The following is a 57,671-nucleotide window of genomic DNA, read 5'->3' as shown; positions in this document are numbered from 1 at the left end:
AAAACCAGCATGACGCTGGCCGTGGCGATCAGGGCACTGAATGCAACCACCCCTCCTATCCAGTTCAATCCGACAGATTTGAAGGCAGTTGCCAGAAACGCTTCCGTATTTAATTTTGAATAATGCACCATACCCGTAAGTACCAAAGCCACGGAAACATAGAGCAGCGTTGACAGTATTAAGGAATAGATCATACCGCGGGGCAAATCACGTTGCGGGTTTTTGCACTCTTCCGCAGTGGTAGATATGGCATCAAAGCCAATGTATGCAAAGAAAACAGCTGAAACACCTTTCAATACCCCGACAGCACCATTTGGAGCGAAGGGTATCCAATTTCCGGGATGCACATAAAAAATACCGATAATTATGACCCCTATAATTACCAAAACCTTGAAGATCACCATGCCGTTGGCAAAATTCTTAGACTCTTTGATTCCGACATACACCAGTACAGTTATGAATATATTGATGATAAATGCCGGAATATTCAAGATAATTGGTATACCCAAGAACCTTGGTGCTGAAGCCCATAATTCAGGAATATTATTCTTAGCTTCCAAAAAACTGGTCGTCAGGTATCCGGGCAAATGGATTCCGAACCCCTGCAGGAAATTGACAAAATTTCCGCTCCAGGCTATTGCGACCGTAACATTGCCGATGGCATATTCCAGCAACAAGTCCCATCCGATAATCCAGGCTATCATCTCACCGAATACTGCATACGAATAGGTATAGGCACTGCCGGCAATCGGGATGCGGGAAGCAAATTCAGCATAGCAGAGAGCGGAAAACCCACAGGCAACCGCAATACCGATAAACAGGAAAATGACGGCAGGTCCTCCATCAAAACACGCACTTCCGACAGTAGAAAAAATACCGGCACCAATGATGGCTGCTATCCCTAATGCCGTCAGATCCACAGCGCTCAGGTTCCGGTGCAACCCTTCCGCACTGCCATGTGACTCAATAACATCAGGATGCAGATCCGCTTCCTTCAATATGGCATTTATCGGTTTGGTGCGAAATAAATCTTTCAAAGACATAGTTATGATTTTTGATAACAGCTTGAAACTGTATTTATAAAAATACAAAAAAAGATGAAACAATACTGATTAATGACACCTGATGCATGGACATTTTACTGCCGTATCAAATCCGCCTGAAACTGCCCGTGATGCTGCCATATCCGCCCCACACACCCAGTGCGCCATTCACATTTGATTTTACAAATACCACGGCCCCGAACGGATTACCCTGGCGTATTCGGTTACTCTCTAGGGTGCGCCAGAAATCGTAATGCGGCTTATCAATCATACAAAGCTTAACCGTACACACAGAATCGCTGATAGTCCAGTACCCGCTGGTGTTAAAGTTTGTGCTGCGCTTTGATCCTACCGGATACCCTTTCGGAATAAAAATATTAAACTTCTTCCCGTTTATAAAGGCATCGTCAAATACAGACTGATCACTTATCAGAAATGGTTCATTGTCTGCTTTGGAAAAATAACGGTAATAATTGCCGGGTTCAATCGGATCTTTCAATCTGCCATATACCTGAAAAAATGAATCCACATACAATGGATTGGGATGCGGCTGAAGCCACAGCGAATCAAAATAAACCGGTTTAGGAATGGTTGTTGCGGCGGTAATGATCTTATCATTTAACCGAATACGCAAATCATACTGCTTGCCCACTTTACCGGTAAAATCGGTATCTGATAAGGCAACGGTATATATTGTAATCGGAGGAAAATCTGCAGCACTTTGAATAGACAGTCCGAACTGTGCAGCCAATGCGATGGCCAATGAGTCCGGAAGCAGCTGTAAAAGTGCTGTATTATATTCAACCAGCTGAACCGAATCATCATCAGTCAGCACGGTAATGGATGCACCGCTGATGAAATAAGAGGAGATGTCATTGATATTGATATTGCCGAAAAATGCAGAATTCCTGGTAAGCAGCACATACGGTGGAAGTCCGTTTTCGATATGTCCTTCAACAACCACTGCATCTGCAGGAGGCTGGATATTTAAATCTATTTCCTTTTCACATGAAATCAGGATAGCTGCCAGAGGCAGTAATAATAGAAGCTTGTGGAAAATACTCTTCATTTTTAAAACTTAAAATTCCAGGTGAAGGAAGGAATAACGGGAAACAAAGAAACATTGACGGGCGTAAACTTTAAATTCCCACTGACCAGACTTCCTTCTGTTTTATAATAGATGAAATAGGTGTTTTTTCGGTTATATACATTATAAATGGAAAAATTATAGCTGGATCTCCATCTTCTGTTTGGTTTTCTTTTGGGTATCGGACTTATTGTCAGGGATAAATCCAAACATGCGTACCCAAATTCTATAAAATACAATTCATTGGGCAATGTAAAGGCATTTCCCGTTGCATACACCCAGGTTGCCCCTACGCTCCAAACCTTGCTTATATCATAATTTATATTCATGGAAACATCGTGCGTACGGTCAAATTTTGCCGGGAAAGTCTTGCCGTCGTTTAATTCCTTGAATGTCCGGTCACTGCGCGAAATGGTATAACCTATCCATCCGTTCAGTTTTCCGGTCCTTTTCTTAATAAAAAATTCAGCTCCGTATGCCTTTCCTTTTCCAAACACATAACCGGTTTCCTGATCTACATTCAATTCCTGGACATAATACTGACTGTATTCAATCTGATTCCAGAGATGTTTAAAATACAACTCAATAGAAGCCTCAAACATATCATCTTTAAAATTCCTGAAATAACCTACTGAATACTGTAATGCCATCTGCGGTTTGACAACATTGGAACTTTGCACCCAAACATCGGTCGGCAGCGTACTGTTCGAATTGGATACCAGATGGATATACTGATAATTCAATCCGGTTCCGAATTTAATGGAGTTGTCTTTTCCGAAAGCATAGCGCATACTGAAACGCGGCTCCGGGCCAACATAGGTTTTTATGGGCTTGCCTCGTTTATAGACGGTGCTGTCATATCCGCTGATATTATCTCCTTTGACTTCGGTAAAGGGGCCGATATGCTGAAACAAACTTAACCTGAATCCGAAATCAAACTTCAGGTGTTCATTCAAATCATATTCATGATCAACATACATGGCAATCTCATGTGAATAGCGTTTGTTGATACTGTTCTCAAAATCCGTCTCTCCGGATCGGGCGGTAGCCTGTATGGGCGACATCCGGTGATGCGTATAGGATGTCCCGAATTTTAATTTATGTTTGGTGTTGATATAATAGTCAAAATCAAATTTCAAATTATAATCTCTTACGCCGGAACTGGCATTGAAGGCCAGATCCAACTGTTCACCGGAAAAATTAAATTTATAATCATTAAAGATAAACGACATATTCATGAACACCTTGTCGTTGAACAAATGATTATAGCGAACGGTAGCGGTTGCATTGCCCCATGGTATTTTCACTTTCGTCTGGTTCTGGCTGGAATTATAGGTAAACACATCCCTGCCAAAATACCCGCTGATATACAGTCTGTCCTTATCCGAAAACTGATAATTTGCCTTGATGTTCAGATCATAGAAATAATAATTGGTGCCTGCAAAATCAGTTTTCTTGATCAGTGGCTGGATGATATCAAAAAGATAGGTTCGTCTTCCAGAAATTAAAAACGAACCCTTATTCTTTTTGGTGGAATATTGTTTTTGAAGGGGCCCCTGGAAAGTCAGCCTGGAAGATATAATTCCAATTCCGCCCTGTAATTCAAAACGCTTCGAGTTTCCCTCTTTCATCTGCACATCAATGACCGATGATAAACGGCCTCCGAAATTAGCCGGCATTACGCCCTTATACAAGGTTGTGTTTTTTACTGCATCGGAATTGAACACCGAAAAGAAACCAAATAAATGTCCGGTATTATAAACAATCGCATCGTCTAACAACACTAAATTCTGGTCAGGGCCGCCTCCGCGCACATATATTCCTGAATTGCCCTCTCCTGCTGCCTGTACTCCCGGCAGCAGCTGCAGCGCCTTGATGATGTCCACCTCGCCCATAAACGCCGGAATGGATTTAATCCTTTCTATGGAAAGTTCTTCTTTGCCCATAACCGTTGTACGGACATTTTCGTCTTTACGCTCATCCGTTACCACCACTTCATCCAGAACTTTAGCATCATCCGATAACTCGACATTAAGTCTTGTCTCTTTGTCTAACTCCACATCCGTAATTTTTGTATTGAATCCCAGGTAAGAAAAAGCTATCTGATATTTACCTTTTGGCAACAGCAAAGAATAGAATCCATAAAGATTGGTGGTAGCACCCAAAGCGTTATTGCCCTGTACATATACATTGGCGCCAATCAGCACCTCCCCATTCTTTACATCTTTAAGGTAACCGCTGATCGTATACCTTTCCGCCTTATCCTCCTGTGAAAAAACAGTATGGACAAACAGAAAAACAAAAACAAAAGGCAGCAGACAAAGGAATTTCATGAATTGCATTGAATCCTTAAAAATAGGCAGTTAAGCCAACAATACAAATTAATCCTTAATTAATTTTTTCAGAAGAATCCCTTTCGCTGTAGTTATCTGGATTAAATACATCCCGTCGGGAAAAGCGCCCAACTCTAAAGACATGGATGCAGGAGTATCCTGAGAATACACCATCTGTCCAAGCTGATTGTAGATTTGAACGGATTGAATGGTGGTATTACCCAGATTATTGATTAGGATTGTTTGATGGAAAGGATTGGGATATATGAGAAAGTCTTTTTCCAGTTGTGCATCTGAAACAAAAGATGGTGCCGCTAAAATAGAATAGGCTTTCTTAAAATCCGGAATACCATAGCCAATCCGGTCATCAGGAGTCAGGTATTGGGATGCACTCTGTTCTACAGCGGTCTTAATTTCCCAGGCGCTTTTAGATGGGAATGCCTGCCACAGACAGGCTGAAAACCCTGCAATTACAGGTGTCGCATAGGAAGTACCGTTTCCGCCACCCACCACATTTCCGGTTGAATTTATATAATAAGCCCCTTTCCCTATCGCTGCCACATTCGGTTTCACGCGGGTTTCGTTCGGCAATCCGTAACTGCTGAATGAGGCAACCACACCATTGATATCTACCGCACCGATTGCAAAGGCACTGTCCGCATCGGCGGGAGTTGTGATGTATCTCCAGGGATGAGCACCCTCATTTCCGGCAGCCACCACTACCAGCATACCTTTGGACGCTGCAATATTCACAGCCCTGGCAGCAGGGGTATTATTTTTTCTCAAATCAGACGTATCGTGATTTTCTGATGGAACATCAAACACATCCAGATAGCCTAAAGAAATGCTGACTACATCCACACCCAGCTGTGCACAACGCTCCAATGCTGTTGCCAGGTTAAATTCTTCCTGCAGCCGTTCCGTAGGTTCGTATTCCGTCTGAAATAAATAAAAATCTGATCTGGAAGATGCGCCCAGATATTGATTATCTTTTTTTCCGGCAATAAAAGATAAGCAATTGGAGCCATGATAATGGACAGTAGGTTCGAATACGGTGGAATCACCGTTGACATAATCATAGGTACCCAACACCCTGTTTTCGGAAAATAACGCACTGAAAGCAGGATTCACATTGGCATTCTGAAATCCGGCATCGCAAATGGCTATGGTCATATCTTCTCCATTAAAGCCCTGTTCATGCAGGTACTCTCCGTTCAGCATGTGAAACTGTGCAAATGAATTCACATAACCATCTTCAAAGTCCTGTATTTCTTCACATGTTTCAATATGCTGAACATGGGCTATTGACGAACCATGTGTGTTCGGTATTAAAACAACGTCTGAAATAAATGGTTTCTTTTTAAGAGATTTAAGGTGTGCAGACGTTTCCACCACGGCTGCATTCAGCCAGTTTGAGACGGTTAATACCTTCATCCCTTGCTGTTTCAATTGTTCTATATATGAATTATCGACAGGATAATCTCTATAGTCAAAAGGTAGCTGATACAGCTTTCTTTTCTCCATGGCTTTGGCGGAGAAAAGGGATTCTATCTGAATATCGGAAGGTTTATCTTTAAAATAGACAATAAATTTCTTAAGATTGCTTTCTGCAAAACTGAAGAGTGGAATGAATAATAAGAAAGATAAAATGTATTTATTCTTTACCATAGTCTATTGCGTATTGGCGCAAAATAAAACCCTTCTGTGCTCTGTCTTCCCAGGGCTGACCAATATTGGTTTGCCCGGTAACGATCCAAAGTTCTTTATATACCAACCCCACATTCCGGGCATATTTCTCCAGTGAATAAGTCTTGTTGATGGCAGACGAATCATAAATATGAAAGACCGTCATGGTAGAGTCGAAAATCTTATACGAATTATCATAACTCTCGTCTTTTTCATCTATGCTGTATTGCCAGTCATCCACCCTGTAGTTGGATGCATCCAGGATATAGGGCGGCGGTGATATGATATACTTGTTTCCCAACCACCGGTCATTCAAGTTATTGGGGAAAACCAATTTAACATAGCGAAGGTTGTCTTCCACCCTTTCTGCGACTTTATTTGTTCTTACGGTATAAAAAACATTATTGAACTGCCAGCCGCTTGTCGGTGAAGCGCCATAGTAGCGGTCAATCTCCCGCGCGGTTCTGCCCAGATTATCCGGAAATTGTTTGGTGATGACTTCTTTCAGATATATGGTAGATTTTCGTACCGTTGCAGTAAAATCATCATAAATGGTAGAGTCTACTTTATAAATCACAAACGAACCGGAGTCATCGGGGAAATAATTATACCCTAAATCAACATTTATCGTTTCGGTCTCTTTCTTACAGGAAACAGCCAGAAACACCATAATCGTTATAAATAATCGAATATTCCATTTATGCTTCATACCCTAAATATACAACAAAGATATAATTTTCATGCTAAAAGTTAGATTCCATACAACCATTCCGGCCGTATATTGTTTAGTTAAAGACGCGCTAAAATAACCTTACAAATTGTAACACGATGAGCTTACATAGCCTGAAAAGCACACAGAAACTGCCGATTGACCTGGACAAAGCCTGGGATTTTTTCTCCTCGCCGGCAAACCAGAAAACAATCACACCGGATTACATGAGTTTCAAAGTAACCTCGGAAGACGCCGAGGCAAAGATTTTTCCGGGCATGATTATCAGTTATGTTGTCCGGCCTGTGCTGCACCTGCCCATGGAGTGGGTGACGGAAATAACCCATATGAAAGAAAGGGAATATTTTGTGGATGAACAACGGTTCGGGCCTTACAGCCTCTGGCATCATAAGCATTTTTTCAAAGCCATTGACGGCGGCGTGGAGATGACAGATGTCGTCCATTATAAAATTCCGTTCGGGCTTGTCGGCGATCTCGCCAATAAGATCTTTATCCGTAAGAAGCTGCTGGAAATATTCGATTACCGCACCCAAAAACTCACCGAACTATTTGGAAAAATATAGCCAGTTAAAAACGGTAATCGTATCTTTATGCAAACTATCGTATGGAAAACCAGCAAACTGTCGGGACTCAGTTCAGAATACTCAGCATCCTTCATGCAGCCTTGTGCGGCGGTGTCATCATCGTCTTGTTTTTATTCCGCTATCTGGTCAAACACGATGCCAACGCACAACCGGATAATAATCCGTTGATGGAAATCATTGGTATCGCTGTCGGATTTATCAGTGTGCTGCTGTCCAGGTTCTTGTTTTTTATGCGTACCCGCCAGGCCATGACTACCCTATCCCTTTCCGGAAAAATCGGAATTTTCAGAAGCGCTTTCATTGTACAGATGGCCTTGCTGGAGGGAGCCGCGCTGATCAGTGCTGTATTTTATTACGTCACCAAAAACGATCTTCATTTCTTCATCGGACCTTCCCGCACCATAGCCGCCATGGTTCTTTTCAATGACATGGAGGACAAACAGCAGATTTATGATAATAGTTTGCCGGTGTAGAAAATGCAGGAGATATCTCCTCCTATCCGTGCACTTCTACCTAATGGCAGAAATGACACAAATCTAAAATGAGCACCGTCATCTCGAACGTAGTGAGAGATCTCTAATTGTTTTAGAAATACCGAGTTAGTTGGTACTTTGCATTAGCGAGATTTCTCCTCGTTCCTCGTCGTAATGACGTGGGGTTCTTTTCATATATCTTCACTATCAATCAAATCATTCCATTGAGGATTCATCGAATTAATTAAATTTTCTTTCTTCTCACGCCGCCATTTTTTTATTTCTTTTTCTCGTGCAATAGCTTCTTCAATCCTTGAAAAGAATTCATAGTAAATCAAATAATGTAGATTGTATTTATAGCTGAAGCTATATTTATTTAAACCACATTTATGTTCCTGAATTCTGCCAAATAAATCTGCAGTAACTCCTACATATAAGGTTGTTTTATTCTTATTGGTAAGTATGTATACGCAACCGCCTCTTTGCATTCAATAAAAATAAAAAATATTTTAGATAGTTCTATTCACTTTGGGATTTCTCCTATCGTCGAAATGACGCGAAACGAAAATTAGAACCGTCATTCAGAGCGTAGCGATGAATCCAGAATTGAATTAGAAAATCCGAATTAGGAATAGTACTTTATTTTTCGGGATTTCTCCTCGTGCCTCGTCGAAATGACGTGGTGCAGGGTGGTGCTGTTTTGCATTTTTATTGGCAACTGTCATCTCGATTCCGATGATAATCGGGAGAGAGATCTTGCCTTTTCAGGGAAGATATTACTTATGGAGAGAGCAAAATCTCTCTCCGCCGGCTGGCGGATCGAAATGACGTTAGGCTTTTGGGCTTTCCCTCTGCCTTTTGGTTTGCTTATCGTGGCACGGTTACCATGCCACGATGTTATATAAGTCCCCTTTAGGGGATTTAGGGGTAAATAAATCAACTATAAAAATAGTTAATCCATTACACAACGAACAGAAAAGCCATTTTCCTTAGGTTGTTAAATCATATGCATCCGAACTATTGTAATTCAGATAGCGGCCCCTTGCATTGTTTGTATTGGCCTCCGTAGAAGACCAAAAGTAACCTGTGTTCCCAATGTAGATGAACGTACCATTGCCGCCCGGTAACCGGCAGGAAGACCTGTAAAACCGCTGCTGTTCGTTGCTCCTACATTTGGGCTGGCCCATAAAGTGGTAGCTTTCATAGGGCCACCTGCTACTCGAACTCCACCTAAATAGGTTGTTAAGGTTGTCCATTCTGCATCGGTAGGTACATGCCAGCCGGCAGGTGCCAATTTGCCGGTGTTTACTGCATACCAGTTGTATAATTTACCATAAGTGGTATTGTTTGCTGCATTGTTATCATAAATGGCATATGCTCCGTTTGTGGTGGCTTCCCAGGCTGTATTACTTAAACCTGTAGGTATGGCGCTGCCATCATTGTAACGCGTGGTTTTTAGGTTTTCTTTCATCCAGCACTGGTTGCCTATTTTTACTACATTATATACATTGCCATCTATATCAGTTACGGTAGAAGGTCCATCGCAGCCTCCTTTATTCACCCTAATCAGAAATTTTCCGCTAATACTATTAAAGTAATCGGAATAGGAATAATTCAACTCGGTATCGATATAATCTCCGGAAACTGCAGCTGGATCATTTATCTTCAGGGTAAGATTTATATTGCCGTCACTAAAGCTTTTTGATTTTATGGAAACATTCGAAGATGCCACGGAAAAACTCATGGCATTAAATACCTCTTCTGTTACACTTGCTTCAGATTCGGTATTACTTCCAGCTACAACAAAAGGATCGACAAGATCGATATCCGTAAACAATACATTATCATTTACAAATGTGATGATTGTATTTAGCCTGCTGATGGACGAGTTGACCAAATCATAAGTCGTAAAAAATTTGTCCACTCCGGCAGATGCGCCTCTGTCTCCTGCTATTACGCCTCTGCCGATGTTGGAAAACGAGGAACTTAATGCTATGTCATCTGTGTAATTGATGTATGAATTTAAGATGCGTCCGTTAACGGAAGATGATATCCCGTCAATCACAAAATTAACTGCTTTCATCAGACAGTCTGTAAATTCCACATAATGCAGTTTGGTATAGCGCCACCCAATTGATGCCACTACGACTGCTAACAGCTTCTCAACCGGATCCGGCGCCAGCCAGGCTACTGCCACTCCTGCAGCGAATGGAAACGAAGTAACTACAAATTTAAGCAAAGTGACTGTGCATTCACCTAAACTACCCATCCTCTGCAAGGTGAAGTCATCATTTATGATACCATTGAATAATTCCTTGTTCGCCTGATAATAGATGGCCATTTTCGTCTTATCCGCTGCAGTGGCTGTGCTGTAAAATTCATCCAGGCTGCTTAGAACAGACTGCACATACGTGTCATCCGCTCCTGAGCCTATGCCGCCAAGGAAAACATCTATGTTGTCGAACAGTTCTTTCAGAACAATATCAGGCGTATTGGCAAGAACCGTCATTTTTACTTCGTAATTTACTATCAGGTTGTTTAAATCAGGTATGCTCAATTTTGTATTACCAACTGCGAAGCTTCCGGGCACCTGAAACACTGCAACCGTATCGTTAATCTTCAAAACACTGACATTCACATCGCCTAAAGTAGCCGTATACTGTTCTTCTGTTACATTTGTCGTAGATATGAAAACCAATTGTGAGGTAAATACCACCCCGCCGTTTATGGGTGTGTTATCCGTAGAATCTTTCTTACAGCCGAATAGGCCGGCAATCAGGATGGTGATGGATAATAAGACGAGAGATGACTTTCTTTTCATAGTGGTTTATTTTAAGAATGATGAAATAAAATCGTGGAAAACGTATCTTTTGAAAAAAGGGAACTAAGAAGAAGTGGTGGAAAGAATGGGAGCCGTTGTCCGGCAGAAACAGCTATCTTGCAGGGTATTATAATTTGGACGATGGACGATGGACGATGGACGATGGATGATGGACGATGGACGATGGTCGATGGACGATGGATGTTTGACTTTGAGAAAGCATAAATCTAATATACACAAAAAAAATATACTGTGTACGGTTTATGCGGATTATTTTTTAAAAAATCCATCTAAAATTATGGATTTCTCCTCCTACCTCGTCGGAATGACGAAAAAACACGAAATGAGTGCCGTCATTCCGAACGAAGAGAGGAATCCCGAATTGAATCAGAAAGACCGGATTAGTTAATGCTTTGCATTAGCGGGATTTCTCCTGTCGTCGAAATGAACTGTGTAAATATCCAAATTATTTTAAAGAAAAATTAGGATTGTAAGCTATATTTCCTGTGCCTATGGCAAATGCTTGTCTGACAAGTTTGTTTGCTAAAGCTACTAATGCTAATTTTCCATTTTTTTCCTCTTTGTTTTAATCGTTCGTACATTTCTTTACATTGTTTATTTGAACTCATGGCTCGCATAGAACATAAATATAATAATTGTCGCATTCGACTCATTCCCATTTTACATATTCTGCTTTTACCTTTTACACTTGTACCTGATTCATATAACCTTGGACAGATGCCAATATAACTTACTAATTCTTTTGCATTCTCAAACTTTGTAAATCCATCTGTTACAACTATTAATAACATCGAAGTACGTTTACCTAAACCTGGTATCGTCTGTAAATTTTTATACAGTTCTGAATGATGTTTTTCTGTGATAGCAACCATTTTTATTTCTACTTTTTTATCTCCTTATCATAAAAAGCAATCTGTTTCTTAATAATTTTACTGACATCCTTGCTCATCTTCCCACTACTGACAAAAGCTTCTAATTGATTACTACAACTTGTTTTTTGTTTGGTGAGATTATCCAGAATCGCTTGTAATTGCTGGAGTTCTAAAAGATGTTCTGCTTTGGGTTGCCATAATCTTGGTGTTTCACTCTTACCATATTGTGCTATCATGGCGGCATCTTTCCTGTCTGTTTTAGCTCTACTCATTCGCATCTTACAAAAATGATTTACTGACAATGGATTTACAATACTTAACAATATTTGCTGCGAATGTAAATAATACGCAAACGGCATATAGTAACTACTGGTAGCTTCCATCACTATGCAGGCATCTTTCGGCAAATATTTGATAATGCTTTAAAACCCAGTGGATTATTGCTAATCTTTTTGTGTACATAGCAGCCATCTTCTTTCGGTATGGCTACATCTAAAGTCTCTTTGGAGACATCTACTCCAACATAATTTACTACTTTTGTCATGATAAATTTGAGTTTTTCTCAAACTGGAGAGCTATCTGGTTGTTGACTTATCTATCCTAAATACGTGCTCATGGCACTATGAACTGTCCAAGTTTACAACTCAGAAGGGAAAGGTGATTAGCATTTCGAACGGTATCACACTACCTATGACGGTACTTAATCTTTATCCTTTCCTGCTCTTCTGTTTGAATTGATTAATAAAATTTCCTACAAGATATTTATTCCTCAGTTCAAATTAGTTTTCTGCAAACATAGGATGACGGGTTACTCATCGTGGCACGATATTGCTGCAAACAACTGCTATCTGGAAAATCAGCACACACCCCTTTATCCCCTCTCAAGAGGGGAAAGCGGATAGTGCCATTCAATTTATTTTTTGCTTTTTTAAAATAGTAGTTACGTCAAATTCATGCTGTCTGTGTCTCCCGTCCTCGGAGGGGATTAAGCCTGCCTGTCGGCAGACAGGGTATATTGGAAGCAATCTGTTTGTTATAATACAGATTGCATCGCTTCACCCGCAATGACGTAAAATGAAAATCTCCATAAAAAAAAGCATCGCTTAGCGATGCCTTAGATAAGATTATTCTATAAAATTATTTTCCCGGGCGGAGGCTTCTTACCGCTTTACCTGCCTGCCACATTTCTGAATTTCTTATTTCTGCCAGCTCCACTTCCAGTTTTTCCCTGTAGTCAGGTTGAGAGTTGGTATCAATCGAACGTTGAGCTTCTTCACCGGCTGCCACTTTTGCATACAGCTCTTTGAATACCGGCAATACCGCTTCACGGAAAGGGCCTTTCCAGTCCAATGCCCCGCGCTGTGCCGTTGTAGAGCAGTTGCCATACATCCAGTCCATTCCGTTTTCAGACACCAGTTTAATCAGTGATTCAGTCAATTCCTCCACCGTTTCATTGAATGCTTCTGACGGTGAATGGCCGTTTTCCCTCAACACCTTGTATTGCGCTTCCATGATACCCGCCAAGGCACCCATCAGCACACCGCGCTCACCGGTTAAGTCGGAATAGACCTCTTTCTGGAAAGTGGTTTCAAACAAATAGCCGGAGCCGATACCGATGCCTAATGCAATGGTTCTGTCATGCGCTTTGCCGGTAGCATCCTGAAAAATAGCATAGGAAGAGTTCAGGCCTTTTCCTTCCAGGAACAAACGTCTCAGGGAGGTGCCGGAACCTTTGGGTGCCGTTAAGATGACATCCACATCGGCCGGCGGGATGATGCCGGTGCGTTCTTTGTAGGTAATACCGAACCCGTGAGAAAAATACAATGCTTTTCCCGCGGTCAAGTGTTTTTTCACGGTCGGCCATAGTTCAATCTGAGCGGCATCTGACAACAGGTACATGATGATGGTACCTTTTTCCAGTGCTTCTTCCGGCTCAAATAAGGTTTTGCCCGGAACGAAACCGTCTTTTTCTGCCTTATCCCAAGATTTAGAAGGTTTGCGCTGTCCCACAATCACATGGAAACCGTTGTCGCGTAAATTCAATGCCTGTCCAGGACCCTGCACACCGTATCCGATAACGGCGATTACTTCGTCTTTTAATACATCTTTCGCTTTTGCCAACGGAAATTCATCGCGGGTAACCACGTTTTCTTCTACTCCGCCGAAATTCATTACTGCCATACTATTTTGATTTTAGATTTGAGATTTAGGATTTGAGATTTATTATAACAGAATCAATTTTGCTTCAAAGATATCTATTTGTTTTTGAACCTGTTTTAATATGTTTTCCGCTGCCCACTCTTCCGCATTAAACTCTATGGTAAATTCACCATCGTTGTCATTTATCTTACTGAAAGAAAAATTGGTGACATCCACCCTTCTTCGGGAAAAGATAAGCATAAATCGTCCAATCAGCACCGGCTGATTGTGAGAAATAAATACAATTTTATATGCTTTCATAAAGAATTGCACTAAAATAACAAGATTCCCGTATTAATCATTCAGATTGGTATTAAAATAACATGAACGATAATAGCATACATTGTGTTATCCGGTAAACACGCCTGTTTAAAACTGCCCTTAAATTTGATTACCTTCGCTGGAAGAATTGTCTGTCATTTTTGGAATGATATCTATTCATTTTCAGTTTAACAGGAAATCATATTCATGAACCTACAATGGAGCAAAGAAAAGGCAAATGCCTGGTATGAAGCCCAACCCTGGCTGGTTGGCTGTAATTTCATTCCATCGACGGCAGTCAACCAACTGGAAATGTGGCAGGCAGACATGTTTGACCCGCAGACGATAGACCGGGAACTGGGATGGGCAGCAGGATTGGGCATGAATACGGTGCGCGTTTTCCTGCACGATCTCGCCTGGCTGGAAGATAAGGAAGGCTTTAAGGATAGAATAAGCCAGTTCCTGACCATCGCCTACAACCATGGCATCCGCACCCTATTTGTGCTGTTTGATGACTGCTGGTTTCCAAATGCAAAAACGGGCAGACAGCCCGATCCTGTTCCGGGCATCCACAATTCCCGGTGGCTGCAATCGCCGGGCCCGGATGCAGCAACCCATCCACAACAGGAGCCACGCCTGAAAGCCTATGTGCAGGATATTGTTGGCACATTTGCACAGGACGAACGGGTACTCATCTGGGATATTTATAATGAACTGGGGAATACTTTTCTTACGATAATGACCAATCCGTGGTACAAAAAATATCCTAAAATGCTTTACCGCGGATTTAAGCATATATTTTTGCCCTTGCCTACTTTACCTCTCTTAAAGAAAACAGCAGGCTGGATACGGGAGATACAACCCTTGCAGCCGATAACAGCCGGGATATGGTTCGGCAATTCCACCCTGAACAAAACACTGCTCGAAATTTCCGATGTCATTTCGTTTCACAATTATTTCAAAGCAAACTTTCTGAAACGGCAGATACTGCAGCTGCAAAAGGAAGGACGTCCGGTAATCTGTACCGAATATATGTCGAGAACCTCCGGCAGTTTATTTGAAACCCATCTTCCGGTTATGAAACAATATAGGGTAGGTGCCTACAACTGGGGATTGGTGAGTGGAAAAACTCAAACCATCTTCACGTGGGAAGGAAAAGAGGGCGACAAGGAGCCAACCACCTGGTTCCATGATATCCTGCGTGCTGACGGAACACCTTTTTCTGAAAAAGAAGTGGAATTTATTAAAGAAGTTACGACATAGTTCCGATTTTTCTCCCTCTGTTAGCAAAAAGCGGATGTATTAATACGTACTGTTTATCTTCTTCCAGCAACTATTATTATTTTTTGGCTTAAATGCTTTAAAAACCGATGAAAAACCGGTATCACGTTTCTGTAAGTAAAACAACGTATCTCCGCTTTCAAAACCAAGAGGTTTTGCATCCATCATAAAATTGTTTAAATATCTGATGTATATATGACCACTATCATCTTTCGCATCATATACAGAACTTTTATACAAATCCACATATCTTGAATTATCATAGAATTGCATTTCATAACTACCATCAACACTACGTTTATGTAATTTTAAGGTGCACATCGCTTCACTATCCTCTAAAATATAAGTTCCTGTCCAGTCAAAATGTTTATTTAATCCGTTTTTATTATAATCATTTCCTGTTGAAACCACTGATTGCTTTACCTTATGCTTACAAGAATAAACGAACATAGATGTAATTGTAATAATAAATGCAAAGCTTAAATATCTAACCATTATAATAATTATTTGTACAGTAACAAATAGGATTTTCACACTAAAACAGGTAGTGAAAATAACTAAAAGGATATCAAAATTCTATAAATTATGGCTGTAAAATCACATCGCTGCAGGCTTTGCCGCTTGGCACCATCGGAAATAGGTTTTCTTCTTTCTCTACCACGACTTCTAAAACATAGCCCCCTTTGTGGGCAAACATGACATCAAGTGCAGCACTCAATTCTGCCCTTTGTTCCACTTTGGCACTTTCCAGTCTGAAGCCTTTGGAAATCGCTACAAAATCCGGATTTTTTAAAGATACGGAAGAATACCTGTTGTCGAAAAACAGTTGCTGCCACTGACGAACCATTCCCAGGTAGTTGTTATTGAAAATGACAATTTTTACATTCAAATCATTCTGCCAGATGGTCCCCAGCTCCTGTAAGGTCATCTGAAAACAGCCATCACCCACTATCACTACCGTGGTTCTTTCAGGTGCCGCCATTTGTGCACCTATGGCAGCCGGAATGGAAAATCCCATAGTACCCAAACCGCCGCTGCTCACCCATGAATTGGGTTTTCTGTAGTGGTAATAACGCATGGCATACATCTGATGCTGTCCTACATCGGGAACGATAATCGCCTCTCCTTTTGTTTTTTCATCAATCAGATGCATGATTTCGCCCATCTTGATCCCCCCTCTTGTAGGATGAATGGCATGTTGGATAACTAATGCTTCTTCCTGCTTATCCAGCTCTCTAAATGTCTGAATCCAGTCGGTGTGTGTATTTGCATTGACCAGTGGTAATAAGGCTTTCAATGCCTCTTTGGCATCCGCTAAAATTCCCACTTCTGTTTTAACGACTTTATTTATCTCAACAGCATCTATCTCTATGTGAATAACCTTGGCTTGCTTGGCAAATTTGGTAACATCACCCGTCACCCGGTCATCAAAACGCATTCCGACTGCTATCATCACATCGCATTCGTTCATCTTGATATTCACCGAATAATTTCCGTGCATCCCGGGCAAACCTACATAATTTTCATGATCCGGATTAAATCCGCCCAACCCCTGCATGGTGGTTGTAACCGGGATGCCGGTTTTGGCAGAGAACTGCTCTAATACTTCTTTTGCTTTTGAAATCACAACTCCCTGACCTGCAATAATTAAAGGTTTTTTGGATGAATTAATGATTTCAGCAGCCTTTTCCAATTGCACCTGGTCAATATTTGGATTGGAATTGTATCCGCGGATATTATTGCATTGTTTATATCCCTTCCACTCCATCAATTCAAACTGGGCATTTTTGGTAATATCTATCAAAACGGGTCCGGGTTTGCCGGTGTTTGCAACATAAAAGGCTTTGGCTAATACTTCAGGAATTTCAGCTGCTTTAGTAATCTGATAGTTCCATTTAGTAATGGGCATGGTTATACCCACCACATCCGTTTCCTGAAAGGCATCCGTACCCAGCAGATGCATGGGCACCTGACCGGTAATACAAACCATCGGCGTACTGTCCATTATGGCATCTGCTATACCCGTGATTAGGTTGGTCGCTCCCGGACCGGATGTGGCAAAACAGACAGCTGCTTTCCCTTTCACTCTGGCCCAGCCTTCTGCAGCGTGAGTGGCGCCCTGTTCATGGCGGGTCAATACATGGTTGATTCTATCCTGATAATGCCACAGCGCATCATAAATAGGCATGATAGCACCGCCGGGATAGCCAAATATGACATCAATACCCTCCGCAATCAAGGATTTGATGACTGCTTCCGCACCGGAAATTTGTGTTTTGGTAGGTTCTGACATTATACTGCTTGCACTACAAAACTAACAAAATTGATTTTTTAATGAAATGAAGCTATTGGCTGTAAGTGAATAATAGTAATTTCTTAACGTTTTTAGACTATCCAACCTCATTTTAACCGTTTCTATAAAATTAGATTAGACATAAGTATTCAACATACTGGATTAATACGATAATAACTGCAGAATCTCTGACAATTTTGGGTCCAAATCGATGTGATGTTTCACGGCCTGCTGTAAAGGGATATAGGAGAACTGACTATTTTTCCATCCAATCATCACATTGTGATTACCCGCTATCAAAGCATTGACTGCCTCAATTCCCAGACGGCTGGCTAAAATACGGTCGTTGGCAGATGGGTTTCCGCCCCGCAACAAATGCCCTAAAACCAAATACTTGATATCGTATTCGGGATGCATTCCTTTAAAAGTGTCGGCAATATCCCTGACACTCCCGGCATCATCCCCTTCTGAAACAACGATGATATAGGATTCCTTATGGGAACAGCATTTTAATTTATCGGAAACAGCCAGTAAGTCGGTATGTGTTTCCGGAATAAAGATATCTTCCGCTCCTCCCGCGATGCCACTTGCCAAGGCAATATAACCCACGTCTCTGCCCATGACTTCTATAAAAAATAATCGACCGTGCGAAGTGGCGGTATCCCGAACCTTGTCGATGGCTTCTGCGGTATTCACTGCCGTATCATAACCGATGGTAAAGTCCGTACCAAATAAATCATTATCTATGGTTCCGGGTAAGCCGACAAACGGAATAGCATAGTCTTTTGTAAATTCCCGGGCACCTTTAAACGTGCCGTCACCGCCAATAGCAACAATGCCATCTATATGGTATTTGGACAATTGTTCGTATGCAGACTTTCTGCCTTCAGGTGTCATGAAACTTTTACTTCGGGCAGATTTCAGTATAGTTCCTCCCCGATGGATAATATTGCCTACCGAACGGGAATCCATTTCTATAAAGGCACCTTCTATCATTCCTTCATAGCCTTTTTGAATTCCAAATACCGTTAATCCTTTCTGTATTCCTGCCCGCACTACAGCGCGTATGCAGGCGTTCATGCCTGGTGCATCTCCTCCTGATGTAAATACTCCTATATTCTTCATATCAGCAAGATAAAAAAACTTTACATTTATTAATAGAACCCCTATAAAAAGTAACATATACTAACAAATACGCATGCTGACATAGATTACATTTACAAAAAAATCTATGAGTACTTTTTCTGACTGGGTTAAAAACTCCTATACTGTAAAATTCGCTATCGTTGGTTTTCTCATGCTAATCCTGTTAATTCCGACCAGTATGATTGAAGGATTAATCAGTGAACGACAGGAACGCAGTAACCAGGTCAATGCAGAAGTCGGAAGTAAATGGGGAAATACACAAACACTGACAGGTCCTATTATAAATGTTCCTTACAAGACAAAATTCAAAAGCACCAATGCGAATGGTGAAACCATTTACACAGATGGAACAGGAACACTTCATTTCCTGCCTGAACAACTGAATATCTCCAACAATACTAAGACAGAAATTAGGAAACGCGGTATATACAATGCGGTGGTTTATTCCAACGAAGCCACATTCAGCGGACATTTTAGCGGTTTCGATGAATCAAAACTCAATATAGAAAAAGATGCTGTTTTGTGGGAACAAGCCTATATTTCCCTGCCGATATCTGACTTAAGAGGTATAAAGAACAAAGTCATCGTGACGCTGAATAATCAGCAGACAGAAATGAATCCGGGCATAAAAGACAATGATATATTGATACATTCCTATAACCAGCAGTATAATCTCAGCCGTTACAAAGATATGGTGGAAACCGTTCCGGTGCCTTCACAAAGCGGAAATTCAGGTGCTTCATCCGGACTCAGTGCACCGATTACTATAAAAGATGTACAGAAAACCGAATTCAGTTTTACACTGCTAATTAATGGCAGTTCTGCATTGTCATTTATTCCAACCGGAAAAGAAACCAACGTATCTGTTACGAGTCCGTATACCACACCAAGTTTTGACGGTGCATTTTTACCGGATACACGCAGCATTTCAGATAAAGGATTTAAAGCTGACTGGAAAGTGCTGAACCTGAACAGAAACTTTCCGCAGGAATGGACAAATAATGCCTACGATATAAACAATGCATCTTTTGGAGTGAATCTCCTGGTTCCGATAGACCATTATCAGAAAACCATGCGCTCCGCAAAATATGCCATCATGTTTATTCTGCTGACCTTTCTGGTTTTTGTATTTGCTGAAATATTAAATGGCTATAAGATTCATCCGGTCCAGTATTTACTCATCGGACTGGCGTTAGTTGTTTTTTATACGCTGCTGCTGTCACTTTCGGAACAAATAGGATTTACAAAATCCTATCTCGTCTCGAGTGCTGCCATCATTTTACTCATTACCATTTATGCCAAATCCATTTTCAGGGAAAATAAACTGATGGCCGTGCTGGCAGGCATCTTGCTAATTTTATATGGATTCCTGTTTATCATCTTGCGTTCAGAAGACTATGCATTACTCATTGGAAGTATTGGCTTGTTTATCGTACTGACCGTAGTGATGTATCTGTCCAGAATGGTAAAATGGTACAGAGAAGATACGTAAGGGTGATTAGGGCAAATCCTGCCAGTACAACAAAAAAAAAGACCTGTTGAAAATTCCAGGTCTTTTTCTGTGTGGGCATTACTGGATTCGAACCAGTGACTTCTACCTTGTCGAGGTAGTGCTCTAAACCAACTGAACTAAATGCCCTGTACACACACCTCACTCACCTCTCAAGAGGGGAGTCAAGGACTTAAAACTCATCCGTCACGCAGCCTTCGCTGGCCGAAGATACGGTTTTTGCATATTTGTACAAAACACCGGAAGTTGCTTTTAATGCCGGAGCAGTCCAAACAGCCTTTCTGTTTGCCAATTCTTCCTCCGTTATCATTACATCAATGGTATTATTTACTGCATCAATTCGGATAGTGTCTCCATCTTTCACCAGGGCAATGTTACCGCCGCTCTGTGCTTCCGGTGTGACATGTCCTACAACGAATCCATGAGAACCGCCGCTGAATCTGCCGTCTGTGATCAGTGCCACTTCTTTTCCCAGTCCTTCACCCATTAATACAGAAGTAGGTTTCAGCATTTCCGGCATGCCGGGCGCTCCGCGAGGTCCAATATAACGAATTACCACTACATCACCTGCGACTACCTTTTTATCTTTCATGGCATCTATGGCTTCCTGTTCCGAATCGTAACATTTAGCCGTTCCTTCAAAGCGCTCTCCTTCCTTTCCGGTGATTTTAGCCACCGCACCTTCCGTTGCCAGATTGCCATATAAGATACGAATATGGCTGGTCGGTTTAATAGGATTAGAAACCGGGTGCAGCAAATCCTGACCTTCGGTTAAGTCAGGCAACTCTGCTAAATTTTCTGCCACTGTCTTTCCCGTCACCGTCAGACAATCGCCGTGCAGCAGACCTTCTCTGAGTAAGTATTTCATCACAGCAGGCACACCACCAATTTTATGCAGATCTTCCATCACATACTTTCCGCTTGGACGAAAATCCGCTAACATAGGTGTTGTATTTCCCAGGCGAACAAAATCATCTAAGGTCACTTTCACACCTATTGTCTTAGCCATGGCAATGAGGTGCATCACGGCGTTGGTGCTTCCGCCCAATACAATGACCAGACGGATCGCATTCTCAAATGCCTTAAACGTCATGATATCGCCAGGTTTGATATCTTTTTCCAGTAAATTTTTGATTGCTGAGGCAGCCTGTTTCAATTCATTTTTCTTATCCTCGCTCACTGCAGGATTGGATGCGGAATACGGCAAACTCATACCCAATGCTTCAATGGCGGAAGCCATTGTGTTAGCTGTATACATACCACCGCATGCACCCGCGCCCGGACAGGCGTTTTCAATGACGCCTTTATAATCTTCATCAGAAATAGAACCCGCAAATTTTTTACCTAACGCTTCGAATGCGGACACCACATCGAGGGTTTCTCCCTTATATTTTCCCGGAGCAATGGTACCACCATATACCATCAGAGAAGGACGGTTTAATCTCGACATCCCCATAATCACTCCCGGCATATTTTTATCACACCCTGCAATGGAAATGATGCCGTCATAAAATTGGGCTCCGGCATTGGTTTCAATAGAATCCGCAATCACTTCCCTTGATACGAGCGAATAGCGCATACCGGATGTACCCATAGAAATACCATCGCTGACACCAATCGTATAAAAATTGAGCGCCACGAGATTTTCCTGTGTGACTAATTTTTTAAGGTTCGCAGCCAAAGCGTTCAGGTGCATGTTACAAGGATTGCCATCCCACCCGGTGGAAGCAATTCCTACCTGTGCTTTTATAAAATCTTCATCTGATAAACCTGCAGCATGCAGCATAGCCTGTGCGGCGGGTTGTGTAGGATCCTGCGTGATGGATTTACTGTATTTATTGATTTCTGACATACGGGTGAATTGGGGTGCCAAAATAATAAAAGTTTAGGCACAATTAAAATGGAACGGCAGATTTGTTTCACATAATGAAGATATGTGCATAACTGAAGACAATTTTTATGAAAATTTGACGTTAAATTTATGTAAACTAAATGTGTACAATGTCTAAAAAAGTGAACATAGACCTGCACAAATACTTTGTGACTATCTTTTACATTGTAATGATAACCCTGTTTTTAGTAGTTACGTTTATTAAGTAGTACAAGGTTTTTGCGATACATTTTAGCTATTACCCATGTATAGGCTAACATTACTGTCGCTGTGGTAATAATAAAAATTGCCATTGTCAGATTTGAAGTGTTAGTAAAGAACATCCACAACCCCATCACCAATACGGACAGGAGTTTAAGCACCTCTGCATAATCCGCCCACTTTTTCTGTTCCATCAATGCAATATTCACGGCAAAGCTGACAGCTATCAATAATGCCAAAGGTAAAAAAAGTCCGATATTTAACGTTGCTTCAAAATATTGTACCAACAGGAACCCAGATAAGGCTGTAAAAAAAAAATTAAAAAACAGATAAACTGACTTTACAGCAGGCAACCGGATTTCTTTAGGCTTAGCAAGCAATTTTAGTTTCTGATATTCGCTTTCGATATCCAATGGAATAAATGCGGGTTTGTCAAAAAAAACCTTCCATTTATTGATGAATCCTTTTGTTTTAACCATCATCCGGAAGATATGCAAGTGATGATGAATATTTACCCATATTGGATTCTGTGTCTGCAAGGGTACCGTAATGCCATAATCGACTGCTTCCACTTCCGGCTCAAAAGTCCCGAAAACCTTATCCCAGACAATAAAAAATGCACCATAGTTTTTATCAATGTATTGCGGATTCTTACCATGATGCACCCGGTGATGAGAAGGAGTAGCCAGAATTTTTTCCAGAAGGCCTAATTTTCCGACAAGTTGTGTATGTACAAAAAACTGCCATATGAGACTGACGGCATACGCCATGATAAACAATTGCCAGGGAATTCCGAAAAAAGCCAGCGGCAGGTAAAAAATCCAGGTATAGATACTTTCAATGAAGGATTGCCGAAGCGCAACCGTATAATTGTATTCTTCCATAGAATGATGGACAATATGCCCTGCCCACAGGATATTTACCTCATGGGATAAACGGTGCAGCCAGTACTGGCAAAAATCGACCAACACCAGGATAAACAGCCAGACAATCAACATATACCAACTGACCTCAAGGAATGGAAACCGGGAAGACAGCATGAACGGAAAATCAATTTCCATCTCATTCCAGTGCAATAATCGCTGAATGGAATAATGCTCCTGAACAAACACGAATCCCGTAAAAAAAATAATCTTATTGAAAGCATCCGTCAGTTGCTGCAACAAAGCTATACTGATATTGATCAGAAACGTTTGGTAAGAATAATATTGTTTTCTTTTGTGATAACTGTATATAAATTCAACCAGGTTTCCAATGATAAAAAGGAACAGTATTATACTACCGGTAATCTGCAGATTCTTATCGTGCATAATTTCATTGAAATGCATAGCTGATCTTCCTGAATTCAAGATACACAAATAAAAATAAATAACAAAAACAAGCAAAATGAAAAGTAAGATGGATTTAGATAATCGTACACACTATTTTATAATATTTTTTTTCTCATCTTCAATTGAAACGATATAAAAACCATCGGGGAAATCATTTAATCTCAAAAGGTAGTGAGTGATGCCGTTTAGCAGGATGATTTCATCTTTGATAATGAGTTTTCCCAGTGAGTTATAAACCCTTATGAATGAGTGTTTACTTTTTTGACCGTAATAATCAATTTCAAACTCTCCGGATTGAGATGGATTGGGAAATGCATATATGAAATCAGCTTTGGCGGCAGTGTGGGCGACATGTGGTACTTCTATCTGTATCGTTTTTGAATAACTATACCCAAGATCATTGTTTAGTTGTTTCAACCGGTAATAATTTATTCCAGGGTCCGGTAATTCGTGTAAAAAACGGTAATGGCTCTCGGTTGAGACAGTACCATTTCCTGCCACTTGTCCTAACTCCGAAAAATGGATGGCATCCGTTGACCACTCAATGCTGTAGTAGGCATTGTTATACTCTGAGGATGTATGCCATTGCAGCAACACCTGATTTCTCAGATACAAATCAACTGAGAAACTCACTAATTCAACGGGCAGCTTCAACGCCTTTGTGACGATAAAGGAATCCCGCAAACAATTGTAATTATCCGTTACGGTCAGCGTATCAACATCCAAGCCGTCCGGCGATACACGTACCTGCCGGGTTGTGTTCCCAACGGACCAGCTGTAATCTCCGTTCCAGGAAGAAACCAGATTAATGCTGTCCCCTTCAAATATGGTATAGGCTTCTTTTTTGTTGACATCTTTCATCATGGTAAACCTGTCCCGGATAACGCCATCATTGCAGACCCATTCTGCATCCAGCCTGTTACCATTTACGGTTAATGCCAATCCGCCGCCTTGGGTATTATTTGAATAAGTCATTTCACTCATTGGCCAGCCCACTTGCTGGCCGCCCAGTTGTCCCGCAGAGCCTGCCACCACATAGACTGTACCTAAAGACAACGGTGATTTCTTGATGTATGGGCAGGAATTGGACGAATTATCATATTTTGCCGTTGAACTGCTTACCGTTTTCGTTGCCAGATTAAAGGATGCCGTATTCCCATAATGTCCGTTCAGTAAATAAGAACGTTCATACACGTGACTGTGCCCGCATAAAATCAGGTCGACTCCCATTCGTTCTAGAATACGGATAAAGTTCTGCCGGATGGCGATCAGGTCCGCTTCCGATTCGGACGAGTGCGACCCGAGTGTATACGGCGGATGGTGCCAGTAAGCAATTGTCCATTTTTGTGTATTTGCTGCCAAATCATTTTTCACCCAGACAGCCTGTGGGCCTAATGTGTCCCATATTCTGTAGGTATTTGATTCTTTTCCATAAGAATCCAGCGAAAGAAAATGAATATTGGCAAAATCAAACGAATAAAAGGCTTCTGTTCCGGAGGCTACACCGCCCGATTCGCCTGTCGTAGGCAATGTAAACATGTTATAGTACGGAATAGCATGGTCATTTTGCCTTGTGCCGTTATTGGCATAATCGTGATTGCCCGGAGCCGGCCAAAGGATTACGTTCCGCAATAAGGAATCCTGATAAATTGGGTAGAAATTATTGGTGTATTCCGCATCTGTACCGGAATTATAAGCATTGTCTCCCAACAACAGTATGGCATCCGTGTGTTTTCCGTCCATATAACTCATATAATTATTTCGGACATTCCGCTGATTTGATGAATTATTGCCACAATCGCCTATTGCCCATATCCGGGTAATCCGTTCTGTGCCTTTTAACGGAAGAGTATAAAAATAATAATCTGGTCCTGACCTTAATGTTTGAACCGCCGGACTCGAGCTTCCAACGGAATAAAAATATTTGGTATCGGGCAATAATCCGGATACCGATACATCATGCTCGGTTGTGAGTGCGGCATCGGTTACAGAAGACGTTAAACTACCGTCTGCCGTACCATAATTAACGATAGAATTAGAAGCGCTGCTGGTTCTCCACCGAACATGAACTGCATTCTGTGTGGCCATATTCAGGTATGGCCCTCGAGTGATATTGACAGTGCCGGCTATGTTCGCTTTCAGTTCTAAGTTAAAACTCAGATCAGAGCTGGTAACGGCTGTCTGGTGGACTTCCACGGCAATCGTATGATTACCGGTAGGTAATTGTGCCAATGTCAGATTGGTGGTGAGTGCATTATTTTCGTATGCTGAAGATGCCAATGTCAGATAGCCGATTGCACCGCCGGGCATATTGTTCCGGTATATTTCTGTTCCGTCAATATATACGACGATTCCATCGTCCGCCACCATGTTCATCGTAAAATCTGAAAACAGTGCCGTACTGCCTATGGTAATATTCTTACGAAAATAGGTGGTGACATATTTATTCGAAGCATTCCCGCCGTAACCAATCACAGTGGTTTCATCGCCATCACCATAACCTATTTCCCCATTTCCCGATGCCCAGGCTGCATCGTTAAAAGTGGTTGCAGTCCACGTGGTTCCCTGATTGGTTCCATTATCCAGGTATTTCCAGCTGCTTCCGAAACTGACAACCGTGGATTCATTCGCGACCAATTCCAAATCAAAGGTAAGATCGGAACTGGTTACATTCGTCTGATGCATTTCCACGGCAATCGTATGATTGCCTGAGGGAAGTTGTGCAATAGATAGTGTGGTCGATTGGGCTGTATTCCCGTCATCTGCGGCATTCACCGCCAAAGTGGTATAGTTAACCGCTCCTGCAGCAATATTACTTCTGAAAACCTCTGTCCCGTCAATATAAACAACAACACCGTCATCTCTTTTCACATTCAGGGTATAATCCAGATAGGTTGCCGTGCTGCCAATCGTAATATTTTTTCTAAAATAGGTGGTGATATATTTGGAAGATGCATTACCGCCATAGCTCACTACAGTTGTCTCATCACCATCTCCATACCCCAGTTGTCCGTTACCCGATGCCCACGATGCGTCATTAAATCCGGTACCCGTCCATGCTGTGCCCTGATCGGTGCCGTTATCCATATATTTCAAGGAAGAACCGTAAGAAATCAATGTAACATTAGAAAATGCGGTTTGAAAACAAAAAAGCAGTAAGAGAAAGCGGATAATTACTTTCATTGGAAACGGTTATACAAATTTAAGCATTTATCCGATGACTTATCGTTAAAAGTATTCAAGGAAGTTGGTATCTTTTCCAGATACGATACGTTTATAGCGGTTATGAAGCAAATGACCGATGGTATCCTCCCAGGCTAATTTCAGTTTATGTCCGTTGATGCTTTCGATTCCCGCCACTTCTGCTGCAGTACCGGTGAAGAAGGCACCGTCCGCCGTTATAACATCTTCCACGCCAAACTGCTTTTCGACCACCTCGATACCCATCTGTTTGGCAATGTCAATTAAAGTCGACCGGGTGATGCCCGGAAAAATATTGTGAACAGGCGGAACAATCAATTTTCCGTTCTTTTCCATAATAAAAGATGCACCCGGTCCTGTAACGATATACCCTTCCACATCCATTAACAAGGCATCATCATACCCACCTTGTATGGCTTCGCGCGTTGCCAGAATGGAATTGATATAATTTCCGGTCGCTTTGATATCTACCGGCATGGTTTTCGGATGCGGCCTTCTCCAGGAAGAGACCAGCACTTTTAAATTATTGGAAGGATAATAGCGATTCCATTTCCAGCAGGTCATCAGAATATTCGGTTTGTCGGCATCATGCGCGCGCAAGGTCATATTCTTATCCATAAAGACCAATGGTCGGATATAGGCCTCCCTCAAATCATTGCGTTCTATCAGTTCATAGGCGAAATTAATCATCTCCTGAACAGAATAAGGCATTTGAATATTCAGCTTTTCCGCGGATTTTGTTAAACGCTCAAAATGGCGTTTTACCTTGAAAATATGCGGCCCCTGCTGGGCGTTGTAGGCTCGCAGCCCTTCAAAAACGCCGTAACCGTAATGCAAGGTCTGATTAAATGGACTGATTCTGAAATCTTTTACATTTTTAAATTCTCCGTTAAAGAACAAGATAGATTTATCGTTGTGGTACAGCATATAAACTAACTAAAGCGAAATGATTGAAAGTATGAAGTTACAAAAAAGACAATAAATAAAAAACAGGATACGGCGAAATACCCTGATTCAGGCATTTTACAATTCAAATTATCTTATGTTTAAGAGCATAATAAAAATAACCTGTTACCTTTTGATATTCATTAGAAGCAGATGCAATGAAAAAAACAGACACAGAAGTCATCATCATTGGCTCCGGATTTTCCGGAATCGGTGCGGGTATTAAGCTGAAAGAAGCCGGTTTTTCTTTTCTCATTTTAGAACGGGAGAACGATATCGGTGGCACCTGGCGCGATAACCAATACCCGGGCGTAGCGGTAGACATCACCTCCTTTACCTATTCCTACTCCTTTGAGCAAAACCCCAATTGGAGCAGAGTTTTTGCGCCGGGTGAAGAATTGTTCCGATATGCCAATCACTGTGTTGACAAATATGGCATCCGCCAAAATTTAATATTCAACAGCGATGTAGAAAAAGCCTACTACGATGAATCCACCAAAACCTGGACTTTCCAATTAAAAAACGGCAAAACGTATACTTCAAACGTAGTCATATCTGCTACCGGCGCACTGACTGACCCTAAATTTCCCGACATTGAAGGGTTTGATTCCTTTACAGGAAAAGTAATCCATACCGCCAGGTGGGATCATTCGTATGATTTAACCAATAAGAAAGTTGCCGTTATCGGCACCGGCGCCACCAGCGTGCAGTTAGTTCCTGCCATTGCACCGATTGTCGAACAGTTGTACGTTTTTCAACGCACTCCCATCTGGATTTTCCCCAAACCCGATGCTGCCATTCCGGATGTCATTAAGGATGTATTTTCCAAGCTGCCGCTTTCTCAAAATACTGTCAGGAAACTTACCGATATACTTACACAAACCGTTATGGTGACCAGTGTCGTTAACTACAAACAATATCCATTCCTGATAAAATACCTGGAAAAAATCTGTTTGTCTAACTTGAAGCAACAGGTAAAAGATCCGGAAATCAGACAAAAACTAACCCCGAAATACGGTTTTGGGTGCAAACGCCCCAGCTTCTCGAACGACTTCTACCCAACCTTCAACAGAAAAAATGTTGAATTGATTACGGAAGGTATTTCAAAAATCACCGAAGACAGCATCATCACCAAAGATGGTTCAGAATATAAAATGGATACACTCATTGCCGCCACCGGATTCAATGTAATGAAGAATACGAATTACCTCAACTATCAACTATTCGGAAAAAACGGAAAAGAGCTGGGCGATTTCTGGAGTACCAACAGATTGCAGGCATACCAGGGCTGTTCGATGCCTGATTTTCCGAATTTCTTTATCATTTTCGGACCCTACGCCGCATCGGGATTATCGTGGTTTGATATGATAGAAATCCAACTGACGCATATCATGCGGGTGCTGCAGGAGAAAAGGCGCAGGAATACCGATTCGTTTGAGATCAAACGGGCAGAGCATGATAAGTACTTTCAATTTATCCTGAATCAGCAGCAAAACACGGTATTTCTTAACAACAACTGTGCATCCTCCAACAGCTATTATTTCGACAAGTTTGGAGATGCGCCCTTTCTACGACCACTGACAGTAGCCAAATCCAAAGAGATGAGCCGAACATCCGATTTGAATCATTATTTGTTTACCTAAGTACAACAGGCGGCTGGTTCAGCGCAAACGATTTACTGCTAAAATTGCTTTTATATGCAATATCATAGTATCCGTTCATTTAATCTGCCTATTTTTGCAGCATGCTTACACAAGGAACATCCCTTTTAACGATATTGATTCTCGCATTCGTCCTGTTTGATTTTTTATTGGAATTCATTCTGGATTACAGAAACTCCAAAACATGGGATAAGCCGATACCGAAAGAACTACAAGGTATTTATGATGCGGAAAAATATGCAAAGGCCAGAAATTACCACAAAGCGACAGAACGTTTAAGCCTTATCACTTCGGTATTCAGTACCGTTCTAATTGTTATCTTTCTGAGCATGAAAGGATTTGCGTTCGTGCACATTCAGATTGCAGCCATTACCACGTCACCCGTTCTGCAGTCGCTTATTTTCTTCGGACTGTTTGCCATCGTTTCAGACATCATTGGCTTACCGTTTGAACTTTACGGCATTTTTGTGATTGAAGAAAAATACGGTTTTAATAAAATGACCTGGAAAACCTATTTATCCGATAAAATAAAAGGATACCTGTTGGGAGGTGTGATTGGAGGGATTCTATTGAGTTTATTCGTATGGTTTTACGCAATAGCAGGCTCCACTTTCTGGATATATGCCTGGGGATTATTTACCGCTTTCACCATCTTCATCACATTGTTTTACACCACGTTGATTGTTCCCATTTTCAATAAATTAAAACCGCTGGAAGCAGGCAGCCTGCGCGAAAAGATTGAAGTTTTTGCGCAACAGGTCAGATTTCCCCTGACGAATATTTTTGTGATAGACGGCTCCAAACGCAGCACCAAAGCCAATGCCTATTTCAGCGGACTCGGCAGCAGGAAAACGATTGTATTATTTGACACACTCATCAATGAACAGACAGAAGAGGAACTGGTGAGTGTGCTGGCGCATGAGGTAGGCCATTATAAAATGAAGCATATACAGACCAGTATGCTGATTGGTGTTGCACAAATGGGTGCCATCCTGTATATCTTATCACTGTTCATCAATCTACCGGAATTATCGCAGGCGCTGGGTTTGCAAACAAACGCTCCTGTTTTTCATTTGGGTTTGATTGCATTCAGTTTATTGTACAGTCCTATATCCACCATTACGGGAATCTTTATGAATATGCTGTCGCGTAAAAATGAATTTGAAGCTGATAATTATGCAAAAGAAAATACAGGAACCGGCGAGCACCTGATATCCGCACTTAGAAAATTATCCGCGAATAACTTGTCCAACCTGAATCCGGACAAATGGTATGTGTTCTTTCACTATTCTCATCCGCCTTTGCTGGAGAGAGTCCGGAACCTGATGAAGCATTAATACGTTCAAGATGCACTTTAAAAAACCAGTCTACTTATTTATTACTTCATTATTTATACTCTTATACTTAAGTGTCTATTCTCAAAAATTAGTATCCAGCCCTTTCATCGGTCATACTGCCGAACAGGAAATCAGCGTATGGTGCCTGTTTAAGAAGGCTACGGTTGTTTATCTGAAAATTGACGGACAACCTGCAAGACCCTACTATTACCAAAAAGAACATTGTTTCAGAAAATACCTGCCGGTAAATGCCCGATTTGACGGATTAAGACCGAATCAATCTTATCCCATCCTATATTCTTTCGACAATCAACATTTCTTTCCTTTAATTACGGCACAGACAACAGCGGATACCATTCGAGACTTTTCATTCCTATCGGGTTCGTGCGCTTTTATCGGTACCGGATTCAACAGGGTGATAAAGCCATTCAACAGCCTGAAGATTTTTAAATCCATGAAAAATGACAGCAGTGATTTCATGATATGGCTGGGCGATAATTTATACTATGTATTGCAACGTCAGCATTACAAGGCACAGCTTAAACGAAACATCAAAACGCGATTGAACAAAAGGCTCCATTCGTTTTTAACATCACGGCAACAATATGCCATCTGGGATGACCATGACTACGGCACCAACAACAGTGACGGTACCTTTAAATACAAAGAGTCTGCTTTAAATGTGTTTCAACAGTTCTGGCCAAACCCCAAAAACGACTCGTTCAATTACTATACCTTCCGGCAACAGGATTGTCAGTACTTTATGCTCGATGACCGATACAATAAGGAACGTGAAAACAGCGTATTAGGCGACCAGCAACTCCACTGGTTGGAGAATGAGTTGCTACAATCCAATGGCACTTTCAAATTTATCTGTATCGGTATGCAGGCGCTGAACCCGTTAAGCACAAGAGAATGTCTGTATAAAACGACGGATGAATATAAGCGACTCATTGCTTTTATAAGGGAACGCCATATTTCAGGTGTCCTCTTTATTTCCGGAGACAGGCACCATGCCGAACTGATGAAAATAAATGAAACAGGTTTGTATCCGTTATATGATTTTACAACCTCCCCGCTGACGATGTATCCTGTCAAAATAGGAAAGAAAAGCGTTGAGTATGTAAATCCGTCTAAAATACCGGGCACTTATTTCCCCTCTTATAATTATGGGAAAATCAGTGTAACCGGACAGGCGGACAAGCGAAAATGTAAACTCGAGCTTAAAAACAAGAAAGGGACCCTGATCTGGTCTTACGACATCCTGGCCGATGAACTAAAATAAGAGGGCGGAATGGATATTCCGCCCGAACTAAATTGAATTGCCACAAGTTGATAAGAGAATAGAATATCGTTTTGGCACCAACGATTCTCAAATCTACAGGCTATTTTTCTTAAAAATAAATACAAATAAAGTCCTCTGTTTAGAAAAACAATAGAATATCAAGACACTAAATTCTGATTATCAACATATTACAAAAATTAAAATAACATCTTGTGTAAAAACTGTTGACTTAATAAAAAATCAACACTGCCTAGTTAAAAATCAGGAAAAAATAGCTATCTTTGCAACTCCAAAAAAGTAAATCATGTACGCAATCGTAGAAATAGGCGGTCATCAGTTTAAAGTAGCTCAGAATCAGGAGATTTTTGTTTACAAGCTGGATGGTAACGCAGGAGATAAAGTAAACTTTGACAAAGTGCTGATGGTATCAGGTGATGCCGGTGTGAAAGTAGGCAGCCCAACCATCAACGGAGCGGCTGTTACAGCTACCATCGTTGAACATACCAAAGGCGATAAAGTAATCGTATTCAAGAAGAAAAGAAGAAAAGGATTCAAAGTAAAAAACGGCTTCAGACAATCTTACACAAAAGTAAAGATTGATACGATAGCTTAATTACAAACTTAAAAAACAATAAGATGGCTCATAAGAAAGGTGTCGGTAGCTCCAGAAACGGTAGAGAATCACACAGCAAACGATTAGGTGTTAAATTATACGGCGGACAAGAGGCAATAGCCGGAAATATTATCATCCGCCAGAGAGGTACTAAATTCCATCCGGGTGATGGTGTTGGTCTGGGTAAAGACCATACAATTTTTGCATTGAAAGACGGAAAAGTGATGTTTAAGAAAGGATTTAAAGACAGAACGTTTGTTCATATAGCATAATATTCTGCTGAATGGTTATAAATGAAAACCCCGCAAATGCGGGGTTTTTCATTTACATAGTTCCATGGTCATTTTCTTACAACCCTGTACGCAACCTTTCCCGTTTCAGGGTCAATAACTTCGCCCACCTGTTCAGGTATATTGTGCTTGTCTTCTGAAGAATATGTCTGCAAATCACTCTGATAATTAAAATTAGTACTGTAATTACCCTCCTGACATCCGGTCAGTATAAGAAATACGAAAAGTGGGATTATGTTTCTAAGAGTAAATATTCTGTTCATACCTCTTAGATTTACTTAAAGGTATCATTTAAGTTGATTTATGTCAATACCTTAAACAAAAATAAATGTAATAATTTTACTCAAAATCTAAATTTTAACAAATAAAGCTGTTAATTCTCCTAATCTTTGCCAGATTTGGATTAATAAGTGTAAAAAAAAAGGCTAAAAATGAAAATAGAAATTTGGTGGATTGGAAAAACTTTCCAGGATTTTACCCATAAGGGTTATACCGAATTTCTGAAACGTATAGAACGATTCACCCCTGTCTCTATAATTGAAATTACGGATACAAAAGAACGATCCAATCCCGTGGCAGTCAAAAAAGCAGAAGCAGAAAAAATTCTTTCACGGTTGAAACAGGATGATTTTTTAGTTTTGTTAGATGAAAGAGGTAAATCGCTCACATCTGTAGAATTTGCACAGTTTATTGTCAAAAAAGAGAATCTGTCCACAAAAAAAATCATTTTTCTGATTGGCGGCGCTTATGGATTTGATGAAAAGGTATACGACAGAGCCAATGATAAAATTTCCCTTTCGAAAATGACCTTTTCCCACCAATTAATAAGATTGATTTTTATGGAACAATTATACAGGGCTTATACCATCATGCACGGATTTCCGTACCATAATGAATAATCTGCCTTATAGTGAATTAATTAACCCTGGGTTCTCGGAAGGATAAAACGACTTGAATTTCCTACAGCACATCTATCACCTTCTGCATATCCAAGTCCATCATGCATTTAAAATGGCCTTTGGGGCATCTGTCGAGTCCGTGTTTATGACAGGGCCGGCAAGACAACTGATTATTTTCTATAATGATGGAAGTCGTATTATTCATCAGATACGGTGTAAAACCCAATCGTTTTTCCGTTCCTCCCCAGATAGAAACAATGCGCTTATTAAATGCCGCTGCAATATGCATCATGCCGGTATCCGGTGTAATGACATATTTGGCCCGTTTGATTACCGCCGCAGACTGGTTGATATTATAACGGCCGCAGGCGCTGGAAATCTTAAACGGATCCATATTTTCCAGCTGCAAACCCATGTACACATCATCCGGACCTCCCAGCAACAGAATCGGAATTTTTATCTTACGGCACAATTCTTCCAGCTTTACCATTGGTATTTGCTTGGTAAAATGCTTCGCTCCCACCACTATTACGCAATAGCCGGCTAAATGGGTGAACGGCATCTGCTGCATCGTCACATTATCTTTTTCCGGAATAAAATAATCCAGCCCCTTTCCGTCGTTAATGACATGTAAGGGCGTGACTGCCGTAAAATAACGGTCCACCACATGATTATTCAGCAGATTTATTCTGAACTGCGTTAGCAGAAAACGTTTAATGCGTTGCTTATTGTACCGGTATGTTTTCGCCTTTAACGCGGCAGAAATCTGCCTGGAGCGGATGTTATCATGCAAATCGATGATAGCATCATACTTTTCCGCTTTCAGGGCAGGGATAACCTCATTTACATCCTTCTCTATGGCATATATTTTTGAAATTGCCGGATTCGCTTCTAAAATCTGCTGAAAATGCGATTTGGTCAGAAAGTGTAACTCACCGGACGGCAGCTGCTGCTTCAAACAGCGAACAACCGGACTCGTCAATACGATATCGCCAATAGAGGAAAAGCGGATAATCAAGATTTTCATTGACCTATATACATTTCTTTTTCTTTCAAATATTCATCCACACCAAACAGCACCCTTTCTTTTACTATTTCCACCGCCAGTGTCTTGACAATTTTGCCGGGTGTTCCGAGCACCATACTGCCATCCGGCACCACCATATTTTCAGTCACCAGTGCATGGGCGCCAATGATACAGCCATTCCCTATTTTGGCACCGTTCAGGATTGTGGCACGCATACCGATTAGATTGAAATTGCCAATTGTCGCACCATGAATCATGGCTCCATGCCCTATCAGATTATCCTCTCCGATAACGACCGGACCTCCGAAATCAACGTGCATGATAACGCCTTCCTGCACATTGGTCCGTTTGCCAATCGTGATGCTGTCAAAGTCGGCACGCAGTACCGCTCCAAACCAGATGGATACATCATCGTGCAACTCCACATTTCCCAGTACCCTGGCATTATCTGCAATGAAAACGCGGTCGTGTTTAAATACCTGTTCTTCTAATGTTTTCTGATAATAGCTCATGAATTAATAATTGATATAAACTTACAAAAAAAGTAAGCACTAAAACTAGTTCCTTTTTGTATTTTTATGCGATGAAAAAATATATACTGCTCCCACTGATTCTATTGACCGCATTTTATGTGTCTGCTCAGGATTCTGTTTACCATTATGCCAGCAGCCGACCTGGTTTTTACGAAGGATTCTTACTGGTACCGAAAGGAAAAGCGCAGATAGAAATAGGAGCTTCCTATAAAAACTATCTGAACCTCCATGAAATCCAGCACCCTCAGTTCTTTTTGAAATATGGTATCAGTCAGTATTTTGAATTACGGGTTCACGGTGACGCGACTACCTACAAATTCAGTGACAGTACAGCATCCGGGTTACATCCCGTGTATATTGGCATGAAAATAAAAATGATAGATGCCAAACGTTATGCACCGGGCAGTTCTTTTATCGGCGGACTAAGTGTGAATGTCATTTCCACCAAAAATTTCAAAACGAAATATGTTGCTCCCTATTTCAAAATTTGCATGGAGCAGTTTTTGCCTAAGAATTTCGGACTGGCATATAATTACGGGCTTGAATGGAACGGCGAAGATGCCAAGCCCACCTACTTATTCGCCCTCGCAAGCAGCTGGACAACAATGGTAAAAAAGACGGGGAATAGTCATCAGCAGATGAAATTGTTTTTGGAAGTGATTGGAATTTATCCGCATGGAAAACGCTTTGACGGGCGTGTCAATACCGGCTTTGCCTATCTGTTTAACAAGTGGCTGCAATTTGATGCTTCGGTCGGTGCTGGCTTTATCAAACAATCACCACGCTTCATCACCAGCATGGGATTGTCCATGCGTTTCCCGACTAAAGACAAAAAGAAAGCTGCAGGCTCAGAATAAATTCAACCGGGATATTGTATATTTCATCTGCGTTTAGTAGATTTAATACATGAAGAATAAGATTTTTCTTTTTACTGCATTTGTTCTCCTACTCAATTCCTGTCAAAAAACAGATACCCCTTTATTATCCGAACAGCAGATTGTTGTTTCCGGAAACGGCACCACCTTTTATAACGATGAGGATTACCTCGCTTTGCTGGAACTCTCCGATACGGCTAAAATCTATACCATCACGGAGCTGAAACACAGCATGAACGGAATGGTGGTGATCTTCAATAAATATAAAGACAGAGCCGGCTCTTTTCCTACGTTGTATAATGTCATCACCAATGTTGCCTATAACAGTCTCATTAACTCCACCTCTCCTTATGCCGACGATGGCAAAGCCTTCATGAATGAATTTGCCAAACATTATGTCCGCAATCTCCATTCCTATCTGCTCGGAGAAGCGATAGAACCGGCGTGGCAGAATTATTACCAACGAGTGGCTGACAACCAGAATTCCATCCTGCATCTGGCCATGTCAGGAATCAATGCACATATCACGTACGATATTCCATTTGTTTTACTGGACATACAGGCGAAAGATGAATTTAAGCTTGAATTCAAGGAATATACCGATTTCATCGCCGGAGCTTATCCGGAAGCGGCTGCAGAAATGCGGCTGCAGTACGATGTTAAAAATGCGGATGAAGCCTTTAAAATATTCGGCATCGGCGATTTCATAGATGGTATATTTGGAGCAGGTTTTACTACCCATGCAGTGGTGGATATACTGCGTACCGAATCCTGGCAGAGAGGCATGGATTTAATGCATGAAAAGAGAACTGTACAGCAGATGCATGCCATTTGCCTGCAATCCTTCAAAGAAAGAGAAGGAATCCTCCAGGCGGGCGACGATGCGAAATTGCTGAATTGACTTTTTTTTAGCACCCCTGTATTTAATATCTTTAATAATATATCCAATTTCATCATTCAATCATAAGTACAATGTCCAAACAATTACTTCTTGCTCTCCTGATTTCCATTTTATTATACAACTGCAATGGAAAAAATAAAAGCACTTCCGCTGACAAGGATTTTGAAGCTTTTTCCGAAAAATTCGTAACGGAATACCTGGACTGGCATCCGGCTTACGGCGTATATCTTGGGCTGCACCGTTATGACGGAAAAACAACCGACTACAGCAAAGCAGGTCTGGACAAACAACTGGAATGGCTGAAATCCTATGACACCCAATTAGCTGCCATAGACAGCAGCACGTTGAGCACCCCAAGCTATTTCGACTGGTGCCTATTGCGCAACGCCGTCAAAAATGACATCTTTTTATTTTGAAGATCTCGAAACCTATTCCAGAAACCCCATGACCTATGCCAACGCGGCGGATGTAAACATTTATATCAAACGCAATTTTGCTCCGCTGGAACAACGCATACAATCCATCATCAATATAGAAAACAAAACACCTGAAATCATTGCAGCTGCCAAAGCCAACCTGAATGACTCCCTTGCCCTTCCGTTTATAAACCTGGCCATTGACATTGCCAAAGGATCGGCTGGTTTCTTAAAAAACGAACTGGTGATGGCACTTCAAGATGTGAAGAATGATTCATTGATGAAAAGCTTTAATGAAGCGAACCGGAAAGCCATCGCAGCTATGGAAGATTACGCAGATTACCTGAAAAAAGAAAAATTACCCAAAGCACACAACCGCTATGCCATCGGTAATGAGAATTTCCAGAAAATGCTGCGATATGGCGAAGGTATTACCATGTCTACGGAAGATATTCTGAAAATCGGAATGGCTGAACTTAAAAAAGAACAGGAATCGTTCAATGCTGCCGCACATATCATTGACCCGAACAAAAAACCGGTGGATGTGTACAACGACATGCAAAAAGAACACCCGACGGCAGAGAGCCTGATACCCGATGCCGTCAAAAACCTGGAGTCTATCCGCCAGTTTCTGGTCGATAAAAAAATCATCACCCTGCCGTCCGAAGTGCGCGTAAAAGTGGAAGAAACACCCGTTTATGCCAGATCAACCAGTACCGCCTCCATGGATACGCCCGGCCCGTTTGAAGAAAAAGCGACGGAAGCCTATTATTATATCACGCCGGTAGATGCGAAGTGGACTGCTAAACAGAAAGAAGACTGGCTGGCACAGTTCAATTACTACTCTACGGACATCGTTTCGATACATGAAGCTTATCCGGGCCATTACACACAATTCCTTCACCTTAACGCCTCCAAGGCTTCCAAAATTCAGAAGATATTTGGAAGCTATGCCTTTACGGAAGGCTGGGCGCATTATACCGAAAAGATGATGATCGACGAAGGCTTTGGCAATAACGGCGACCCCATAAAAGCCGCGAAATACAGGCTGGGACAATCCGGCGAGGCATTGCTGCGCATTTGCCGCCTGTGTGTCTCCATCCATACGCACTGCAACGGTATGAATGTAGACGAAGCCACCCAATTCTTTATGCAAAACTGGTACCAGGGCGACAAGCCGTCGAGGCAGGAAGCGCTGCGCGGCACCTACGACCCGGGGTATTTGTTTTATACGCTGGGCAAACTGCAAATCTTAAAACTGCGCGAGGACTACAAAAAACAGGAAGGGAGCAATTACACCCTGCAGAAATTCAACGATGCCATGACCGACAACGGCATGATGCCGGTGAGTATGCTGAGAGAGATCTTGCTGAAAGACAAAAAAAGCTGGGGAGTGATATTATAGGTAAATACATATGAATCTTTACAAAATTGAACACCCAATGAAATGAAATATAATCTATAAAATCGATTAAAGGCTCTAATTCTGTTCTTTCTGAATTATAGGGCACTTACAACATACCTCCTATAAAAAAGTGAAAGACAGCAAAAGCATAGATATCCATTTGAATCATTAAATCATCATTTCTGCTTCCGGCACATCAAATCTGATTTCCTTTTCCTAAATTTGCACACTTTACATTTTATGAATATCAATATTACCTTTCCGGATGGCGCAGTAAAAGAATTTAATTCTGGTATTACCGCTTTAGAAATTGCCGGGCAACTTAGCAACAGTCTGGCCAAAAAAGTACTTGCAGCAGAAATTAACGGCGAAGTGCAGGATGCAACGCGGCCAATCAATGCAGATGCGACGTTGAAATTACTGACCTGGAATGACACGAATGGTAAGTCTACTTTCTGGCATTCTTCTGCACATTTATTTGCCGAGGCCATGGAAGCCTTATACAAAGATATAAAATTCGGCATCGGCCCTCCTGTTGAAAACGGTTTCTATTATGATATTGATACAGGTGATGTTTCCATCACTTTAGCGGATTTATCAAAGATTGAAAATAAAATGGCTGAGTTAGCCAACCTGAAAAGTGAATACAAACGCCAGGACATTTCCAAAGCGGATGCGATTAAGTATTTCGAAGAAAAAGGCGATGAATATAAACTGGAATTGCTGGAAGGATTGGAAGATGGTGAAATCACCTTTTACAACCAGGGAAACTTTACCGATTTGTGCCGTGGTCCTCATCTTCCCAATACAGGGCACATCAAAGCTATTAAATTAATGAAAATTGCCGGTGCCTACTGGCGCGGTGACGAAAAACGCAAGCAGCTGACTCGGATTTACGGCGTTAGCTTTCCCAATCAGCAGGAACTGGATGAGCATTTGCGATTACTGGAAGAAGCCGAAAAACGTGACCACCGGAAACTGGGGCAGCAGCTGGAATTATTTGCTTTTTCGCAGAAAGTAGGCTCGGGTTTGCCGTTATGGATGCCGAACGGTACGTTTGTAAGGGAGCAATTAACTGAATTTCTAAAAAAGGAACAAATAGAGAGAGGTTACCTACCTGTAGTAACTCCTCACATTGGTAAGAAAGATTTGTATGTGACTTCAGGACACTATGAAAAATACGGCAAGGATTCTTTTCAGCCGATTTTAACACCGGAAGAAAATGAAGAGTTTTTTTTAAAACCCATGAATTGTCCACATCACTGCGAAATCTTTAATCACATTCCAAAATCATACAAGGATTTACCTTATCGGGTGGCTGAATTTGGAACGGTTTACCGCTACGAACAAAGCGGTGAGTTGCATGGCCTAACCCGTGTCCGGGGCTTTACGCAGGACGATGCCCATATATTCTGCACCCCCGATCAATTGAAAGAAGAGTTTAAAACAGTAATTGATTTAGTTCAATTAGTTTTTGCCAAACTGGGTTTTACAGAATTTACTGCACAAATCTCTTTACGGGATCCGGATAATAAGGATAAATATATCGGATCGGATGAAAACTGGCTCAAAGCCGAGAATGCCATCATTGAATCTGCTGAAGAAAAGAATTTGAAAACAGTGACAGTGTGCGGGGAAGCCGCTTTTTACGGGCCCAAACTAGACTTCATGGTAAAAGACGTTATTGGCAGAAGCTGGCAATTAGGTACCATCCAGGTGGATTACAACCTGCCGGAGCGTTTCAATCTTGAATATATTGGTGCCGATAACGAAAGGCACCGTCCTGTGATGATACACCGTGCGCCATTTGGTTCTATGGAGCGTTTCATGGCTATTTTAATCGAACATTGTGCAGGCAATTTCCCGCTGTGGCTGGCACCGAAACAAATCGCGATTTTACCCATCAGCGATAAGTTCTTAGAATATGCGGTTACTGTTGCCACTGTGTTGAAAGCCAAAGGCTTCCGGGTGAAAATGGATGAACGGGCTGAAAAAATTGGCAAAAAAATAAGGGATGCCGAAATGATGAAGATCCCGTATATGGCAGTTATTGGAGAAAAAGAAGTGGAAAACAGTCAAATTTCAGCCCGAAAACACGGAAAAGGTGATATTGGCGCTTTTACTATTGAAGATTTTGCGTTACTTTTGTCAGACGAATTAAATAATTAACTAACCGAATAAATTAAATAAGGAGATTTTAAAAGAACTTATTTCATTTTCAATTAACACATTAGCTTGATACCTAAAAGACGACCATTTATTCCGAAGAAAAAAGAAACGGAACACCGATTAAACAGAGATATTCGCGTACCCGAAGTACGCTTAGTAGGCGAAGAAATTGAGCCGGGCGTTTATCTAATTGAAGAAGCACTTCGATTAGCCAAAGAACAGGAAGTAGATTTAGTGGAAATTTCACCGGAAGCGGTACCTCCCGTTTGCCGGCTGGTGGATTATAATAAATTCCTTTACGATAAAAAGAAGAAAGAAAAGGAAATAAAAGCAAAGCAGAAAAAAACGGAAGTTAAAGAAATCCGTTTCACGCCCAATACGGACGACCACGATCTGGATTTCAAGAAAAAGCACGCACAGAAGTTTTTACAGGAAGGCTCCAAAGTCAAGATATACGTTCAGTTTAAAGGCCGTGCCATTCAGTTTAAGGACAGAGGTGAACTGGTTTTACTCCAGTTTGCAGACAGCCTCAAGGAATTTGGCGCACTGGAAGCCATGCCCAATCTGGAAGGCAAAAAGATGATTGCCTATATCGCTCCGAAGAAAAAGTAACCTTTTACCCACCATTCGTGTATAATTTACCTTGATTTTACATGATGCCAGGTAAGTTTTCTGGAAAAAAGGTGTATCTTTGCACCCTATTTTACAGTTTTAATCGAAAAAAAGAAGATTCTATGCCAAAGATGAAAACGAACTCAAGCGCAAAAAAGCGTTTTAAATTGACCGGAAGCGGCAAGATTAAAAGAGCATGTGCTTATAAAAGACACATTTTAACTAAAAAAACGACTAAACAAAAACGCAATCTCACCGGTACCACTATCGTTAAAAAATGTGACGAAGGTAATATCAAGAGTTTGTTGTGTCTAAACTGATAAGAATAAGATAAAGACATAAGGCAAGGCATCGCCGATGGTCATATTGTTAACACTAAAAATAAAAAGCTATGCCACGTTCAGTAAATTCAGTTGCTGCCAAAGACAGAAAAAAGAAAGTATACAAACTTGCCAAAGGTTATTACGGAAGACGTAAAAACGTTTGGACAGTTACTAAAAACGCAGTAGAAAAAGGTTTGACCTATGCATTTGTAGGCAGAAAATTAAAGAAAAGAGACTACAGAAGCATGTGGATCGTCCGTATCAATGCAGCGGTTCGTCCTTTCGGGTTATCTTACTCTGTCTTTATGAAAAAAATAGCAGATGCTAAGATTGATATCAACAGAAAGGTGCTGGCAGATTTGGCGTTAAACGACCCAAAGGCGTTTGAAGCTATTGTAAATCAGGTGAAATAGGCCCCTTCAGCAATATATATCCATCCCGGCTAACCAGCCGGGATTTTTTTTGGAATATTTTTTGTAATTTTAATTTCCATGAAAACCATATTATTGCTTTCGGCTATTTTTCTTACAGGCTCCTCCTGTCTATTTGCCGGAAAAAAAAACATTGTCTTCCCTACTTTCTCGCTTCTTCGGATGGACAGCATCAATTATCTGACAAATGAAGACCTGGCTAAAAACAAAAACACGGTATTCATTAACTTCAGCCCAACCTGCGAACATTGCCAGCGTACCATAAACAGCATACTGGTAAACATATCCAAATTCGAAGAAACCCAATTTGTCCTATCCTCTTTTGACGACTTCTCGGTTATCCGCAGATTTTATTTTAACTACTTTTTAAATTCCTTCACGAATGTATTTATAGGAAAAGACATTGATTTTGCACTGACAAAACAAATCCAGTATTCCAGTTTTCCGTGTCTGGTTATCTTTGATAAGAATAATGTATGGAAAAAGACCATCCCGGGCGAAATAAATGCGAAAGATTTACTTAAAGTAATTGAGAAATAACTCAGATTACTTTATCAAGTCATTGCTCCATTTTCTCAATTCTATTTCAGCTATCTTTGCACCGTATCTGGCCGCTATAACACTATACAATGCTTCTTCATAGCTGCTTTGTGCCTGTTTCATTTCGACTGAATTGGATTGGTTTAAGCGAAATCTTTCCAACGCTATTTTTACATTCTCATCGGCAACAGCCACATTCTCTTCATTCAATTTCAGCATTTTCAGGGCATAATCATGGTTTCTGAATGCTGTAATTATTTTGGTCTCCAATTCGATTTTAAGCTGGGTTACCTTTATTTCCTGTGTGGCAATATCCACGGCTGAAGCAGCCAACTCCTTCTTTACGGTACCGCCGTTATATATCGGGATTATGGCGTTTACGCCTACGGTTGGTCCGTATGTTCTGTTAAATATCTGAAAGCCGGCCTTACTGTTATTTTGAGTAAAGCCATATCCGGTATTAAAATTAATGGATGGCATGCGTTGTGATTTGATTTCTTTATGCTGCAAACGGGTTATGTCGGCATATTTCTTAGCACGAAGTATTGAAAAATGCTGTGTTAGGGCGGTATCCTTTATCTGCTGCAAATTGGGTATATAACTCACTTGAATAGTATCAATGACCTCAAAAACAACCGAGGCATCTCTGGATAATAATTGGTTCAGCTGTGCTTTTGACTGCTGCAGGAGCGCCTCCTGTTTTAAGATATTGATTTGCTGTGAAGTTAAATCCACCCTGGCCTGTAAAAGCGGTGTCTTATCGCTGTAGCCCACCTCATATTTTTTCAGTGCTACTTTCACTCGCTCCTCCGAAATCTTGGCGGACTCCTGTAATGCTTTCAATTGCTGCTTTTGACGAACAACCTCATAATAAATATTCAGCACCTGAGCCATCGTATTTTGAATCTGTTCTTTTAACTGCATCTCTCCTATTGATTGCAAAGCCTGTAATCTGTCTTTGGTCGCAAACATTTTGAGTCCGTCAAAAACGGTCCAGTTGAGATTCAGGGACGCATTAAAACTGTTTACAGGCACCCAGTTCCTAACGACATCAGTACCCGAAGTGAATTTTTGATTGATATTATTTAGATTAAAAACATCTCCGGTTGTAACGTTGATTTTGGGCAGCATACCGGCGGCTCCTTTATGATTGTTTATTTTTGCAATTTCAGATTCATTTTTTGCTATAGCAATATCAAAATTATTGCTGATTGCCATGGTGACTGCCTCTTCCGGAGTCAGCAAATCCTGTGCGTCCAGTTGGATGGAGAGAATAAGTGATAAAATGGTACAGATTAATTTATAGTTCCTCATGTGCAGCAATGGTTTTAAAACGTGACATAAATAAATACATCGCAGGAATAACAAACAAGGTGAGTACCAGTGAAAACAGAATACCACCTATCAGTACGATTCCCAGTGAAACCCTGCTCTGTGACCCCGCATTAAATGCAACAGCAATAGGCAACGCACCTAAAGCCATCGTTAAACTGGTCATCAGGATCGGGCGCAATCGCATGGCAGAAGCTGTAATGACCGCTTCCAGTTTATCATACCCTTCTTTCCTTTTCTTATTGGCAAATTCCACGATTAAAATACCATTCTTGGTAACCAGGCCAATAAGCATAATCATACCAATCTGGCTGAAAATATTGAGGGACTGATTAAATATCCATAAGGATAAAAGCGCACCGGCCAGCGCCAACGGAACGGTAAGCATGATAATCAACGGGTCAATGAAACTTTCAAATTGGGCCGCTAAAATCAGGAACACCAGGATCAGTGCCAGAATGAAGGCAAACATCGTGTTGGATGAACTCTCTGCAAAATCCCGGGAAGAACCGGACAAGGATGTGGTAAAAGAATTATCCAGTGTTTTTTGGGCAATACGTTTCATCTCATTGATACCATCTCCCAATGTTTTACCCGGGGCCAATCCCGCTGAAACGGTAGCGGATTTATATCGGTTATAATGATACAATTGAGGTGGATTCGCCTGTTCGGCAATATCCACCAGATTATCCAGCTGTATCAGTTCGCCGCTCTTATTGCGCACATAAATGCTTTTCAGGTTATCCGGATTGGAGCGCTGGTTTCTCTCCACCTGCCCTACCACCTGATACTGCTTCCCATTCATGGTAAAGTACGAAAAGCGCCTGCCGCTCAATGCGAACTGCAGGGTTTGAGCGATATCCATAACAGAAACCCCCAGCGCATTGGCTTTTTCTTTATTAATCTGAATATTCAGTTCGGGTTTGTTGAATTTCAAATTGACATCAAACCCCATGAATACCGGGCTTTTCTGAACTTCATCCATGAAAGCCGGAAGAGCACCCCTGATTTTATTGAAATCAAAATTCTGCAGCACAAACTGCACGGGCAATCCAAAGCGGGCTGAACCTACAGAAATGGTTTGCTCTTCAATGGTAAATGCCTTTCCGGCATTAAACCCTGACAGATTCTTATTCAGGTACTGTGCGATATCACTCTGACTTCTCGTACGCAACTGGGGCTCTTTGAGACGAAGCCTCATGAAACCGGTGTTAACAGCACCGGAGCCTGCAAAGGCAGGCGCTGTCACACTTAAGAGGATATTTTTTTCCGGAACGGAATCCATGATAAAGTTGGAAACATTGTCTACGTAATTCTGCATAAAATCATAGGAAGTCCCTTCCGGTGCGGACAACGAGACCCGCAGTACGCTTCTGTCCTCCAAAGGGGCCAGCTCCGATGGCAAATTTTTACCGATTAAAAATATCAGTGCGAAACAGACTCCAATAATCAACAATGCCACCCACCGTACTTTCATAAATGAACGAAGCGAATCCATATAGCCTTCATCTAAGTACGTAAAGAACGGTTCCGTCTTTTTATAAAACCAGGACTGCTGATGAATTTCTTTAGCCAGTTTCACATTTAATACAGGCGTCAATGTCAGAGAAACGAAAGCAGAGATCAGTACCGCCCCTGCCACCACCATACCAAACTCGCGGAACAGGCTTCCCACAAACCCCTGTAAAAAAAGGATAGGCAGGAAAACGACTGCCAATGTGAGTGAAGTTGAAATGACAGCAAAGAATATTTCTTCCGACCCTTCCCTTGCCGCTTTCATTTTAGGCACACCGGCTTCCAGTTTTTTGAAAATATTTTCAGTAACCACAATTCCGTCATCTACCACCAAGCCGGTAGCTAATACAATACCCAATAATGTCAGTACATTGATGGTATATCCAAAAATATACATGATGAAGAAAGCGCCGATTAAGGAGACCGGAATATCGATCAACGGACGCAAGGCTATCAGCCAGTCACGGAAAAAGAAATACACCACCAGCACCACCAATACAATGGCAATGAGCAATGTCTCTTTTACTTCTGCAATGGATTTTTTCACAAAAACCGTAGAATCCAAGGCGATATTAAGCTGAATATCTTTTGGCACTTCCGTTTTTATCTGTTCATACCGTTTGTAGAATTCTTCAGAGATGGCAACATAGTTGCTGCCCGGTTGAGGCACGACAGCCAATGCTACCATCGGAATGGCACTTTCTTTCAGACTGGTTTCTTCATTTTCCGGTCCGAGTAGGGCGTAGCCGACATCCTTCAGGCGAATGGATGCGCCGTCGATATTTTTTATCAGCAGATCATTGAATTCCTCTTCGTTGGTTATTTTCCCCAGCGTTTTAACCGTCAAGTCTATACTGCTGCCGGTTATCTTTCCGGATGGCAACTCCACATTCTCCGCATTCAGTGCATTCTGAACATCGAGCGGTGTCAGTCCGTAAGCGGCTAATTTCTGCGGATCAATCCACAATCTCATGGCATAATTTTTCTGCCCCCATATCTGCACACTGCTCACACCCGGAATGGTCTGCAGACGTTCCTGCAAGGTGTTAACGGCATAATCATTCAGCTGCAAAATGTTTCTGGTATTGCTCTGCACGGTCATGGAGATAATGGCATCCGAGTTCGCATCCGCTTTGGAAACTACCGGCGGTGCATCGATATCCTGCGGCAATTGCCGGACCGCCTGTGATACCTTATCCCGCACGTCATTTGCAGCGGTTTCCAGGTCCGCGGCTAAATCAAATTCAACCGTGATAATGGAAGAACCCTGATTGCTGGATGAGGATACGGTACGGATACCTTCTACCCCATTAATAGCTTTTTCAAGCGGTTCCGTGATTTGCGTTTCAATAATTTCCGCATTCGCACCTGTATAATTGGTACGCACGGTAATGACAGGCGGATCGATAGAAGGATATTCCCGGACACCTAAAAAATTATACCCGATTACACCGAATAAAATGATAACGATATTGAGTACTATCGCAAAGACCGGGCGCCGTAAACTTAATGAAGGTAATCCCATGTTGAGTTGCTTATGATTAAATTATTGAATAGCTGATTTGCTTGTAATTCTGGTAAACTTCACACCCATATTGGGTTTTATCTGCAGGATACCGGATGTCACAATCGTATCTCCCGCATTGATGCCACTCAGAATCTGAACTTCGTTTTCGGTTCGGATTCCTGTTTCCACCACGATAAATTTTGCTTTGCTGCTGTCAGCAATAATAACTTTCTTATTCTGGGCATCGGGTATAATGGCATTACCCGGAACCATGATGGCATTTGAAATCTGCTGCAATTTAATCTGCACCTTTACAAAAGCCCCTGCCACCAATTTGCTTTTCGCATTTTCAACAACGGCACGCACCTTAAGATTACGTGTACTCTCACTTATTTGCGGCTCGATAGCAATCACTCTGGCTGAAAATGGAGAGACGCTGCCATCCACAGTACATTGCATCCTATTTCCCACTTCAATAATTCCAGCATATTTTTCAGGAACGGTTACATCCAGTTTCATCAGACTAACACTTTGCAGGGAAGTAATCACAGTGGAAGGATTCACATAAGCACCCATGCTGATATTTCTTAAACCCAGTTTCCCGCCGAAAGGAGCGCGGACTTCCGTTTTGTCAATCTGTGCTTTTATCAGTTCCAAATCGGCGCTGATATTTTGCAAGGTACTCAGCCCCAAATCATACTCCTGCTGTGAAACGCCGTATATTTTCAATAACTGCGCCAGCCTTTTTTCATTGGACTCAGCAATGGAAAATTGAGCCTGCAGCTTTTTCAATTGAGCCTGTAATTCCGCGTCATTAATTTTTGCGAGTAAAGTACCTTTACTAACCACTCCGCCTTCGTGAATATTCAGATAAGTGATTCTTCCGGAGACTTCCGGCTGCAGCTGCACTTCTTCGGAAGCGATGATGGTTCCGTTGGTATTCAGGTTATTCGACAGGTTCGAGAACTCTGCAACGTATCCGCTCACAGCAACAAACGAAGGCATTCCTTTTGATTTCCCCTGCATCATTGTCTTTGCCTTTTCTTTCTGTATATTCTTATATTTCACGGAACCCAGCCATCCTATCAACAGCAATAGCAAAATCAGCGATATCCATTTTCCTTTACTCATATTATTCATTTTTTTTTATTGATTCTAAAAAATGCTGCAGACTATCTTTCAGCAGCTGATATCCGAGATCTTTTCCTGATCTGATCTTGTTGACCATATTGAGCGCTATAAACCCATGAATGAGCGCTATATAATAATCTATGCACCATATCAGTCTCTTGGGAGAAATCTGAACACCCTCATTTAACTGCCGGAAAGAAATTTTATATATCTCTATCATTTCGCTTAACGGGTCAGGCTTATCTTCTTCGCCGCACACGACACCTTGTAAATTAAACATAACCTGATAGGACTCAGGATGATCCTCAGCAAACCTCCAGAATGCCAGTCCATAACCCACCAGCTTATTAATAGGATTCTTTTCCTTTTCGTAAATTTGTTTAATGGTATTATTCATATAGACAATACCTTCTACCCGCAAGGCATGAAGTAAATCTTCCTTACTTTCAAAATGCTGGTAAATAACCGGGGCTGTATAGCCTATCCTTGTACATATCTTACGGATGGTTACATTCTGCCATCCATCCATAGCGGCAATATCCTTCGCCGCATCCAAAATGGTTTGACGCATCAATTCTTTTTCCAGTTTTCGACGGGATTTAACAGACATTAGATAACTTAGTTATAATTGATAACAAAGTTATAAAAAATTAGTTTCCCGACACCTTCAAATAATTGATTTAAGTCTAATATTCGTGAATTACTTTCGAAGTGAAGTTTCTGATTCCAGGATATGGATAAACTGCTGTGTAAACGGGTCTATCAGGTTATCCACCTGTTTTTTTATAAAACTTTTGGGCAATAAGCCCAAGACCCCCATATTCGCTTCAATACGCAGTGTACACACTACTCCGTCATTTTCTTCCTTTACGGTTACCTCAACGGTCTGATGAAACGGCGGCATCATACACTTACTTTTTACTTTCACATGATCCACCCATTCCACCACTTCATAATTTACATTCATATGAAACCCCAGAAAAACTTCCACTTCCTGATAACGGGAACCCACCATTCCCGGCTTCTTATCTGTCCAGTAGCATTTCTCCTGAAAATGAATCCAGTCCGGACGACGTTCTATATCACTGATCAGGTGCCATGCTTCTTCCTTGGTGCATTTTACCTTATTGACGTATTCGAATATCATTTTTAAAAATTTTTGTAATAAAAATACAAAAATTTTATAAATCAATTTTAATTGTATCTATTTTTAAATTTCCAGGCATGTACGAGCAGTACCATTTTATCATAACTTTGCGTTCCATCTTTTATGCCCAGTATTTTTAAATACCCGTTATTAAACCACTCCCCTATTACAGCTGTCTTAAAACTATGTTTTTTGTAATAATTCCGGATGTCTGTCAGGTCATTACGAATGGCAGCAGGCATAGATGAACGGAACCGGGCGGCAGCACCTGCATCCCTGTATTTAAAATCCTCCAACAGGTACAATAAATAATTTAATTCACCGCTGTACTGCAAGGAAAGGCTTTTGGAACGGATGCAGCTGACATAAGCCAGGAAATTACAATCACTTTCTGATGTGAATCCGTTTCCATGAGCCATTTCATGAATCATATAAAACGGCTTTTTAGAATGATAAACGGCATCATCCACATTCGCTTCACCGACAAAAGGCAAATACTGTCCTCCGACATTGAAAAACAGAAACATGTCATCTATCACAAAACGACCGCGAACATGAGAAAGCGGAAGGTCAAAATCTGTCAGACCCACATTTAGCGCATTTGCACAATTCGATTCTATATTATTGACAAACACAATTTGAGGAATAATAGTTGTGTCTTTATGAATTTTCAACCTTATTCGGGTAAGATAACTCACCGTGCTGTCCAGTTCTTCAAACAACTCTGTACTGCTCAGTGGTTTCACTTCTAAATTTAACTTATTTTCCAGCGGATATCTCCCATAATTAAAACCCCACAAAATAAAAAAAAAAGTAATCAGAAATCCGGCAAATGAAATCAAATTAAACAATCGGAGCAAAAAAGGCCCCGGCTTTTCCTTAAAAAAATGCGCTGTCCATTTTAATGCAGCCACAACCATAAAACCAACAAACAGATAATAGGATGGAAACGGAATTTTACCAAAGGTAATATCCAGAAGATACCTGATTTTCCTGAAAATCCATTCTGAATAATACCGCTCTATCATATCCGGCGGTATGGTATACAACAACAGGAAACAGCAAACTGCCGATAGAATCCATTTCCATTTCTTTATTACGGCCCACATACTGAGGTAATATAAGAATTAATTTGTACTAATTTATACACATTCTAAATTTGAAAAATTGCAAATGAATGATTATTATCATTCCAAAATATTTTAGCGGATACTAACTTTGCAAAAAGATAAAATATGAGAAATAGCAGAAAAACCAACTTATTCTTGATGATCTTATTCGGCATTTGTTTCCTGATGATTGAATGTAAGCCTAAAAAAACCGCCAAAGACTTTGCGGTAGACGGAGGCACTGACTCGCTGCAGATTTTAGCTAAAGGAATATTCCAACCCTTGCCGGTTCAGGCAGAAAATCCGGAAAATGCGATTACTCCGGAAAAAGTGGAATTGGGTAAATTATTGTATTTTGACACCAAACTTTCGATGAAAGGCAATAACAGCTGCAACTCCTGCCATAACCTAAGCACATTTGGTGTAGATAATGAACCCACTTCTGTCGGTTATGACGGTCTGAGAGGTGGCAGAAATTCACCGACCGTTTTAAATGCGGCACTAAATACCACTCAGTTTTGGGATGGCAGAGCAAAAGATGTAGAAGAACAGGCTGGTATGCCGATTTTAAATCCGGTGGAAATGCATATTCCAAGCAAGGCACTCCTGGAAGATCGGTTGAAAAAAGATGCCGAGTATCCGCAATTATTCGCTGCCGCATTTCCGAATGATAAGAGTCCTGTAAAATACGAAAACCTGCAGAAAGCAATCGGTGCCTTTGAACGCACCCTGCTTACACCTTCCAGATTTGACAGCTACCTGGAAGGAAAAGCGGATGCATTGACAAAAGAGGAAAAAGATGGTCTGCAACTTTTTATAAAAACAGGCTGCACCACCTGTCATGCAGGCGTTAATCTCGGCGGAACAATGTTTCAGAAGTTTGGCCTCTTTGGAAATTACTGGGATGCCACCAAGAGCGCTAAAATCGATTCGGGCAGAATTACGATTACCAAACAAACCGGTGATTTGTATATGTTCCGAGTACCTACCTTACGCAATATAGCGGAGACGCATCCGTATTTTCACGACGGAAGTGTTGCAGATCTGAATACAGCAATTAAAATCATGGGTACGTTACAACTCAATAAAACACTTACTGACGACGAAGTAAAAAGCATTGCTGCTTTCCTGAAGACACTCAGCGGCAATTTATCCGAAGCTGTAAAGAAGGATCCTTTTGCAAAATAGGGATTTTACTTTACGAAAAACGGATGGCCTTCATGGGCGAAATACGGGAGATTAATTGTACGGGCAACAAAAGCACCAGCGTACAGATAATGAGCGTCCCAATATTGATGAGCAATATCGCCCAAATATTAAAATAAACCGGCGCTACCGAGAGGTAATAATTTTCTTCATTCAGTTGGATGAATCCTGTGTAATGCTGGATAAGGCAAATGCCGATTCCTATCAGGTTTCCCCAAAACAAACCGTTGAGAATGATATAGGCGGCATTGTAAATGAAGATTTTGGAGATAGAGGAATTATTGGCACCTAATGATTTTAAAATACCAATCATATTGGTTCTGTCAAGAATGAGAATGATTAAGGCTGTCACCATATTCAGAATGGCAACGATCACCATAAAGCCCAGAATCAGGTATTCATTGACTTTCTGCAAATCGAGCCATTCGAAAATATTGCGGTTTATTTCTTTCATGGTTTGTGCGTTCACGCTTTGTCCGATGTATTTGTAATAGATAGAATCCTTAAAAGCGTCCATATCGTCCATATTTTTCAGCCTTACCTCATAACCGGCAGCATCTTCTTCCTCCCACCGGTTAAGCTGGCGTAACAGTTCAATATCGACCAGGGCATATTGCCTGTCATATTCTTCCAGTCCGGTATGATAGATACCGCAAACCTTTAATTTTCTGCCAATAGGAGCCGGTGCATCACTTCTGATAAAATATACAATCACATTATCCCCCACTTTCAGTTTCAGTTTTTGGGCGGTAGTTTTTGATATCAGTATTTCCTTATTGATTTCCTGAATCGTGAAAGCGGGCAATGAGCCGTCTTTCATATATTCACTTATGGCTTTCCAATCGTATGTTTTACCCACTCCTTTCAGTGCAATACCTTCTATATCCGTTTTGGTTTTTAAGATGGCAGGTGTAATGATAAAAGGAGCCACATTTTTTACATTATTGGATTTTTGCAGTTTTTCCAAAAACACTTCATTCTTTTTGACAGGCTGTAAATCCAATGATTCGTTATTATCAAAATTCGTGATATGAATCTCACCCCAGAAACCGAAAATCCGTTTTTTAATTTCAATTGAAAATCCGGAAACCATACAGGATGAAACAATCATCACCGCCACACTCAGCGCGATGGCCAGTATGGCAATACGAATAATAAACCTTGAAAATGATTTTTTATTCCCTAAGGACAATCGTTTTGCTATAAATAACTCCAGTTTCAATAATCTGCATCTTATTTACCCAAAAGTATTTCTTTCCTTCTGCATTACCAAAAATCCACTGAAAATCAGCATGATTTTTGCATATCTTCGCTTTATGAAGAAATACTTTGCACTTATATTGTCTTTTTTCTGTATGCTTCCGGCATTAAAGGCTGATGATGTAACGGTCGGAGCGGCCCGCATTGATCAATATATACCAATAATCCAAGGTAAATCCGTCGGACTAGTGGTCAATCAGACTTCGACCATCGGCAATACACATCTGCTGGATACCCTAATCAGTCTGGGAATTCACGTTCAGTCGGTTTTTGCACCCGAACACGGATTTCGCGGAACGGCAGATGCAGGTGAGCATGTGAAAAACGGTGTTGACCCCAAAACAAATGTGGCGATTGTATCTCTGTACGGCGATAATAAAAAACCCAGACCCGAACAGTTAAGCAACATTGACATATTAATTTTTGACATTCAGGATGTGGGAGTTCGTTTCTACACTTATATTTCCACTTTGCAGTATGTGATGGAAGCCTGTGCAGAGCAAAATAAGAAACTTATCGTGTTAGACAGGCCGAATCCCAACGGGCATTATGTGGACGGGCCAGTCCTGGACACGTCGCAACGTTCGTTTGTGGGTATGCAACCTATTCCGGTTGTCTATGGCATGACAACAGGTGAATATGCAAAAATGCTGAATGGAGAGAAATGGCTGGAAAATAAGTTAAACTGCAGCGTTACCATTATACCATGTTTACATTACGACCATAAAACATTTTACACACTTCCGGTTAAACCCTCTCCTAACCTCTCTAATATGACAGCCATTTATCTGTATCCAAGCCTTTGTTTTTTTGAAGGCAGTAATTCTGTTAGCGTCGGGCGGGGAACAGATAAACCATTTCAAATCTACGGTTCGCCACAATTCTCAAAATCATTATTCTCCTTTATGCCTGTTTCCAAACCGGGAGCCAGCAAACCATTCCTGCAGGACCAGCCCTGTTATGGATTTGATTTATCTGAAATCATTTTAGATACGTTACGCAAACAGAAATTCACATTAAAGTATTTACTGAACGCGTATAAACTTTCCACAGACAAGAAAAATTTCTTCAATACATTTTTCCAAAAATTAGCCGGTACGAAGAGATTAAGCACACAGATAGAAAAAGGAATGGATGAAAAATCGATTCGTAAAACCTGGCAGCCACAGCTTTCTGCTTTTAAAAAAATCAGAAAAAAATACCTGCTCTACAAGGATTTTGAATAATATTCCTCACCCATTCCGCATCAGTATGGAATCTTATTGATTCGTTTCTCTTATCTTTTTGTCTTTCGGATATTTGATGGTGTACACCAGCTTAAGCTTCCTGGACTCGTTTGGCTGTAACTTAATTTTCCAAATCAACTTACCGTACTCTTCAGTTACCTGTGCACCCTCTTTATCATCCACCGAAACTTCTATCTGTGAATTTCTAGAAATCGGATACTGATCCAACACTTCAATTTCTATCGGAATGTTTTTATTATTTTTAATGGTCGTCTCAAATGCCTTGGTTTCCCGGATATTGCTGCTTACAATTTTCCTGGCACTGTAATCGTTTAATCTGATCCGTTTCACACTTATCTTTTCATCACGGCCTAATGAGATTAATAATGTATCGCTGCTGACATTGGGATTCAGGTATGATTTTCCGACATAGTTATCATCGAAAAATATATTGGCTTCACCCGCCAGCAGATTATATTTCGCCCAGTCCGTTACTCTTGCCAGAAGATAGGCGGTCATATCCAGCTTAGGCACCGTATGATAACTGTAGACTGCCGGCATCACTATTTCCTGTATTCCGACAATATGTTCCTTATTATCGCTTTCCACATCCTGTAATGTTTCAATCGCATATTCCACCGCCATATCACCTTCCAGAATCGTCACATTGTTATTCTCCGCTTTCAGTCCGTCTACATAGGCTTCCTCATCATCTTTACTCCTGATGTCCACACTTGCCGGAGCCATCATATTCATGGATTTTTCCATCATTTGCCCGGCTGAACCATAACTTTTAAGTTGATATTTATAATAATCCGGCTGAAAGAAGTCGACAAAAACAGGATACAGAATAGGCCTGTCATGATTCGCAGAAGGGTTGGCAGTAGACAAACTCAGCTTTACATTTTTCCAGTCATAACCGGTATTTTGTACCACCTTCGCTCTGCAATCCAGGTCTAAGGATTCGTTCACATTTTTTGCACGGATATCGTAAATGGGCGTCCAATAGGCATTCGTTACGATATAGGAGCATCTGAAAGAAACCTGACTTGCGGATTTGGCATTCACTTTCAGGACAATCTCCTTCACGGCTGTATTCTGATTTCCATTCAGTTCCGCTATCTGCATTTGTATCAGCGCCATTTTTTCCTTAATATTTTTCTGTTTCTTGTTCAGGTCAAAAATATATTTCCTCAATTCTATCGACCGTACGCGGTACAATTCCGCCAGTTCCTTTACCTGAGCAGAAGTGAACATGGTTTTATCATTCGCCAGCTTACGGTTATCATTCAATAATGACAATTCATCTTCATAAGAAGACGTCTGCACCTTCATCCAGCTCCAATCATCGTTCAGGAATTCAATACTGTCATTTAGCTTTATCACCTGTTCCGACTTTTTCTTATCACTCAGATAATTGACCCTGGAAGAAACCGACAGAATCTTAAGTGCACCTTTGGTGGCAATCTGCAGGGTATTGTCATCCATGAAAGTGGAAATATTGGAAATTATAATTTCCGAATTCCCCTCGGGTATCGCCGCAGCAGCCAGCCTGACCTCTTTGGCATAGTTTCTGAAAACAGTAACATCCGTTACTTTGGAGTCATTGACTTGGATGGCTTTTAATCCAAAAGAGACCAGTAGCATCAACATAAATAATAATTGCTTCATTTTATACGATTTTATTAGTTCAAAGTTGGGACAATAATGTTTGTCCTGTAATAAAGCAGAAGAATCCATGATGTCTTTAAATTAACATAAAATATCATATATACTTGAATACTAAAGTATTAAATCAATACTTATGATACGGCAAGCTCTAATTTGAAACGTAGTTAAAAAATGTAAAGAAGATAACCACACTGATATCGCACAACCATTCGTTATTCTAAAGATTCGGAACACGTCTTATCGATGTCATTTTTAGTATTGTTAAAAATTTCTTAAAATCCCGGAACTTTTATCTGAAATTCTTTGTACATTAAGCAATCAATAAATCATATAACATGTCTATCCTGAAAAATATCCTGTTCTTTTTAACAGGATTCGTATTCTTATCCTGCAACCGGTTTTATACGCCTGAAAATGCGGTCCGCTGCGTGCTGACCAATTTTGAAGAGGAAATCGAAAACAACCAAAATCTGGTTTTTACATTCAATAAGGAATTACTGAAAAATGATTCGCTGGTAGATAATTGGCTGGACGATGATCTTATAAAAATCTCCCCGAATGTTCCCGGCAGATGCAAATGGACATCCACCCGCGAACTGGTCTTCTCACCACTGGAAGGCTTTCCGGATGCAACGGACTTTAAAATATCGCTCTCCGACAAAATCACCAAAAATGCAGTACAACCATACAGTCTGCTTGGAACCATCGAATATAATGTACATACCTCCTACCTGACACTGATTAACTCTCATTCCTATTGGCGGGCTGCTAAATCAGATGCAAGCAAAATAGAATTACAGACGGATATCAAATTCAATATACCTGTTAATCCCAAAAAAGCCGCAGACCTGATTGAAGCTACAATCAACGGAGAAAAAGCGGATTTTAAAATAATCAATTCACGCACTTCCAAAACATTGTCAATTGTTTTTGCCTCTCCTAAAACCACCGATGAAACCGCCAGGGTAAAAGTGGTGTTAAAGAAAATCGGCAAAAGCATGAAAGAGGAAGAGTTTACTGAAAAGTCTTCGGTACCGGCTGTCCAGAAATTAGCGCTCGAAGAGCCGGAAACCATCCACGACGGCGTCACCGGCAGCGTGTTCATTGCCACTTCACAGCCAGTCTCCTCCGGCAAATTAAAGGAAGCCATACAAATTGAACCGGCTGTCAACTTTAATGTTTCTGCCGATGACAAAGGTATATTAATCACCAGTGAAGAATTTTCACCTGACGATTCGTATGAAGTCTATGTAACCAGAAACGTTATTGGAATCTTCGGCGGCAAACTGAATTCAGATTATTCTGAAGATGTATCCTTCGGTGAAATCGCTCCGCAAATCA

Annotated in this window: 49 protein-coding genes, 1 tRNA gene and 1 pseudogene (2 of these 51 cut by a window edge); 23 read left to right on the top strand and 28 right to left on the bottom strand. The window is 41.1% G+C overall.

Going from position 1 to position 57,671, the window contains the following annotated elements; translation table 11 throughout:
• The 5 genes from IPM95_00570 to IPM95_00550 form a co-directional block, all read right to left on the bottom strand.
• Nucleotides 1-1,043 carry the 5' portion of an amino acid permease gene (locus IPM95_00570; GenBank protein MBK9327811.1) on the bottom strand. 637 nt of this gene lie to the left of the window's left edge, so 1,043 of the gene's 1,680 nt are visible here — the first part of the coding sequence; it begins with the start codon at nucleotides 1,041-1,043; the stop codon falls past the left edge of the window.
• Between the two features lie 106 nt (nucleotides 1,044-1,149).
• The gene (locus IPM95_00565; GenBank protein MBK9327810.1) at nucleotides 1,150-2,112 is read right to left on the bottom strand and encodes a DUF4249 domain-containing protein; all 963 of its coding nucleotides are present in this window, start codon (nucleotides 2,110-2,112) and stop codon (nucleotides 1,150-1,152) included.
• A gap of 2 nt (nucleotides 2,113-2,114) precedes the next feature.
• Nucleotides 2,115-4,463, bottom strand: coding sequence for a TonB-dependent receptor (locus tag IPM95_00560; GenBank protein ID MBK9327809.1), 2,349 nt, complete (start codon nucleotides 4,461-4,463; stop codon nucleotides 2,115-2,117).
• 48 nt (nucleotides 4,464-4,511) lie between these two features.
• Complete coding sequence (locus IPM95_00555; protein MBK9327808.1) at nucleotides 4,512-6,131, bottom strand: S8 family peptidase; 1,620 nt, start codon at nucleotides 6,129-6,131, stop codon at nucleotides 4,512-4,514.
• Nucleotides 6,118-6,858, bottom strand: coding sequence for a hypothetical protein (locus IPM95_00550; GenBank protein MBK9327807.1), 741 nt, complete (start codon nucleotides 6,856-6,858; stop codon nucleotides 6,118-6,120). The genes IPM95_00555 and IPM95_00550 overlap by 14 nt, the downstream gene beginning before the upstream one ends.
• Before the next feature lie 119 nt (nucleotides 6,859-6,977).
• Here IPM95_00550 and IPM95_00545 point away from each other — a divergent pair, with 119 nt between their 5' ends.
• Both IPM95_00545 and IPM95_00540 read left to right on the top strand, forming a co-directional pair.
• A complete protein-coding gene (locus IPM95_00545; GenBank protein ID MBK9327806.1) occupies nucleotides 6,978-7,442 on the top strand; it encodes an SRPBCC family protein in 465 nt (154 codons plus the stop codon).
• 41 nt (nucleotides 7,443-7,483) lie between these two features.
• Entirely contained in the window at nucleotides 7,484-7,936 is a 453-nt protein-coding gene (locus IPM95_00540; GenBank protein MBK9327805.1) for a hypothetical protein, read from the top strand.
• A gap of 191 nt (nucleotides 7,937-8,127) precedes the next feature.
• Here IPM95_00540 and IPM95_00535 read toward each other — a convergent pair whose 3' ends face one another.
• Nucleotides 8,128-8,424: a GIY-YIG nuclease family protein gene (locus IPM95_00535; protein ID MBK9327804.1), complete on the bottom strand. Its 297-nt coding sequence runs from the start codon at nucleotides 8,422-8,424 to the stop codon at nucleotides 8,128-8,130.
• A gap of 539 nt (nucleotides 8,425-8,963) precedes the next feature.
• A complete protein-coding gene (locus IPM95_00530) occupies nucleotides 8,964-10,757 on the bottom strand; it encodes a fibrobacter succinogenes major paralogous domain-containing protein (GenBank protein MBK9327803.1) in 1,794 nt (597 codons plus the stop codon).
• A 33-nt stretch (nucleotides 10,758-10,790) separates the two neighbouring features.
• On the opposite strand from IPM95_00530, the gene IPM95_00525 reads away from it, so the two are divergent.
• A complete protein-coding gene (locus tag IPM95_00525; GenBank protein MBK9327802.1) occupies nucleotides 10,791-10,982 on the top strand; it encodes a hypothetical protein in 192 nt (63 codons plus the stop codon).
• Between the two features lie 241 nt (nucleotides 10,983-11,223).
• On the opposite strand, the pseudogene IPM95_00520 reads toward IPM95_00525, so the two are convergent.
• The 3 genes and pseudogenes from IPM95_00520 to IPM95_00510 form a co-directional block, all read right to left on the bottom strand.
• Nucleotides 11,224-12,194: pseudogene (locus tag IPM95_00520) on the bottom strand (IS110 family transposase).
• A 593-nt stretch (nucleotides 12,195-12,787) separates the two neighbouring features.
• A complete protein-coding gene (ilvC, locus tag IPM95_00515) occupies nucleotides 12,788-13,831 on the bottom strand; it encodes a ketol-acid reductoisomerase (GenBank protein MBK9327801.1) in 1,044 nt (347 codons plus the stop codon).
• A 42-nt stretch (nucleotides 13,832-13,873) separates the two neighbouring features.
• Complete coding sequence (locus tag IPM95_00510; protein ID MBK9327800.1) at nucleotides 13,874-14,110, bottom strand: acetolactate synthase; 237 nt, start codon at nucleotides 14,108-14,110, stop codon at nucleotides 13,874-13,876.
• A gap of 207 nt (nucleotides 14,111-14,317) precedes the next feature.
• On the opposite strand from IPM95_00510, the gene IPM95_00505 reads away from it, so the two are divergent.
• A complete protein-coding gene (locus IPM95_00505) occupies nucleotides 14,318-15,373 on the top strand; it encodes a 1,4-beta-xylanase (protein MBK9327799.1) in 1,056 nt (351 codons plus the stop codon).
• Between the two features lie 39 nt (nucleotides 15,374-15,412).
• Here the strand turns inward: IPM95_00505 and IPM95_00500 are convergent, their stop codons facing one another.
• The 3 genes from IPM95_00500 to IPM95_00490 form a co-directional block, all read right to left on the bottom strand.
• Nucleotides 15,413-15,886 carry a hypothetical protein gene (locus tag IPM95_00500; GenBank protein MBK9327798.1) on the bottom strand — a complete coding sequence of 158 codons (474 nt, stop codon included), beginning with the start codon at nucleotides 15,884-15,886 and terminating at the stop codon, nucleotides 15,413-15,415.
• Between the two features lie 88 nt (nucleotides 15,887-15,974).
• The gene (gene ilvB, locus IPM95_00495) at nucleotides 15,975-17,684 is read right to left on the bottom strand and encodes a biosynthetic-type acetolactate synthase large subunit (GenBank protein ID MBK9327797.1); all 1,710 of its coding nucleotides are present in this window, start codon (nucleotides 17,682-17,684) and stop codon (nucleotides 15,975-15,977) included.
• Nucleotides 17,685-17,846: 162 nt separating this feature from the next.
• Nucleotides 17,847-18,809: a 6-phosphofructokinase gene (locus IPM95_00490; GenBank protein ID MBK9327796.1), complete on the bottom strand. Its 963-nt coding sequence runs from the start codon at nucleotides 18,807-18,809 to the stop codon at nucleotides 17,847-17,849.
• Between the two features lie 106 nt (nucleotides 18,810-18,915).
• Between IPM95_00490 and creD the strand changes: the two genes are divergently transcribed.
• Nucleotides 18,916-20,322, top strand: coding sequence for a cell envelope integrity protein CreD (creD, locus tag IPM95_00485; protein MBK9327795.1), 1,407 nt, complete (start codon nucleotides 18,916-18,918; stop codon nucleotides 20,320-20,322).
• A 72-nt stretch (nucleotides 20,323-20,394) separates the two neighbouring features.
• On the opposite strand, the gene IPM95_00480 is transcribed toward creD, so the two are convergent.
• The 5 genes from IPM95_00480 to IPM95_00460 all read right to left on the bottom strand — a co-directional run bounded on the left by IPM95_00480 (nucleotide 20,395) and on the right by IPM95_00460 (nucleotide 27,891).
• Nucleotides 20,395-20,469, bottom strand: a tRNA-Val gene (locus IPM95_00480).
• A 43-nt stretch (nucleotides 20,470-20,512) separates the two neighbouring features.
• Nucleotides 20,513-22,192 (bottom strand): dihydroxy-acid dehydratase, encoded by a 1,680-nt coding sequence (gene ilvD / locus IPM95_00475; GenBank protein MBK9327794.1) that lies wholly within the window; start codon nucleotides 22,190-22,192, stop codon nucleotides 20,513-20,515.
• A 224-nt stretch (nucleotides 22,193-22,416) separates the two neighbouring features.
• A complete protein-coding gene (locus tag IPM95_00470) occupies nucleotides 22,417-23,781 on the bottom strand; it encodes a sterol desaturase family protein (GenBank protein MBK9327793.1) in 1,365 nt (454 codons plus the stop codon).
• 72 nt (nucleotides 23,782-23,853) lie between these two features.
• Complete coding sequence (locus IPM95_00465) at nucleotides 23,854-26,946, bottom strand: metallophosphoesterase (protein ID MBK9327792.1); 3,093 nt, start codon at nucleotides 26,944-26,946, stop codon at nucleotides 23,854-23,856.
• A gap of 45 nt (nucleotides 26,947-26,991) precedes the next feature.
• The gene (locus IPM95_00460) at nucleotides 26,992-27,891 is read right to left on the bottom strand and encodes a branched-chain amino acid transaminase (protein ID MBK9327791.1); all 900 of its coding nucleotides are present in this window, start codon (nucleotides 27,889-27,891) and stop codon (nucleotides 26,992-26,994) included.
• Between the two features lie 176 nt (nucleotides 27,892-28,067).
• Here IPM95_00460 and IPM95_00455 point away from each other — a divergent pair, with 176 nt between their 5' ends.
• The 6 genes from IPM95_00455 (at nucleotide 28,068) to IPM95_00430 (ending at nucleotide 33,994) form a co-directional block, all read left to right on the top strand.
• Nucleotides 28,068-29,552 (top strand): NAD(P)/FAD-dependent oxidoreductase, encoded by a 1,485-nt coding sequence (locus IPM95_00455; protein MBK9327790.1) that lies wholly within the window; start codon nucleotides 28,068-28,070, stop codon nucleotides 29,550-29,552.
• A 101-nt stretch (nucleotides 29,553-29,653) separates the two neighbouring features.
• On the top strand, nucleotides 29,654-30,907 hold the full coding sequence (locus IPM95_00450) for a M48 family metallopeptidase (GenBank protein MBK9327789.1): 1,254 nt from the start codon (nucleotides 29,654-29,656) through the stop codon (nucleotides 30,905-30,907).
• Between the two features lie 10 nt (nucleotides 30,908-30,917).
• Nucleotides 30,918-32,192: an alkaline phosphatase D family protein gene (locus IPM95_00445; GenBank protein MBK9327788.1), complete on the top strand. Its 1,275-nt coding sequence runs from the start codon at nucleotides 30,918-30,920 to the stop codon at nucleotides 32,190-32,192.
• Between the two features lie 304 nt (nucleotides 32,193-32,496).
• Nucleotides 32,497-32,805: a 50S ribosomal protein L21 gene (rplU, locus tag IPM95_00440; GenBank protein ID MBK9327787.1), complete on the top strand. Its 309-nt coding sequence runs from the start codon at nucleotides 32,497-32,499 to the stop codon at nucleotides 32,803-32,805.
• Between the two features lie 23 nt (nucleotides 32,806-32,828).
• Nucleotides 32,829-33,077 (top strand): 50S ribosomal protein L27, encoded by a 249-nt coding sequence (gene rpmA / locus IPM95_00435; protein MBK9327786.1) that lies wholly within the window; start codon nucleotides 32,829-32,831, stop codon nucleotides 33,075-33,077.
• A 449-nt stretch (nucleotides 33,078-33,526) separates the two neighbouring features.
• Complete coding sequence (locus IPM95_00430; protein ID MBK9327785.1) at nucleotides 33,527-33,994, top strand: 23S rRNA (pseudouridine(1915)-N(3))-methyltransferase RlmH; 468 nt, start codon at nucleotides 33,527-33,529, stop codon at nucleotides 33,992-33,994.
• A gap of 61 nt (nucleotides 33,995-34,055) precedes the next feature.
• Here the strand turns inward: IPM95_00430 and IPM95_00425 are convergent, their stop codons facing one another.
• Both IPM95_00425 and IPM95_00420 read right to left on the bottom strand, forming a co-directional pair.
• Nucleotides 34,056-35,021 carry a glycosyltransferase family 9 protein gene (locus tag IPM95_00425; protein MBK9327784.1) on the bottom strand — a complete coding sequence of 322 codons (966 nt, stop codon included), beginning with the start codon at nucleotides 35,019-35,021 and terminating at the stop codon, nucleotides 34,056-34,058.
• Complete coding sequence (locus tag IPM95_00420) at nucleotides 35,018-35,533, bottom strand: gamma carbonic anhydrase family protein (GenBank protein MBK9327783.1); 516 nt, start codon at nucleotides 35,531-35,533, stop codon at nucleotides 35,018-35,020. The genes IPM95_00425 and IPM95_00420 overlap by 4 nt, the downstream gene beginning before the upstream one ends.
• A gap of 71 nt (nucleotides 35,534-35,604) precedes the next feature.
• On the opposite strand from IPM95_00420, the gene IPM95_00415 reads away from it, so the two are divergent.
• The 9 genes from IPM95_00415 (at nucleotide 35,605) to IPM95_00375 (ending at nucleotide 43,226) form a co-directional block, all read left to right on the top strand.
• Nucleotides 35,605-36,411 carry a transporter gene (locus tag IPM95_00415; GenBank protein MBK9327782.1) on the top strand — a complete coding sequence of 269 codons (807 nt, stop codon included), beginning with the start codon at nucleotides 35,605-35,607 and terminating at the stop codon, nucleotides 36,409-36,411.
• 49 nt (nucleotides 36,412-36,460) lie between these two features.
• On the top strand, nucleotides 36,461-37,330 hold the full coding sequence (locus IPM95_00410; protein MBK9327781.1) for a hypothetical protein: 870 nt from the start codon (nucleotides 36,461-36,463) through the stop codon (nucleotides 37,328-37,330).
• 71 nt (nucleotides 37,331-37,401) lie between these two features.
• A complete protein-coding gene (locus tag IPM95_00405) occupies nucleotides 37,402-37,746 on the top strand; it encodes a hypothetical protein (protein MBK9327780.1) in 345 nt (114 codons plus the stop codon).
• A complete protein-coding gene (locus IPM95_00400; GenBank protein MBK9327779.1) occupies nucleotides 37,727-39,151 on the top strand; it encodes a DUF885 domain-containing protein in 1,425 nt (474 codons plus the stop codon). The genes IPM95_00405 and IPM95_00400 overlap by 20 nt, the downstream gene beginning before the upstream one ends.
• Nucleotides 39,152-39,391: 240 nt before the next feature.
• A complete protein-coding gene (thrS, locus tag IPM95_00395; protein MBK9327778.1) occupies nucleotides 39,392-41,320 on the top strand; it encodes a threonine--tRNA ligase in 1,929 nt (642 codons plus the stop codon).
• Between the two features lie 90 nt (nucleotides 41,321-41,410).
• Complete coding sequence (locus IPM95_00390; GenBank protein MBK9327777.1) at nucleotides 41,411-41,932, top strand: translation initiation factor IF-3; 522 nt, start codon at nucleotides 41,411-41,413, stop codon at nucleotides 41,930-41,932.
• Nucleotides 41,933-42,054: 122 nt separating this feature from the next.
• A complete protein-coding gene (gene rpmI / locus IPM95_00385) occupies nucleotides 42,055-42,252 on the top strand; it encodes a 50S ribosomal protein L35 (GenBank protein MBK9327776.1) in 198 nt (65 codons plus the stop codon).
• Nucleotides 42,253-42,323: 71 nt separating this feature from the next.
• Nucleotides 42,324-42,668, top strand: a complete 345-nt coding sequence (gene rplT, locus IPM95_00380; GenBank protein ID MBK9327775.1) for a 50S ribosomal protein L20 — start codon at nucleotides 42,324-42,326, stop codon at nucleotides 42,666-42,668.
• 78 nt (nucleotides 42,669-42,746) lie between these two features.
• On the top strand, nucleotides 42,747-43,226 hold the full coding sequence (locus IPM95_00375; protein MBK9327774.1) for a hypothetical protein: 480 nt from the start codon (nucleotides 42,747-42,749) through the stop codon (nucleotides 43,224-43,226).
• 6 nt (nucleotides 43,227-43,232) lie between these two features.
• Here the strand turns inward: IPM95_00375 and IPM95_00370 are convergent, their stop codons facing one another.
• The 6 genes from IPM95_00370 to IPM95_00345 all read right to left on the bottom strand — a co-directional run bounded on the left by IPM95_00370 (nucleotide 43,233) and on the right by IPM95_00345 (nucleotide 50,967).
• Nucleotides 43,233-44,540: a TolC family protein gene (locus IPM95_00370; protein ID MBK9327773.1), complete on the bottom strand. Its 1,308-nt coding sequence runs from the start codon at nucleotides 44,538-44,540 to the stop codon at nucleotides 43,233-43,235.
• Entirely contained in the window at nucleotides 44,527-47,598 is a 3,072-nt protein-coding gene (locus IPM95_00365) for an efflux RND transporter permease subunit (GenBank protein MBK9327772.1), read from the bottom strand. Before IPM95_00365 ends, IPM95_00370 begins: the two co-directional genes overlap by 14 nt.
• A 21-nt stretch (nucleotides 47,599-47,619) precedes the next feature.
• On the bottom strand, nucleotides 47,620-48,711 hold the full coding sequence (locus IPM95_00360) for an efflux RND transporter periplasmic adaptor subunit (protein ID MBK9327771.1): 1,092 nt from the start codon (nucleotides 48,709-48,711) through the stop codon (nucleotides 47,620-47,622).
• 1 nt (nucleotide 48,712) lies between these two features.
• Nucleotides 48,713-49,321: a TetR/AcrR family transcriptional regulator gene (locus IPM95_00355; protein ID MBK9327770.1), complete on the bottom strand. Its 609-nt coding sequence runs from the start codon at nucleotides 49,319-49,321 to the stop codon at nucleotides 48,713-48,715.
• 90 nt (nucleotides 49,322-49,411) lie between these two features.
• Entirely contained in the window at nucleotides 49,412-49,858 is a 447-nt protein-coding gene (locus IPM95_00350) for an SRPBCC family protein (protein MBK9327769.1), read from the bottom strand.
• Between the two features lie 47 nt (nucleotides 49,859-49,905).
• Nucleotides 49,906-50,967, bottom strand: a complete 1,062-nt coding sequence (locus tag IPM95_00345; protein ID MBK9327768.1) for a DUF3810 family protein — start codon at nucleotides 50,965-50,967, stop codon at nucleotides 49,906-49,908.
• 159 nt (nucleotides 50,968-51,126) lie between these two features.
• On the opposite strand from IPM95_00345, the gene IPM95_00340 reads away from it, so the two are divergent.
• The gene (locus IPM95_00340) at nucleotides 51,127-52,155 is read left to right on the top strand and encodes a cytochrome-c peroxidase (GenBank protein MBK9327767.1); all 1,029 of its coding nucleotides are present in this window, start codon (nucleotides 51,127-51,129) and stop codon (nucleotides 52,153-52,155) included.
• A 10-nt stretch (nucleotides 52,156-52,165) separates the two neighbouring features.
• Here IPM95_00340 and IPM95_00335 read toward each other — a convergent pair whose 3' ends face one another.
• Entirely contained in the window at nucleotides 52,166-53,395 is a 1,230-nt protein-coding gene (locus tag IPM95_00335; GenBank protein ID MBK9327766.1) for an ABC transporter permease, read from the bottom strand.
• 94 nt (nucleotides 53,396-53,489) lie between these two features.
• On the opposite strand from IPM95_00335, the gene IPM95_00330 reads away from it, so the two are divergent.
• Nucleotides 53,490-54,659, top strand: coding sequence for a DUF1343 domain-containing protein (locus IPM95_00330; GenBank protein MBK9327765.1), 1,170 nt, complete (start codon nucleotides 53,490-53,492; stop codon nucleotides 54,657-54,659).
• Nucleotides 54,660-54,692: 33 nt separating this feature from the next.
• Here IPM95_00330 and IPM95_00325 read toward each other — a convergent pair whose 3' ends face one another.
• Nucleotides 54,693-56,330, bottom strand: coding sequence for a DUF4139 domain-containing protein (locus tag IPM95_00325; GenBank protein ID MBK9327764.1), 1,638 nt, complete (start codon nucleotides 56,328-56,330; stop codon nucleotides 54,693-54,695).
• A 335-nt stretch (nucleotides 56,331-56,665) separates the two neighbouring features.
• Between IPM95_00325 and IPM95_00320 the strand changes: the two genes are divergently transcribed.
• On the top strand, nucleotides 56,666-57,671 hold the 5' end (the start) of the coding sequence (locus tag IPM95_00320; GenBank protein ID MBK9327763.1) for an alpha-2-macroglobulin family protein. Its footprint extends 4,394 nt past the window's final position; only the first 1,006 of its 5,400 coding nucleotides appear in the window; its start codon is at nucleotides 56,666-56,668; the stop codon falls past the right edge of the window.

Source organism: Sphingobacteriales bacterium (assembly GCA_016719635.1).
In the GTDB taxonomy this organism is placed as follows: Bacteria; Bacteroidota; Bacteroidia; order Chitinophagales; family JADIYW01; genus JADJSS01.
Note: the sequence above shows the minus strand (reverse complement) of the source record. Positions and strands in the feature narration are given on the sequence as shown.

Coding starts and splice junctions, on each gene's coding strand:
- ilvD (MBK9327794.1), bottom strand. CDS start 22,192: ATGTCAGAAATCAATAAATACAGTAAATCCATCACGCAGGATCCTACA.
- IPM95_00370 (MBK9327773.1), bottom strand. CDS start 44,540: ATGAGGAACTATAAATTAATCTGTACCATTTTATCACTTATTCTCTCC.
- creD (MBK9327795.1), top strand. CDS start 18,916: ATGAGTACTTTTTCTGACTGGGTTAAAAACTCCTATACTGTAAAATTC.
- IPM95_00565 (MBK9327810.1), bottom strand. CDS start 2,112: ATGAAGAGTATTTTCCACAAGCTTCTATTATTACTGCCTCTGGCAGCT.
- ilvB (MBK9327797.1), bottom strand. CDS start 17,684: ATGTCAGAACCTACCAAAACACAAATTTCCGGTGCGGAAGCAGTCATC.
- IPM95_00465 (MBK9327792.1), bottom strand. CDS start 26,946: ATGAAAGTAATTATCCGCTTTCTCTTACTGCTTTTTTGTTTTCAAACC.
- IPM95_00425 (MBK9327784.1), bottom strand. CDS start 35,021: ATGAAAATCTTGATTATCCGCTTTTCCTCTATTGGCGATATCGTATTG.
- IPM95_00530 (MBK9327803.1), bottom strand. CDS start 10,757: ATGAAAAGAAAGTCATCTCTCGTCTTATTATCCATCACCATCCTGATT.
- IPM95_00405 (MBK9327780.1), top strand. CDS start 37,402: ATGTCCAAACAATTACTTCTTGCTCTCCTGATTTCCATTTTATTATAC.
- rpmA (MBK9327786.1), top strand. CDS start 32,829: ATGGCTCATAAGAAAGGTGTCGGTAGCTCCAGAAACGGTAGAGAATCA.
- IPM95_00350 (MBK9327769.1), bottom strand. CDS start 49,858: ATGATATTCGAATACGTCAATAAGGTAAAATGCACCAAGGAAGAAGCA.
- IPM95_00460 (MBK9327791.1), bottom strand. CDS start 27,891: ATGCTGTACCACAACGATAAATCTATCTTGTTCTTTAACGGAGAATTT.
- IPM95_00415 (MBK9327782.1), top strand. CDS start 35,605: ATGAAAAAATATATACTGCTCCCACTGATTCTATTGACCGCATTTTAT.
- thrS (MBK9327778.1), top strand. CDS start 39,392: ATGAATATCAATATTACCTTTCCGGATGGCGCAGTAAAAGAATTTAAT.
- IPM95_00510 (MBK9327800.1), bottom strand. CDS start 14,110: ATGAAAGCATATAAAATTGTATTTATTTCTCACAATCAGCCGGTGCTG.
- IPM95_00540 (MBK9327805.1), top strand. CDS start 7,484: ATGGAAAACCAGCAAACTGTCGGGACTCAGTTCAGAATACTCAGCATC.
- IPM95_00360 (MBK9327771.1), bottom strand. CDS start 48,711: ATGAGTAAAGGAAAATGGATATCGCTGATTTTGCTATTGCTGTTGATA.
- IPM95_00490 (MBK9327796.1), bottom strand. CDS start 18,809: ATGAAGAATATAGGAGTATTTACATCAGGAGGAGATGCACCAGGCATG.
- IPM95_00355 (MBK9327770.1), bottom strand. CDS start 49,321: ATGTCTGTTAAATCCCGTCGAAAACTGGAAAAAGAATTGATGCGTCAA.
- IPM95_00535 (MBK9327804.1), bottom strand. CDS start 8,424: ATGCAAAGAGGCGGTTGCGTATACATACTTACCAATAAGAATAAAACA.
- IPM95_00375 (MBK9327774.1), top strand. CDS start 42,747: ATGAAAACCATATTATTGCTTTCGGCTATTTTTCTTACAGGCTCCTCC.
- rpmI (MBK9327776.1), top strand. CDS start 42,055: ATGCCAAAGATGAAAACGAACTCAAGCGCAAAAAAGCGTTTTAAATTG.
- IPM95_00560 (MBK9327809.1), bottom strand. CDS start 4,463: ATGAAATTCCTTTGTCTGCTGCCTTTTGTTTTTGTTTTTCTGTTTGTC.
- IPM95_00410 (MBK9327781.1), top strand. CDS start 36,461: ATGAAGAATAAGATTTTTCTTTTTACTGCATTTGTTCTCCTACTCAAT.
- IPM95_00450 (MBK9327789.1), top strand. CDS start 29,654: ATGCTTACACAAGGAACATCCCTTTTAACGATATTGATTCTCGCATTC.
- IPM95_00545 (MBK9327806.1), top strand. CDS start 6,978: ATGAGCTTACATAGCCTGAAAAGCACACAGAAACTGCCGATTGACCTG.
- rplU (MBK9327787.1), top strand. CDS start 32,497: ATGTACGCAATCGTAGAAATAGGCGGTCATCAGTTTAAAGTAGCTCAG.
- IPM95_00340 (MBK9327767.1), top strand. CDS start 51,127: ATGATCTTATTCGGCATTTGTTTCCTGATGATTGAATGTAAGCCTAAA.
- IPM95_00365 (MBK9327772.1), bottom strand. CDS start 47,598: ATGGGATTACCTTCATTAAGTTTACGGCGCCCGGTCTTTGCGATAGTA.
- rplT (MBK9327775.1), top strand. CDS start 42,324: ATGCCACGTTCAGTAAATTCAGTTGCTGCCAAAGACAGAAAAAAGAAA.
- IPM95_00505 (MBK9327799.1), top strand. CDS start 14,318: ATGAACCTACAATGGAGCAAAGAAAAGGCAAATGCCTGGTATGAAGCC.
- IPM95_00550 (MBK9327807.1), bottom strand. CDS start 6,858: ATGAAGCATAAATGGAATATTCGATTATTTATAACGATTATGGTGTTT.
- ilvC (MBK9327801.1), bottom strand. CDS start 13,831: ATGGCAGTAATGAATTTCGGCGGAGTAGAAGAAAACGTGGTTACCCGC.
- IPM95_00500 (MBK9327798.1), bottom strand. CDS start 15,886: ATGGTTAGATATTTAAGCTTTGCATTTATTATTACAATTACATCTATG.
- IPM95_00330 (MBK9327765.1), top strand. CDS start 53,490: ATGAAGAAATACTTTGCACTTATATTGTCTTTTTTCTGTATGCTTCCG.
- IPM95_00555 (MBK9327808.1), bottom strand. CDS start 6,131: ATGGTAAAGAATAAATACATTTTATCTTTCTTATTATTCATTCCACTC.
- IPM95_00400 (MBK9327779.1), top strand. CDS start 37,727: ATGACATCTTTTTATTTTGAAGATCTCGAAACCTATTCCAGAAACCCC.
- IPM95_00430 (MBK9327785.1), top strand. CDS start 33,527: ATGAAAATAGAAATTTGGTGGATTGGAAAAACTTTCCAGGATTTTACC.
- IPM95_00445 (MBK9327788.1), top strand. CDS start 30,918: ATGCACTTTAAAAAACCAGTCTACTTATTTATTACTTCATTATTTATA.
- IPM95_00455 (MBK9327790.1), top strand. CDS start 28,068: ATGAAAAAAACAGACACAGAAGTCATCATCATTGGCTCCGGATTTTCC.
- IPM95_00420 (MBK9327783.1), bottom strand. CDS start 35,533: ATGAGCTATTATCAGAAAACATTAGAAGAACAGGTATTTAAACACGAC.
- IPM95_00325 (MBK9327764.1), bottom strand. CDS start 56,330: ATGAAGCAATTATTATTTATGTTGATGCTACTGGTCTCTTTTGGATTA.
- IPM95_00345 (MBK9327768.1), bottom strand. CDS start 50,967: ATGTGGGCCGTAATAAAGAAATGGAAATGGATTCTATCGGCAGTTTGC.